Annotated in this window: 44 protein-coding genes and 1 pseudogene; 19 read left to right on the top strand and 26 right to left on the bottom strand. The window is 72.4% G+C overall.

From position 1 onward, the window contains the following. The first annotated feature begins 161 nt into the window (after positions 1 to 161). Positions 162 to 2,525 (top strand): hypothetical protein, encoded by a 2,364-nt coding sequence (locus ACJOT3_RS03620; RefSeq protein WP_406968715.1) that lies wholly within the window; start codon positions 162 to 164, stop codon positions 2,523 to 2,525. A 39-nt stretch (positions 2,526 to 2,564) separates the two neighbouring features. Here the strand turns inward: ACJOT3_RS03620 and ACJOT3_RS03615 are convergent, their stop codons facing one another. The 3 genes from ACJOT3_RS03615 to ACJOT3_RS03605 form a co-directional block, all read right to left on the bottom strand. Continuing rightward, the gene (locus ACJOT3_RS03615) at positions 2,565 to 2,840 is read right to left on the bottom strand and encodes a hypothetical protein (RefSeq protein ID WP_406968714.1); all 276 of its coding nucleotides are present in this window, start codon (positions 2,838 to 2,840) and stop codon (positions 2,565 to 2,567) included. 259 nt (positions 2,841 to 3,099) lie between these two features. After that, positions 3,100 to 3,318, bottom strand: a complete 219-nt coding sequence (locus ACJOT3_RS03610; protein WP_406968713.1) for a hypothetical protein — start codon at positions 3,316 to 3,318, stop codon at positions 3,100 to 3,102. A 377-nt stretch (positions 3,319 to 3,695) separates the two neighbouring features. Next, positions 3,696 to 3,971, bottom strand: coding sequence for a hypothetical protein (locus tag ACJOT3_RS03605; RefSeq protein ID WP_406968711.1), 276 nt, complete (start codon positions 3,969 to 3,971; stop codon positions 3,696 to 3,698). Positions 3,972 to 4,530: 559 nt separating this feature from the next. Here ACJOT3_RS03605 and ACJOT3_RS03600 point away from each other — a divergent pair. Beyond that, the gene (locus ACJOT3_RS03600; protein WP_406968709.1) at positions 4,531 to 5,076 is read left to right on the top strand and encodes a hypothetical protein; all 546 of its coding nucleotides are present in this window, start codon (positions 4,531 to 4,533) and stop codon (positions 5,074 to 5,076) included. Between the two features lie 44 nt (positions 5,077 to 5,120). After that, a pseudogene (locus ACJOT3_RS03595) lies at positions 5,121 to 5,338 on the top strand (IS5/IS1182 family transposase); the annotation flags it as partial. Positions 5,339 to 5,445: 107 nt separating this feature from the next. Here ACJOT3_RS03595 and ACJOT3_RS03590 read toward each other — a convergent pair. Both ACJOT3_RS03590 and ACJOT3_RS03585 read right to left on the bottom strand, forming a co-directional pair. Next, the gene (locus ACJOT3_RS03590; protein ID WP_406968707.1) at positions 5,446 to 5,724 is read right to left on the bottom strand and encodes a hypothetical protein; all 279 of its coding nucleotides are present in this window, start codon (positions 5,722 to 5,724) and stop codon (positions 5,446 to 5,448) included. A 341-nt stretch (positions 5,725 to 6,065) separates the two neighbouring features. After that, positions 6,066 to 7,127, bottom strand: a complete 1,062-nt coding sequence (locus tag ACJOT3_RS03585) for a hypothetical protein (protein ID WP_406968705.1) — start codon at positions 7,125 to 7,127, stop codon at positions 6,066 to 6,068. 108 nt (positions 7,128 to 7,235) lie between these two features. Here ACJOT3_RS03585 and ACJOT3_RS03580 point away from each other — a divergent pair, with 108 nt between their 5' ends. Next, the gene (locus ACJOT3_RS03580) at positions 7,236 to 7,961 is read left to right on the top strand and encodes a 3-keto-5-aminohexanoate cleavage protein (RefSeq protein WP_406968703.1); all 726 of its coding nucleotides are present in this window, start codon (positions 7,236 to 7,238) and stop codon (positions 7,959 to 7,961) included. A gap of 104 nt (positions 7,962 to 8,065) precedes the next feature. Here ACJOT3_RS03580 and ACJOT3_RS03575 read toward each other — a convergent pair whose 3' ends face one another. The 4 genes from ACJOT3_RS03575 to ACJOT3_RS03560 all read right to left on the bottom strand — a co-directional run bounded on the left by ACJOT3_RS03575 (position 8,066) and on the right by ACJOT3_RS03560 (position 12,355). Next, a complete protein-coding gene (locus tag ACJOT3_RS03575; RefSeq protein WP_406968701.1) occupies positions 8,066 to 8,455 on the bottom strand; it encodes a PPOX class F420-dependent oxidoreductase in 390 nt (129 codons plus the stop codon). Between the two features lie 218 nt (positions 8,456 to 8,673). Beyond that, positions 8,674 to 9,276: an RNA 2',3'-cyclic phosphodiesterase gene (gene thpR / locus ACJOT3_RS03570; protein ID WP_406968699.1), complete on the bottom strand. Its 603-nt coding sequence runs from the start codon at positions 9,274 to 9,276 to the stop codon at positions 8,674 to 8,676. Positions 9,277 to 9,331: 55 nt separating this feature from the next. After that, positions 9,332 to 10,756, bottom strand: coding sequence for an MFS transporter (locus ACJOT3_RS03565; protein ID WP_406968697.1), 1,425 nt, complete (start codon positions 10,754 to 10,756; stop codon positions 9,332 to 9,334). 144 nt (positions 10,757 to 10,900) lie between these two features. Next, positions 10,901 to 12,355: an NCS2 family permease gene (locus tag ACJOT3_RS03560; protein WP_406968695.1), complete on the bottom strand. Its 1,455-nt coding sequence runs from the start codon at positions 12,353 to 12,355 to the stop codon at positions 10,901 to 10,903. Between the two features lie 220 nt (positions 12,356 to 12,575). On the opposite strand from ACJOT3_RS03560, the gene ACJOT3_RS03555 reads away from it, so the two are divergent. Then, positions 12,576 to 12,857: a DUF2530 domain-containing protein gene (locus ACJOT3_RS03555; RefSeq protein WP_406968693.1), complete on the top strand. Its 282-nt coding sequence runs from the start codon at positions 12,576 to 12,578 to the stop codon at positions 12,855 to 12,857. 98 nt (positions 12,858 to 12,955) lie between these two features. After that, positions 12,956 to 14,452, top strand: a complete 1,497-nt coding sequence (locus ACJOT3_RS03550) for a DUF7059 domain-containing protein (RefSeq protein WP_406968691.1) — start codon at positions 12,956 to 12,958, stop codon at positions 14,450 to 14,452. A 28-nt stretch (positions 14,453 to 14,480) separates the two neighbouring features. Here ACJOT3_RS03550 and ACJOT3_RS03545 read toward each other — a convergent pair whose 3' ends face one another. The 3 genes from ACJOT3_RS03545 to ACJOT3_RS03535 all read right to left on the bottom strand — a co-directional run bounded on the left by ACJOT3_RS03545 (position 14,481) and on the right by ACJOT3_RS03535 (position 16,078). Then, positions 14,481 to 15,155, bottom strand: coding sequence for an SRPBCC family protein (locus ACJOT3_RS03545; protein WP_406968689.1), 675 nt, complete (start codon positions 15,153 to 15,155; stop codon positions 14,481 to 14,483). A gap of 52 nt (positions 15,156 to 15,207) precedes the next feature. Continuing rightward, positions 15,208 to 15,573: an ArsR/SmtB family transcription factor gene (locus tag ACJOT3_RS03540; RefSeq protein WP_406968687.1), complete on the bottom strand. Its 366-nt coding sequence runs from the start codon at positions 15,571 to 15,573 to the stop codon at positions 15,208 to 15,210. Positions 15,574 to 15,643: 70 nt separating this feature from the next. After that, positions 15,644 to 16,078, bottom strand: coding sequence for a hypothetical protein (locus tag ACJOT3_RS03535; RefSeq protein WP_406968685.1), 435 nt, complete (start codon positions 16,076 to 16,078; stop codon positions 15,644 to 15,646). 157 nt (positions 16,079 to 16,235) lie between these two features. Here ACJOT3_RS03535 and ACJOT3_RS03530 point away from each other — a divergent pair, with 157 nt between their 5' ends. Further along, positions 16,236 to 17,087, top strand: coding sequence for an MOSC domain-containing protein (locus tag ACJOT3_RS03530; RefSeq protein WP_406968683.1), 852 nt, complete (start codon positions 16,236 to 16,238; stop codon positions 17,085 to 17,087). A gap of 24 nt (positions 17,088 to 17,111) precedes the next feature. Here the strand turns inward: ACJOT3_RS03530 and ACJOT3_RS03525 are convergent, their stop codons facing one another. The 4 genes from ACJOT3_RS03525 to ACJOT3_RS03510 form a co-directional block, all read right to left on the bottom strand. Then, complete coding sequence (locus ACJOT3_RS03525) at positions 17,112 to 20,165, bottom strand: sacsin N-terminal ATP-binding-like domain-containing protein (protein WP_406968681.1); 3,054 nt, start codon at positions 20,163 to 20,165, stop codon at positions 17,112 to 17,114. Positions 20,166 to 20,495: 330 nt separating this feature from the next. Next, entirely contained in the window at positions 20,496 to 21,251 is a 756-nt protein-coding gene (locus ACJOT3_RS03520) for a DUF3027 domain-containing protein (protein WP_406968720.1), read from the bottom strand. Positions 21,252 to 21,438: 187 nt separating this feature from the next. Further along, positions 21,439 to 21,822 (bottom strand): cold-shock protein, encoded by a 384-nt coding sequence (locus tag ACJOT3_RS03515; RefSeq protein ID WP_406968718.1) that lies wholly within the window; start codon positions 21,820 to 21,822, stop codon positions 21,439 to 21,441. 383 nt (positions 21,823 to 22,205) lie between these two features. Further along, a complete protein-coding gene (locus ACJOT3_RS03510; protein ID WP_406968679.1) occupies positions 22,206 to 22,964 on the bottom strand; it encodes a hypothetical protein in 759 nt (252 codons plus the stop codon). 269 nt (positions 22,965 to 23,233) lie between these two features. Between ACJOT3_RS03510 and ACJOT3_RS03505 the strand changes: the two genes are divergently transcribed. From ACJOT3_RS03505 to ACJOT3_RS03470, 8 genes are all read left to right on the top strand, one after another. Beyond that, entirely contained in the window at positions 23,234 to 24,964 is a 1,731-nt protein-coding gene (locus tag ACJOT3_RS03505) for an L-aspartate oxidase (RefSeq protein WP_406968677.1), read from the top strand. An 18-nt stretch (positions 24,965 to 24,982) separates the two neighbouring features. Next, entirely contained in the window at positions 24,983 to 25,921 is a 939-nt protein-coding gene (locus tag ACJOT3_RS03500) for an RNA polymerase sigma-70 factor (protein WP_406968675.1), read from the top strand. Positions 25,922 to 26,034: 113 nt separating this feature from the next. After that, positions 26,035 to 26,790 (top strand): SDR family oxidoreductase, encoded by a 756-nt coding sequence (locus tag ACJOT3_RS03495; RefSeq protein WP_406968673.1) that lies wholly within the window; start codon positions 26,035 to 26,037, stop codon positions 26,788 to 26,790. 345 nt (positions 26,791 to 27,135) lie between these two features. Next, positions 27,136 to 29,607 (top strand): helicase-associated domain-containing protein, encoded by a 2,472-nt coding sequence (locus ACJOT3_RS03490; protein WP_406968671.1) that lies wholly within the window; start codon positions 27,136 to 27,138, stop codon positions 29,605 to 29,607. A 49-nt stretch (positions 29,608 to 29,656) separates the two neighbouring features. After that, entirely contained in the window at positions 29,657 to 30,091 is a 435-nt protein-coding gene (locus ACJOT3_RS03485; protein ID WP_406968669.1) for a hypothetical protein, read from the top strand. Between the two features lie 169 nt (positions 30,092 to 30,260). After that, positions 30,261 to 30,731, top strand: coding sequence for a hypothetical protein (locus tag ACJOT3_RS03480; RefSeq protein ID WP_406968667.1), 471 nt, complete (start codon positions 30,261 to 30,263; stop codon positions 30,729 to 30,731). A 40-nt stretch (positions 30,732 to 30,771) separates the two neighbouring features. Further along, on the top strand, positions 30,772 to 31,215 hold the full coding sequence (locus ACJOT3_RS03475) for a hypothetical protein (RefSeq protein WP_406968665.1): 444 nt from the start codon (positions 30,772 to 30,774) through the stop codon (positions 31,213 to 31,215). Between the two features lie 66 nt (positions 31,216 to 31,281). Continuing rightward, on the top strand, positions 31,282 to 32,928 hold the full coding sequence (locus ACJOT3_RS03470; RefSeq protein WP_406968663.1) for a DNA repair helicase XPB: 1,647 nt from the start codon (positions 31,282 to 31,284) through the stop codon (positions 32,926 to 32,928). 34 nt (positions 32,929 to 32,962) lie between these two features. Here the strand turns inward: ACJOT3_RS03470 and ACJOT3_RS03465 are convergent, their stop codons facing one another. Continuing rightward, positions 32,963 to 33,199 carry a hypothetical protein gene (locus ACJOT3_RS03465; RefSeq protein WP_406968661.1) on the bottom strand — a complete coding sequence of 79 codons (237 nt, stop codon included), beginning with the start codon at positions 33,197 to 33,199 and terminating at the stop codon, positions 32,963 to 32,965. A gap of 219 nt (positions 33,200 to 33,418) precedes the next feature. On the opposite strand from ACJOT3_RS03465, the gene ACJOT3_RS03460 reads away from it, so the two are divergent. Next, positions 33,419 to 34,369, top strand: coding sequence for a R2-like ligand-binding oxidase (locus tag ACJOT3_RS03460; protein ID WP_406968659.1), 951 nt, complete (start codon positions 33,419 to 33,421; stop codon positions 34,367 to 34,369). A gap of 64 nt (positions 34,370 to 34,433) precedes the next feature. On the opposite strand, the gene ACJOT3_RS03455 is transcribed toward ACJOT3_RS03460, so the two are convergent. From ACJOT3_RS03455 to ACJOT3_RS03445, 3 genes are all read right to left on the bottom strand, one after another. Next, positions 34,434 to 35,021, bottom strand: coding sequence for an LURP-one-related/scramblase family protein (locus ACJOT3_RS03455; protein ID WP_406968657.1), 588 nt, complete (start codon positions 35,019 to 35,021; stop codon positions 34,434 to 34,436). 72 nt (positions 35,022 to 35,093) lie between these two features. Next, positions 35,094 to 36,200, bottom strand: a complete 1,107-nt coding sequence (locus ACJOT3_RS03450; protein WP_406968655.1) for a zeta toxin family protein — start codon at positions 36,198 to 36,200, stop codon at positions 35,094 to 35,096. Positions 36,201 to 36,421: 221 nt separating this feature from the next. Then, positions 36,422 to 37,765, bottom strand: coding sequence for a glycoside hydrolase family 6 protein (locus ACJOT3_RS03445; RefSeq protein ID WP_406968653.1), 1,344 nt, complete (start codon positions 37,763 to 37,765; stop codon positions 36,422 to 36,424). A 257-nt stretch (positions 37,766 to 38,022) separates the two neighbouring features. Between ACJOT3_RS03445 and ACJOT3_RS03440 the strand changes: the two genes are divergently transcribed. From ACJOT3_RS03440 to ACJOT3_RS03430, 3 genes are all read left to right on the top strand, one after another. Next, positions 38,023 to 38,442, top strand: a complete 420-nt coding sequence (locus tag ACJOT3_RS03440; RefSeq protein WP_406968651.1) for an NUDIX hydrolase — start codon at positions 38,023 to 38,025, stop codon at positions 38,440 to 38,442. A gap of 63 nt (positions 38,443 to 38,505) precedes the next feature. Then, positions 38,506 to 40,224, top strand: a complete 1,719-nt coding sequence (locus tag ACJOT3_RS03435; protein WP_406968649.1) for an ABC transporter ATP-binding protein — start codon at positions 38,506 to 38,508, stop codon at positions 40,222 to 40,224. Between the two features lie 47 nt (positions 40,225 to 40,271). Then, the gene (locus ACJOT3_RS03430) at positions 40,272 to 41,990 is read left to right on the top strand and encodes an ABC transporter ATP-binding protein (RefSeq protein WP_406968716.1); all 1,719 of its coding nucleotides are present in this window, start codon (positions 40,272 to 40,274) and stop codon (positions 41,988 to 41,990) included. 10 nt (positions 41,991 to 42,000) lie between these two features. Here the strand turns inward: ACJOT3_RS03430 and ACJOT3_RS03425 are convergent, their stop codons facing one another. From ACJOT3_RS03425 to ACJOT3_RS03400, 6 genes are all read right to left on the bottom strand, one after another. Then, a complete protein-coding gene (locus tag ACJOT3_RS03425; RefSeq protein ID WP_406968647.1) occupies positions 42,001 to 42,603 on the bottom strand; it encodes a Uma2 family endonuclease in 603 nt (200 codons plus the stop codon). A gap of 204 nt (positions 42,604 to 42,807) precedes the next feature. Beyond that, the gene (gene groL, locus ACJOT3_RS03420; RefSeq protein ID WP_406968645.1) at positions 42,808 to 44,436 is read right to left on the bottom strand and encodes a chaperonin GroEL; all 1,629 of its coding nucleotides are present in this window, start codon (positions 44,434 to 44,436) and stop codon (positions 42,808 to 42,810) included. Between the two features lie 389 nt (positions 44,437 to 44,825). Continuing rightward, positions 44,826 to 45,710, bottom strand: a complete 885-nt coding sequence (locus tag ACJOT3_RS03415; protein ID WP_406968643.1) for an ABC transporter permease — start codon at positions 45,708 to 45,710, stop codon at positions 44,826 to 44,828. Beyond that, complete coding sequence (locus ACJOT3_RS03410; RefSeq protein WP_406968641.1) at positions 45,707 to 46,672, bottom strand: ATP-binding cassette domain-containing protein; 966 nt, start codon at positions 46,670 to 46,672, stop codon at positions 45,707 to 45,709. The genes ACJOT3_RS03415 and ACJOT3_RS03410 overlap by 4 nt, the downstream gene beginning before the upstream one ends. 106 nt (positions 46,673 to 46,778) lie before the next feature. Continuing rightward, a complete protein-coding gene (locus tag ACJOT3_RS03405) occupies positions 46,779 to 47,381 on the bottom strand; it encodes a PadR family transcriptional regulator (RefSeq protein ID WP_406968639.1) in 603 nt (200 codons plus the stop codon). A gap of 466 nt (positions 47,382 to 47,847) precedes the next feature. Further along, entirely contained in the window at positions 47,848 to 48,330 is a 483-nt protein-coding gene (locus ACJOT3_RS03400; protein ID WP_406968637.1) for a GNAT family N-acetyltransferase, read from the bottom strand. Between the last annotated feature and the right edge of the window lie 147 nt (positions 48,331 to 48,477).

Below are 48,477 nucleotides of genomic sequence, written 5' to 3'. Positions count from 1 at the left end.
CCGCGGGTGCCCAGGGGCAGGTGCGGTCCGATCAGGTCCCATTCGTCGTCGGTGAGGTCGCCGCGTGCCATGGGTCTGGTTTACCGGTTCGGGCCCTCGCCCGGGGGGCGAGTGCCCGAACCGTGATCAAAACCCAGAACAGGCCCTAGGAGACCGCAGACGTGACCGATCTGTTCCCCGATCCCCTCAGCCGCGGACGCTTGGAACCGACCCCCGACCGGGAAAGGGTGTTGCAGGAGGCCACGGCCGCCCTGCCGGTGGTCCTCCGGGACTTCCACGGGTGCACACCGATCCCGGTGCCCGACGGTCGGCGGCAAAAGTCGAGTGACGTCCTCTTCGCTTTCCAAGACAGGGAAGGTTCTCCCTTCACACTGCGGTTGGATGCCGTCCCGCTCCCCCAGGACGAAGTGGGACGGGTCCATGTCAACTCCTTCTCCCAGAACCATGTCGTGCAGATCTCCCAGAACATGCGGACGAACGATGTGGGCATGTCGCTCGCCTACGAAACCGGGGAGTTGTTCCAGGTCCGCGCGGACACGGCTGCGGACCTGTCCGCTCGCAGGGACTCCTACTTCTCCGCCGATGACCGGTCCCGGAACACCCGGTTGTCGCTGGAGGACGCGGGGCGCATCGGCGAACTGAACTGGCTCGCCCACATCGCGCACCTGCCCGACGCGTCCCCCGAGTTGCGCAGGGCGGCCCGGGACGGCTTCTCGAACCGACTCGATGCCCTGGCGCTGCGCGAGGACTCCCCCTCATGGAACGGCGCGCCGTTCCCCGGATGGGAGAGGATCGCGAACGGTCACGCGCTGTCCTCCCAGGCCCATGCGATGTACCAGGAGTTGGGCGGGCCCTTGCGAACGCTCCCGGAGCGCGACGCGGCGGCTCTACGGGCCTTCCGGGAAAGCCGGGAACAGGACACCGGCCGACTGCTCAATTCACCCACATCGTCGGCGGTCCTGCTGAATCCCACGGGTTCCCGACCGGGCAAACGGGATCTGGCGGAACTCGCCAGACGATCAGGCGAGGTGCGTGCGGGGAAGAGCGGCCAGACCGTGGAGGCCCTGCGCAGGAACGCCGAGTCCCTGCCGGAGGGCTCGTACCCGAAGGTTTCGCTCATGATCGGCGGCGGCGCAGCCCTGGCCGGCCGCTCACCGGACCAGTTGGTCGTCGACGGGCGAGGGCGCTGGCACGTGGATCCCATCAGGGCCATCGTCCAGTCAGCCGAGCAGGTGCGCCACCTGCCCAAGAGCGGGTTGGGAGACCCTGCCGCCTTCGTCGGCCCGAACGACCGCGTCCCGCTGGACGCGATCCGGCTGTGGGAGAACGAGGCGGCGGTGAAGGGCCCGGTCATCGACGGCCACGCGGCACTGTCCGTGGACGACCGGGGGAGGCTCCTCGCCACCATCACCCCGGACAGCGATAAGGACAACCCCATCACCGTCGAGGTCAAGGGGACACCAATAGTGGCGACCGGTGTATCACCGGAGGTCATCCCTGGTGCTTCGCGCAGCATTCCGACGCTCCCCGAGGCCGCACAGGTATTGGCTGAAGAGATCGGGAGCAGCGGAACTCCGGAGTCTTTGGCCGCAGCTGAACGGCTCAAGAAGCTCCCCGACACCCCGGTCAGTGCCCAAGAGGCCCTCGAAACGGCAGAGCAGTTCGGGGTAGGCGCCCACTCCGGCAAGCACATGTCGGAAGCCATGAAGACGCTGGAAGCCATGGACACCTGGCACCGTGCCTCTCAGGCCGCTCCAGGACGTCTTCTCATCGGCGACGACGTGGGAGACGGCCGGTACGACCCGAACATCACCGATGAATGGCTGATCGGTGGGGCGGGAGGAGCGGCGATCGCCAACGCGGAGATCATCCTGGAGGCGAACCCGAACGCCCAGGTGACCATGGTAGGCGGTCAAGCTCCCTGGGTTTTGTCAAATGACGCTCAGTACTTGGCCCTGCGACAGAAACATGATCGGGAACACGGCGGAGACGGCAGACTCTCAGTCCACAACGCTCGACTTGAAGCGGTGGAGATGACCCACGCCCCGGACGGTTCTCCCCGCTTCCACGCCGCAGGTCACACCGGTGGAGCCTATGTCGCCTGCCTGGGACGCATCTCACGGGCGCCCAAGGTTCTGGACCCGATGAGCGACTGGTGCCGAGAAAACGGTGGCGAAGTTTCAGGACGACTCGTCACAAATGAAACAGGACAGTACCTCGGCTACGAACTGAATTATAAGACCGAGCAACAAGAGATGAAAACCATGGTCACCGGCGCGGCCTCACGCATGCTACCCACCGACCTCTTTACCAAAAAACAACAGGGGGAGGTCAACGACATGGGAGAAATCGAGGCACCCGAAGAAAGCGGGAATGTTGCCGCTGGGTTCATGGCGACCGCTATTCAAGGCTCCCACCTGAAGCAAAATCGCCAGCAGGCCAACAGCTTGAACCTGCCGACTCCCCCTACCGCACCGCGGAAAATAACGAGGAACAGCCCGAACCCCTCCATCGAGAGGGACTGATACGGAAAGGGCTCGGCAATCTACCCGAGCCCGCCAACGCTAGATCTCTCCGCGCTTCCGCTTAACTCTCCACACCGCATCAGAGGAAGTTGGGCTGAGATAATACTTCCCTTTAGATTCAGTCACCAGATTTTTCGACTCCAAACCATCCAGCGCCTCACGAATAGCGCCGATGTCCGTTGTCAAATCTGGATACCCGCCGATCTCGGAAGGCCAGAAACGGGTCACCATCGGCACGTTCTCATACTCCAGGGCATCCAAAGAGAGCAGGACGTCCTCTTCCACCTTCGTCAAAGGCACCTCAGAATCACTCATACACCCATCCTGCACCAGAACCCCAAAGCATGAACAGGCCGGGTACCAGTGGCAGGACAGGAGATCAAGCAGCCCGCCGGGCCCCGACCACTACCTGGAGGTCGACCTGCGCCGGGACAACGCCCACCGCACCCCGACGGCACCGAGGATCGAGAGGGACTGACCACACAAAAACCCAGAGACCCCGCCCAAGCCACCATCAGTCACCGACCATCTCGCCTCCTCGCAACTCGCGGCGAGACCCTTACACACTTACCCGTCAACTGATAGCCCCCTCGCAAGAATCCACAAGACCTTTTTCATTCAGGACAAAAAGCGCCTCGCGAATCAATTCGACATCCGTTGTCAAGTCCGGATACCCGCCGATCTCTTCGGGATAAAAGAAACCAACCATGGGCTTGTTCTCGTACTCCAGGGCGCCCAGGGAGATCAGAACGTCCTCTTCCACCTTCGCCAAAGACACCTCAGCATCACCCATACACCCAATCCTGCACCAGAACCCCAAAGCATGGACAGCCCGGGCACCAATCCAGAACAGGTGATCCGACACCCCCGCAATGTCCCACCTGCGCCCCGGGACCGCACAGGACATCCGAAGCAACCAGATGACCAGACTCCACAGGAAGCCAGGAATCGAGCTGCGACCCACTCAGATTCATGAATTCAGTCCGCCTTGCATCCCGTGACGAAGGTCGGCATCACCGCACCCGAGGACATATCTTCAGAAAGCAGAAACGTTGCTGTAGGATTCATCGCGACCGCAGTCCAAAGTGCCCGGCTGAAACAAACTAGATACTCCGCCGAAAGAGATTGGCACACCAGGAGATCAGAAACCAGGACCTGAGCCCGCCAACGCTAGATCTCTCCGCGCTTCCGCTTGACCCTCCACACCGCATCAGAGGAGGCGGGGCTGAGGCAATACTGCCCTCCCAATTCGCTGACCAGGTTCTTCTCCAACAAGGTGACCAGCGCCTCCCGAACCGCATCGATATCGGTTGTCAGATCCGGATAGCCAGCGATATTCCCAGGCCCGAAGAAGTTCGCCATCGGCACGTTCTCGTACTCCAAGGCATCCAGGGAGATCAGGACGTCCTCTTCCACCTTCGTCAAAGTCACCTCGGAATCACTCATACACCCATCCTGCACCAGAACCCCAAGGCATGAACAGGCCGGGTACCAGTGGCAGGACAGGAGATCAAGCAGCCCGCCGGGCCCCGACCACTACCTGGAGGTCGACCTGCGCCGGGACAACGCCCACCGCACCCCGACGGCACCGAGGAGAGATCCACAGGCCGACATGGGCAGAACAGCCGCACGGGTGTTTCTCCGGGGCGGCCTCCGATGTTCAGCGACAGGGCGAAGATCGGGTCAGAGCACACCGAGCACCGGGACAATCCGAGGGATGGACCTGCCCTCGTGCCATGGCGACCGGGCTCGCGGGGTGCCGTGCCAGGTAAGGGCAAAGCGCTCGGAACCGCCACCCACCCTTCTCGAAAACGCTCTTAAAGAAGACTTGATACCCGGTATCGACCAAGGGCTGTCCCGCAATAATCAGGAAGTCCTCGCTCGCCGACACACGAGCCGATACGAGGCTCGTTCGCCGAGCCCGGGAAAACCGTTGGACCCTCTGACGGGGGCGCGCCGTAGGGTTCGGGGAGCGAAGACGCGGTCGGCGGAGAGGGAACGGTGGATGGCGGGACTGTACGAGATCTGGCAGCGGGCGGAGGTGTCGCGCAGGCTCGACGTGTTGTCGGGCTTCGTCGCGATGTGCGCGGCGGGGGACAACGACGCGCGACGCCGTCTCGCCCGGCTGGTCGCCGGCGCGGACGCGGCCCTCTCTGCCTCACCCCCGGATCTGGTGACCGCCTCGACTCACCTGGACGAACTCGTCCGGTGGGCTGACACGGAGTGGGCCGATCACCCCTATCGCCCCGGGGAAGCCCGGCCTGACGAGGCCGACCGGCAGACACGTGACTACGCCAAGGATCTTCGGCGCGCCGCACTCCCGGTCAGCGTCCAGAACGAGATGGGACGCATCGAGCTCAGTCTCGAAGTGCGGTTCCTGGCCCTGTGCCGCCGACCGGGGTTGGGCTGCCGGACCCGCCAGGACGTCTTCTATGTCGCCGGGCGTGCCGCGATGGCCCTCGACCTCGGGCATCTGGAAGCGGCGGAGCGGGAGATCCAGCGCATGGGACAGGTGGGTTCCGTGGAACCACGGGAGAGCCGCCGCGGCTGATCCGCGGCTTTCCGAGGTCCACCGGCGTGGAACGACCCCTTCACGTGACCGGTGTGATCACGGCGTCGGAGCCGTCCCGGACGGCCCTGTTCTCCGGGCTGAGCCCACGCACCTTCGGAAAGCCGATGACGGTTCTGCGGCGCCGGGGTGCGGATGTGGTCCGCAGGGGCCGATCGTGAAGCCTTCCCTGGAGGACCGGGCCCTGCTGGTAGCGGCGTACCGGCGCACGAACCTGACGATGCGGCAGCTTGAACCCGCCTACTCCCCCACCGCACCGCGGCAAATGACGGACGGGGACCAGGCCGAACCCCTCCATCGAGAGGGATTGATACGGAAAGGGCTCGGCAATCCACCCCGGGCCTGTCAGCGCTAGATCTCTCCGCGCTTGCGCTTGACCCTCCAGACCATGTCGGAAGAACCAGGAGCGAGGCAATAAAGGCCACCTTGAGACTCGCTCACCAGATTCTTCTCCAACAAGGTGACCAGAGCCTCCCGAACCGCATCGATATCGGTTGTCAGATCCGGATAGCCAGCGATATCCCCAGGTCCGAAGAAGTTCGCCATCGGCACGTTCTCGTACTCCAGGGCGTCCAAAGAGAGCAGGACGTCTTCTTCCACCTTCGTCAAAGGCACCTCGGAATCACTCATACACCCATCCTGCACCAGAACCCCAAAGCATGGACGGTCCGGGTGCCAATGCAGGACAGGGGATCAAGCAGCCCGCCGGACCCCCGACCACTACCGGGGAACGACCTGCACCGGGACAACGCCCACCGCACCCCGACGGCGCCGAGGAGGGATCCAGGGGTGCCATGGGGGAGAACGCCTACGCGCCACCCGGCGGCGCCGAGAGCGCCGTCCGGTTCCGCGGGGCGAGCGAGCCGTCCTCACCCTCCACCAGGAGCGGCTGGGCGGCCCGGACGAGCCCGCCGCCCGCCGAGCGCACGGGAAGGCCGTGGTGGCAGCCGGCGGGACGGCGCCGCGACCGGCTAGGAGCGGCGGGCGAGCAGGATGATGCCGCCGATGAGCAGGACGGCCACCGCGCCGCCGCCCACCAGGAAGGGCACCGCGCTCCCGCGCTCCCCGTCGTCCGCGTCCCCGGCGGAGTCCGACGGGGACGCGGACTCCTCCTCCTTCTCCTCCTCGGTCTCCACCTCCCCGGTGCGGAAGCGCTCCTCCAGGGGGACGCGCCACACCGGGGCGTGCAGGCCCTCGGTCCCGGCCATCAGGTGGGTGCCGTCGAGCGTGAAGGCGATGGACTCGCCCTGGTCGGACTCGGGCAGGTCGAACGCCCCCATCGAGGTGCCCGGCACCCCGTCGGTGGAGTCGTAGACCGTCACCCCCCAGTAGGTGCGGATCGCGTACCGGGTGCCGTCGGGGCCGAAGGCCGCGTCGGTGGCGAACAGCGGCGCCGAGTCGATCCGCTCCAGGGTGTTCACCCCCTCGGGGTCGATCTCCTCCGGCGCGGCGTACAGCCCGCCGGAGAACTCCTTGGACACCACGTACAGCCGACCGTCGCGCGGGTCGATCATCATCGACTCGGCGTCGCGGCCCCCGTCGGGGTAGGCGAACGTCAGGACCTCCGGCTCGATGACGGCGTCGGCCAGCACCTCCGGTTCGGTGAACCGGTACACCCGCACCTCGGTCCATCCCCCACCGAAGTTGTCGCCGATGTCGCCGATGTGGACCGCGGGCTCCCCGTCCGGCCCGGGGGCGACGGTGATCGCCTCCCAGTCGCGCCGCTGCGAGCCCGGGGTGATGGTGGCGACCGTGTCGCCCTCCTCGTTCACCGCGTACACCTCGACGGCGTGCTCGCCGCTGTCGTTGTGCGTCCACCACACGCCCTCGTGCCGCAGCGAGGGGGCCAGGCCGCTGGACTCCGAGATCCGCGCGTCCTGGAAGGTGAAGGCGACCTCCGACCCCGCCGGCCCCTCACCGCCGCGCGGGTAGTCGAACCCGGTGCCCCCGTCGGGGACCTCCGGCTCCGCCAGGGCGGGCGCCGGGAGGAACACGGACAGTGCGGCCAGGGCGCACACGAGCGGTCGTCTCATGACGGACATCCTGCCAGGGGCCGTCGGTTCGGGCGTGCAACCGGGACGGCTTTTGCAGACCGGCGCGAACGGGCACATTCGGCTTACGGAGTGCCGTGAGGAGTATCCATGAGGATCGTCGCCTGTTTGAACGGGGACCGCCGTCCCGGAGCGCACCCCGCCCTTCCCATCTCCGTGGACCAGGTCCTGACCGACGCCCGCGCCGCGGTGGATGCCGGGGCGACCGCCCTCCACCTGCATCCGCGCGACCCGGGCGGCGCGGAGTCGCTGGAGCCGCAGGTGGTCGGCCCCCTCATGGAGCGGATGCGCGCCGAGGGGCCCGACGTCCCGGTGTCGCTGACCACCGCCCTGTCCGCCCAGTCCGACCCGTGGCGGCGCTACGACCTGGTGCAGCGCTGGGCGTCGTCGGCGCTGCCCGACTCGGTGACGGTGAACCTGCACGAGGCCGGGTCGGTGGACCTCATCCACCTGCTGGACGACCGCCGGGTCGCGGTGGAGGCGGGGGTGTGGACGGTGGACGCCGCCCGCATCCTCATCGCCACGCAGGTGCCGGTGACGGCGGTGCTGGTGGAGCCCACCCAGGTCGCGGTGGAGGACGCCCGGCGCAACGCGGAGTCGATCCTGTCGCTGCTGGAACGTGCGGGGGTGGCGGCGCCGCGGCTGCTGCACGGCTCGGACGCGACGGCCTGGCCGATGCTGGAGGACGCCCTGGAGGCCGGGCTGGACGTCCGGATCGGGCTGGAGGACACCATGCGGATGCCGGACGGCTCGGAGGCGGAGGACAACGCGGCGCTGGTCGCGCACGCGGTGCGCCTGGCGTCGGCGACCGCCTGAGGCGGGCGCGGCGGGCACGGCAGGCGTGGCGAGCGGGGCGGGCCGAGGTCCGGGGCCCTGCCACGGCCCGGGCCCCTGCCGCGGCCGCGGGCTGGTCCACCGGGCTAGTCCACCGTGCGGGCGCTGCGTGGCACGGGCTCGCCGTCCTCCTCCAGCCCCCAGCTGACGATGCGGTGCGGGTGGATGCGCAGGTGCGGGCGTTCGCCGTCGACGGCCTCGGCCCGGCCGCGGATCTCGACGCCGCGCGGCCGCCAGGGCGGCAGGACGTCGTCCACGACGACGGAGGCGCGCCCGGTGCGCTGCACGTCGCGGAACTTCTTGGTGGCGGCGAAGTCGTGGCCGCCGATCTCCACGACGGTGTCGTCGTCGGCGAGGGACCAGCCGACGGGTGTCACGTGGATGTAGCCGTCGGGGCCGACGGTGGCGACGCGGGCGAGCCTGCGTTCGCCGGTGGCGGTCAGGTAGGCGAGTTCGGGACCGGTGAAAACTCCCATGGGCGGCCTCCCGGAAAGGGTGAGGGATGCGGTCACCGGCTCCCCTACCCCGGCGGGCCCGTGATCAGCCCGGCCGATTGTGGCCGCGGCGGCGGCCATGCCCGGGGCCGCGCCCGGGCCCGCTCAGTCCAGCAGGGCGCCGAGCAGCACGATCAGCATGATGACGCCCAGCACCACGGGCAGCAGCCACCGCTGTTTGTGGTTGTTGGTGAGCATGCTCATGCCGTGCTCCGCTCTGGCGATCGTCCGGGGTCGGTTTTCCAGCCTAACGCCCAGGTCCGGGCGGTTCGGTAGCGGTCCTGCCGTCCGGGGCGGCTCTCGACGAGGTGCACGTCACGGGCGGGCCAGGGGGCGCGGGGGCCGCCGCCCAGCTCGGCGAGCAGGTCGGCGAGGTCGCGGGGCGGGCGGCTGCGGGCCACGGTGAGGTGCGGCACGTAGACGCGGTCCTCGCCGGGCGGCCCGCCGGTGGCGGCCGCGGCGGCCGCGGCGCGCACGTCGGCGGCCAGGGCCGCCAGGGCGCCGGTGTCGCCGCCCACCCCCGCCCACAGGACGGCGGCGCGGTCGCGGTGGGGGTAGGGGAAGACGCCCCAGCCGTCGACGGTGAGGTCGAAGGGGTCGTGCCCGCCGACCGCCGCGCCCAGCGCGTCGGTGAGGCCCGGCAGCAGGTCGTCGGGGACCTCGCCGAGGAAGGCGAGGGTGAGGTGCCAGTCCCGCGGCCGGGTCCAGCGCAGGTCGGGGGTGTGCCGCAGCCCGGGTTCCCGGGCGCCGAGGACGGCGTCGACGACCTCGGGGGGCGGTGTCAGCGCGACGAACAGTCTCATGCGGGCATCCTCGCATCCGTCCCCGGCCCGCACGGGCCGGGGACGGCCGGCGGGGTCAGCCGGGCCGGGGGGCGGCGAGGTCGTCGCGGCGTTCGGGTGCGGTGGGCGTCTCGGCCGCGCCGTCCTCGACCGCGGTCCCGACGGCGAGCGCGAGCTCGTCGGAGTCCGTGCGCTCATCGGCGTCCGCGGGCTCATCGGCGTCCGGCCCGGTCTCCGGCTCCGCCGCGGCCAGCGGCTCCCCGCCGCGGCGGCGCGGCAGCAGGTCGCGCACCCGCACGCCCTTGACCCGGAAGAGCGGCACCGCCAGCGCCGTGACCACGAGCATCGTGAACGTGCCGCCGATGACCATGCTGGTCTGCGGCCCGAAGGTGTCGGCGAGGAAGCCCACCACCGGCGCGCCGATCGGGGCCACGCCCATGAACACCAGCAGGAACATGCTCATGACCCGCCCCCGCATGCTCGGGTCCACGGTGAGCTGGAAGGTGGCGTTGAGCGTCGTCACGTACGTCATGAAGGCGATGCCCATGGGCACCAGCACCACCACGAACGCCAGGTAGGTCGGCATCAGCCCGGCGGCGACCTGGCCGATGCCGAACACCATCGCCCCCACGAGGACGAGCCGCAGCCGCGGCCGCTCGCGGCGCGCCGCCAGCAGCGCGCCGATGAGGGCGCCGACCGCCAGGCTCGCGGCGGCCACGCCGAACGCGGCGGCCCCGGTCTCGAACACGTTGTTGACCATCAGGGCGATCTGGGTCTGCCCGTTGGCCCCGAACAGCTGGGTGAGCGCGGCGAGCAGGAGCAGCAGCACGAGGTCGCGGCGTCCGCTCACGTAGGCCAGGCCCTCACGGATCTGCCCCTTGCCCCGCGGCACCGGCTCGGTGGGGTTGAGCTCGGCGGTGCGGATGAGCAGCAGCGCCAGGATGGTGAACCCGAACGAGGCGCCGTTGATGAGGAAGACGGGTCCGCTGCCGATCCAGGCGATGAGCAGTCCGGCGACGGCCGGCCCGGTGACCCGGCCGAGCTGGAAGCTGGCGCTGTTGAGGGCGATCGCGTTGGTCATCAGCTCCCGGTCGACCATCTCGGGCACGAAGGCCTGCCGCGCGGGGTTGTCGAGCACGGTGATCAGCCCGAGCCCGAACGCGAACAGGTACACGTGCCAGACCTGGGCGGCCCCCAGGGTGGCCAGCACGCCCAGGGCGACGGCGAGCAGGCCCATGGTGCTCTGGGTGAACACCAGCAGGCGCCGCTTGTTCAGCCGGTCCACCAGGGCCCCGCCCCACAGCCCGAAGAGCAGCATGGGCAGGAACTGGAGCGCGGTGGTCATCCCGAGCGCGATGCCGCTGCCGCCGCTGAGCTGGAGGACCAGCCAGTCCTGGGCGATGCGCTGCATCCAGGTGCCGGGGTTGGAGAGCAGTTGTCCGAGCGCGTACAGGCGGTAGTTGCGCACGGACAGTGAGCGGAACATGGCGATACGCCGCATCAGTCCCTCCCCGGTGTGGTGGGAGGGACTGATGCGGCGGCCGGGGCGTTCCGGGCAGGAAAAGGTAAACGGCGTTGACTCATCATTCGGGTCAACGCCGTTCACGGTGGCGGGAATTCCCGCCGTGCGGGGTGGTGTGCCTTGTTATCCGATCAGCAGGTAGATCGGGTGCTCGGCGAAGTGGATCAGGAAGACGAGCGAGATGACCCACATCAGCGGGTGGACCTGGCGGCCCTTGCCCTCGACCAGGCGGACGAAGGTGAAGACGATGAACGCCATCCCGATGCCGTTGGCGATCGAGTAGGTGAACGGCATGATCACGATCGCGAAGAACGACGCCAGGCCGACGGCCGGGTCCATGAAGTCGATCTTGACGATCGGCAGCATCATCATGAAGCCGACGATGATCAGGACCGGGGTGGCGGCCTCGAACGGCACGATGGTGACCAGCGGCGCGAAGAAGGTCGCGACGACCATCATCAGGCCGGTGACGATCGGGGCGATACCGGTGCGGGCGCCTTCCGCGACACCCGCCGCGGACTCGGCGTACACGGTGGCGATCGAGGACGAGGTCAGGCCACCGAAGATGGTGCCGAAGGAGTCGACGGCCAGGACCTCGCGGGTCTTGGGCAGGTTGCCGTTCTCGTCGGTCAGGCCGGCCTGGTGGGCGACACCCACCATGGTGCCCATGGTGTCGAAGAAGTCGGCCAGCATCAGCGTGAACAGCAGCATGACGACGGTCGCGATGCCCACGCCGGCCCAGCGGTCGGTGAAGCCGCCCTCGGCGAACAGGCCGATGAGGGAGAAGTCCGGCAGCGCGACGATGTCGCCGATGGAGGTCGGCAGGTCCGGGGTGTAGATCGGCAGCTGCCAGCCCAGGCCCTCCTCGCCGCGGTCGCCCCACAGGGTCTGGACGACGATCGCCAGGACGGTGGAGACGACGATGCCCAGCAGCATCGCACCGCGGACCTTGCGGACGTACAGGGCGATGGTGACCAGCAGGCCGATCACGAAGATCAGGATCGGCAGCGTGTTGAGGCCGTTGTCGCCCAGGCTGACGATGGTGCCGCCGTCGCCGCCGACGAACCCGGCGTTGACGAAGCCGATCATCGTGAGGAACAGGCCCACGCCGACGCCGATGGCGATCTTGAGGCCGCCGGGGATCGCGGCGAAGACCGCGGTGCGGAACCCGGTCAGCACCAGGATCGTGAGGATGATGCCTTCCACGATGAGCAGCAGGAAGACGTCGGCCCAGGTCATCATCGGGGCGATGGTGAAGGCCACGACCGCGTTGAGGCCCATGCCCGCGGCGAGCGCGAACGGGTAGCGGCTGACGAAGCCCATGAGGATGCTGCTGATGGCCGAGACCAGAGCGGTCACCGCGACCAGCTGGGGGACGTCGAGGGACTGGCCGTTGACGTCCTGCGCGCTGCTGAGGATCAGCGGGTTGAGGACGATGATGTAGGCCATGGCGAAGAAGGTCGCCAGACCGCCGCGGACCTCGGTGCCGAAGGTGGAGCCGCGCTCGGAGATGTGGAAGAAGCGGTCAAGGGGCCCGGAGGGCCCCTTGGTGACGGGGGATGTGGTTGGTGCGTTCACGATGTCAGCCTGACCTGGACGTGTTACCGGACAACAAGGATTCTGGGCCAGGTTAGTTGCATTTTCATACAACAGCTGACACGTGTTTCACACGGGTTTCGTAGAAAACACCATCCGTTCGGATGATCCGCTGACCGGATGTGACGAAGATTTCCCTGTTCAGCGCGCTTGCCACCCCCACTGCATGGAGTGGTCGAAGGTGTACGGCTAGCCTGGAGACGTGCGCAAACCTCGTCAGCCGGATCCCGAAGTTCACGAGAGCGACTACCGCGTCCCCGCCGCGCTCGGCACCGCCGCCTGGGCGATCGCACTGGTCGTCCTGCTGTCCATGGGCGACGCGCTCCCGGCGACCGAGCGCTGGTGGATCGGCGTGTGCGCGACCGGCACGGGCCTGGGGGTCTTCGGCTTCCTCTACATCCCCCGCCTGCTGCGCAAGCGGTCCGAGGCCGCCGAACGCGGCGCCGCGCCCGAGGTCACCGGGCACGACGGCCCCACCGCCTGACCCGCCGCCGCACCCGTCCGCGGGCCCGGAACCGCCCCGGAACCGCCCCGAACGCGGCCCCGAACGCCCTGGTGGGTCCCGTGGCCGATAATGAACGGGTGCCTGAGACAGCCTTCCCGCGCGGACTCGCCGAACGACTGCGCGCCACCCTCATCGACGCCGACTACACGGTGTCCGGCGTTCGCGACCGGTTGGGCGACGCCGCGGCCCGCGCGCTGGCCCGCGAGGAGCTCGTCCCCGCGCTGCGCGCCACCGGCGGCGAGGAGCGCCTGGGGCTGCTGCTGCGCCTGTGGTGGCTGCGCAGCCCCATCCCCGCCCGCGCGGCCCGCGCCATCCTCCCCGTGGACGAACTCGCCGCGGCGGGCCTGGTCACCGTGGACGAACGCGCCGACGGCCCCGTCGTGCGCTCCCTGGTCCACCTGGGCCCCTGGGAGCTGGAGGAGGGCCGCCCCGGCTTCGTCGTCTCCGACCCCAAGGTGCGCCCGGGCGGCGGCGAGGTGCCCGGGCCCGACCACGTGGTGGGGGCGGGCGGCGCCTCGGCCACCCTGTCCCGGCTGATCGTGGACGGCCCGGTCGAACGCGCCCTGGACGTGGGCACCGGCTGCGGGGTGCAGGCCCTGCACCTGGCCTCCCGCGCCCGGGAGATCACCGCCACCGACCTCAACCCGCGCGCCCTGCGGATGGCCGCGATCAGCCTGGCCCTGTCGGGGGTGCACGACGTCCGCCTGCGCCAGGGTTCGCTGTACGAGCCGGTCGCGGGCGAGCGGTTCGACCTGATCGTGTCCAACCCGCCGTTCGTCATCACCCCCGACGCCTCCCGCTACACCTACCGGGAGTCCGACCTGCCGGGCGACACGGTCTGCGCGGAGCTGGTGCGCCGGGCGCCCGCCCACCTCACCGAGGGCGGCTGGTGCCAGATCCTGGCCAACTGGGTGCACTCCGACGGCGACGACTGGCAGGACCGGGTCGGCGGCTGGGTGACCGGGGCCGGCTGCTCGGGCTGGGTGGTCCAGCGCGACGTGCAGGACCCCGCCGAGTACGTGGAGCTGTGGCTGCGCGACTCCTGCGAGCAGGGCACCCCCGAGTACACCCGCCGCTACGACGCCTGGCTGGACTACTTCGAGCGCGAGGGCATCAAGGGCATCGGGTTCGGGTGGATCAGCCTGCGCAACGACGTCGCCCAGGACGCGACCGTGCGCGTGGAGGAGCTGCGCCACGACATCGAGCAGCCGGTGGGCCCCTACCTGCCGTCCGTGGTGGACGGGGCGATGACGGCGCACCGGCTGACCGACGCCGCGCTGCTGTCGGCGCACGTGGCGCTGGCCCCCGGTGTGGTCGAGGAGCGCATCGGCGTCCCCGGCGCCCCGGACCCGGAGCGGATCGTGCTGCGCCAGCGCGGCGGGCTCCACCGGGTGGCCCGGGTGGGCACCGTGGAGGCCGCGCTGGCCGGGGTGTGCGACGGGACGATGCCGGTGGGCCCGCTGCTGGACGCCATCGCCCAGCTGATCAACGAGGACCCCGCGCAGGTGCGCGAGCGGGTGCCCGAGGCCCTGCGGACGCTCATCTCGGAGGGCTTCTTCACCGTCACCCGCTGACCCCGGCGGCGGCCGAGGCCGCCGCCGGTCACCCCTGGTCGGAGCCTTCTCCGGCGCCCTCCCCGGGCCCCTCCTCGGGGGCCTGGGTGTAGAACGCGATGGTCCGCTCCGCGGAGGCGCGCACCGCCTCCGGGTCGGCCCCGGCGGCCAGGTGGGCGGCCTCCCAGGCGCGGGCGCCGCGCTCCATGAACTCGATCGCCTCGGGCGAGGTTCCCCACTCACCGAGCTCGGCGGGGATGTCGGACCCGGTCTCCAGGTGCAGGCTCAGGCCCAGGACGGACAGGTCCCAGCCCACGCCCACCGCGCCCGGCCCGAACCGCTCCCAGAACTCGCTCAGCGGGGCCACGTGCGCGAGTTCGAACCGGGTGCGCTCCCGGCCGCCCTCGGCGGGCAGCGGGGTCAGGGTCACGTGGACGTCGCTGCGCGCGCCGCTGAACTCCCAGCTGACGTGGAAGCTCTTGGGCGGGTCGCAGGCCAGCACGGTGCCGCCCGCGTTGCCCTCCACCTGGTAGGTGCCGCCGAGTTCGAGGTCCCCGCTGACGGGGGCGAACCAGCGCGGGAGGCGTTCGGGGTTGGTGCAGGCGTCCCAGAGGTTGTCGATGCCGGTGCCGTAGTCGCGAGTGATGGTGACGGTGCTCTCGTCCCCCGCCTCGGTGATGGTGACCGTGCGTCCGGCCTCGTCGATCCGCTGGCGCACATCCATGGTCCACTCCCCTGCTCGGGTCGGTTCCCGGTCCGGCGTCGTCCGGAACGGGTCACCGCGAACGCCGTCCGCCCTCCCCGTCCTGCGTGGAGGCGCGGCGCTCGCGGTCGCCTCGGGCGAGTTCGGTCTCCAGCGCCATCAGGTGCGGCTCCCAGCGGGCGGCGAAGCGCCGCAGCCAGGCGTCGGCGTCGCGCAGGGGTGCGGCGTCCACGGCGTACAGCCGCCGGTTGCCGTCCCTGCGCACGGTGGCGAAGCCGTTCTCCCGCAGCACCCGCAGGTGCTGGGAAACGGCCGGTTGCGAGATGCCGAACTCTTCCCGAACGACCTCCGTCAGCTCGCCGGAGGCGCGCTCACCGTCGTTGAGCAGCTCCAGCAGACGCCGACGTACGGGGTCGCCCAGGACGTCGAAGGCGTGCATGGGACCACCATATAAGCATCAGGCTATATAAGCCAAGGCTGATTTATACGTGTCGTGCGATCCTCCGCGGTCAGCCGGTGAAGACGATCACGCCCGTGCCCACCGTCTTGCCGCTCTCCACCAGCTGGAACCCCGGGGTGTCCGGGTGGGCGGCGACCGCGTCGTCGCACTCCAGGCCGATGCGGTGCGTCTCCCCCGGCGGGAACTCGCGCAGGTCCACCGGCAGCTGCGCGTAGCACGTCGTGGACTGCTCCTCGTACTCGAACTCCACCGTGGGGCGGTAGCCCGAGAAGAACGAGGTGCTCCGGCCGCCGTCGCCGGATTCGGCCATGGTGAGCTCCACGGTGATCTGCCGGCCGGCTTCGAAGGTCTGCTCGCTGCCCGCGGGCGGGGCGCCTTCCTCGACGCCGCCGTTGCCGGAGGAGGAACCCGGTTCGTCGGAGGAGCAGCCCGCCACCGCGACGAGGGCGGCGGCCGCGATCAGGGCGAAGGGGATCTTACGCATGGAGGGGTCCTGTCGGTTCGGATATCGGCGGGGTGGTCACGCCAGGGAGGACGCACCGGATTGTGCCCCGGTTCCTTCCAGGCCTCGATGAGAAGTACAGCGGGTACGGCGCCCGGGGGCAAACCGGGGGTCCCCCTCATGCGCTAGCGTGCTCGGCATGGCCCGAATCTCCGAACTCGTCCTCTACCCGGTCAAAGGGTGCGCGGGAGTCTCCCTGGACACCGCCGAACTCACCGAGGCCGGAATCCGCCACGACCGCTCCTTCATGGTGGTGGACGCCGCCGGCGACTTCCGCAGCCAGCGCAAGGACCCGCGCATGGCCCGCATCCGCCCCGGGGTGGACGGGGACGTGCTGCAGCTGGCCGCCGACGGGATCGAACCCCTGGCCCTGGACATCGCCCCCGACGGCCCCCGGCTCGACGTCACCCTGCACAAGCAGCCGTTCGTCGGCGTCGACCAGGGCGCGGCCGCCGCGGCCTGGCTGACCGAGGTGCTCGGCACGCCCAGCCGCCTGGTGCGGGTGCCCGCGGACCACAAGCGGGAGGTCGGCGGGCTCACCCCGGGCACCAGCGGCTTCGCCGACAGCACCGCCGTGCTCATGGCCTCGGAGTCCTCCCTGGACCTGCTCAACGGGCGCATCCTGGAACGCGGCGCCGAGCCCGTGCCGATGCGCCGGTTCCGCCCCAACATCGTGGTGTCGGGCTGGGCCGAGCCGCACACCGAGGACCTGGTCCGCTCCGTGCGCCTGGGCACCGCCGAGCTGGGCTACGCCAAGGTGTGCATCCGCTGCGCGGTCACCACCGTGGACCAGGAGACCGGGGACAAGCGCGGCCCGGAGCCGCTGCGCACCCTGGCCGGGTACCGGCGGGCCGACGAGGGCGGCGTCTCCTTCGGCGCCAAGTTCGCGGTCACCCGGCCGGGCGTGCTGGCCGTCGGCGACGGGCTGGAGGTCACCGCCTGGGGCGAGGCCGAACAGGGCCTGGGCGCCCGCCTGTCCGCCGTGCTCTAGCCGACGAGCACCTGCCCCCGGCCCCTACTGCTCCAGGTCGGCCTCGGCCAGCAGCAGCGGGGCCGCCTCCGGTTCGCGCAGCGCCGCCGCCAGCAGGTGGCGGCGCCCCCACTGCTCGGCGCGCCAGCACAGGGCGCGGGCCAGGCCGTCGCTGCTGGAGGCGTGCACGACGCCGTCGCCCGCGTACCACTCCACCTCGACCCCGTCCACGACGAGCTCCGCGTGGTGCAGGTAGGTGCGGTCCGGCTGCTCCCCCTCCGGGTCCAGGAACAGGTCGGCGACCGCCGGCACCTGGCGCAGCGTGCCCCCGGCCGACACCTCCCCGTCCACCGACTCGCTCGCCAGCTCCAGGTCCAGCACGTCGGCCAGTTCCTCGGGGGCGGCGGTCAGGATCAGCGGCCGCTCCGCGAGCAGCGGCAGCAGGTCCGGGGAGTCCACCACCACGGCGTCCTCGGCGTCGGCCACCACGATCGCCCCGCCGAGCACGGCGCGCACCCGCGTGGGCGGGGTGACCAGGTCGGTGTCGACCCCGGCCAGCGCCGTCCAGATCCGCAGCAGCGCCGACCGGTCCACGTGCCGCTCCGGGTCGGCCAGCCGGGCCAGCAGGTCGTCGGGGCCCTCGGGGTCGGCCAGCAGCTCGGCCAGGGTGGTGCGCACGCCCAGCGCGCGGGCGAACTCCGGGTCGACGTCCGCGGGCGCCTCGTCGTACAGCCCGGTCAGCGCGGGCTCGGCCTCGGCGGCGCGCAGCTCGGCCGGGGCGGCGCCGCCCACCAGCGCCCGGGTGCGCAGCCACCAGGCGGTGTAGGACGGCACGTCCGCCACCCGGCCGTCGGGCAGCAGCACCCGGGCCGGGTCGGTCACGGCCGCGCGCAGCGCGCCCCGGGACAGCATCTCCAGGGCCTGCGGCCAGCGGTCGTCGGCCACGTAGTCGAGGTCGGCCACACAGACCAGCTCGGGCACCACCGGCGGCAGCTCGGGGTCGCCCACCCGCTCCAGGACCTCGTCGGCCCACTCGTCCAGCGCGTCGGGCGCCTCCTCGAACACGTCGAGGACGTCCTCGCCCAGGGCGGCCTCCTCGGCGCGCACCACGGTGAACTCCCACAGGGCGCCGACCGCGCGCAGCACGTCGGTGCCGTACCGGTCCACCAGGTCGGCGTGCACGGTGCCGAAGGGCGCGTCGTCGGCCAGTACCTCGCCCAGCGGGGCGCCGGGGACGAGCAGTTCGGCGGCCACCGAGTAACCGTCCTCGTCGTCGCGCAGCGCCAGCTCGGCCAGCCACGGCGCGTCGGCCACGGTGGTCCCGCAGGCGGCGACCAGGCCCAGCACCGCCTCGGCCAGGGGTTCGGGGTCGTCGGCGTCCAGGGAGCCGCGCACCGCCGCCTCGGTGTGCGCGTCGGCCAGCACCGCGGCCGGGCCCGCCTCCACCGCGCCCAGGCGCAGCAGCAGCGGGTGGACGGCCTGCGGGTGCACCAGGCGCACCCCCAGGGCGGCCAGCGCCTCGGCGTCGATGCGGGCCGTGTCCCCCTCCTCGGGGACCAGCAGGGACCGGGGGCCGCGCACCAGGCGCCCGTCTGCCAGCGGCACGGGCAGCGCGCCCAGTTCGTCGGTGTCCACCCCGGCGGCCAGCGCCGCGTACAGCCCCGCCCACCAGGACGGCGGCCGGTCGGTGTCGGCGAGCAGGTCGGCGATGTCGGCGGCGCCCAGGCGGTGGACGCGCAGCGCCGCCAGCGCGGGGTGGCGGGGGTTGAGGCGGCCGGGCAGCAGCCCGGGGATCAGCTCGGCCAGGACCGCGGACAGCTCCGGGCCCCCGGTGTCCAGCAGCACCGCGTCACCCGGGGCGACGGGCGCCCCGGCCTCGGTGGTCAGGAACGCGGTGGTGCGCAGCGGCTCGGCGGCCCGGGCGCGGAACCCGGCGTCGACGTGCCCGCCGCCCACCCGGGTGCCGGGCACCAGGTCCAGGGCGGCCGCGGCGTCGAACCGGCGCAGCAGCGCGCTGTAGGCCTCGGCGGCCTCGGTGAGCAGCAGGTCGGTGGCCGGGCCCGGCTGCACCGTGCGGCGGTCGCTGCCCAGCGGGAAGGTGCCGATGAGGACGGCGGGCAGGTCCAGCCCGGTGTCGGTGGGGGTGGGCGCGTGCACCACCGGCTCCACGTCCGGCGGCAGCGGGGCCGCGCCGCCGTCGTCGTCCACGGGCACCGCCCAGGTGAGCGACCACGCGGTGCGGCCGCGCTCCTCGGTGGGCCGGTCGGCGAGCAGGGCCGGGTCGAACTCGCCGGTGCGGGTGAGGGTGCGCCAGCGGGTGGTGCGGGTGCCGTCGGCGTCGCGCAGGGTGGTGACCGGCTCGCCGCCGTTGGCCTGGCGGGTGGCGACGCGCTCGGCGCCGTCCACCAGGACGCGGATCTCGGCCAGCCCGGGCAGGGCCAGCAGCAGGGCCTCGCCGGTCCCGGACAGCAGGTCGCGCACCCGGTTCCGGGCCGTCTCGTCGCGCAGGGTCGCCGCTACGACGGTGTCGTAGCCCTCCACCCCGGCGCCCTCGACCGCGAACGGCAGGCGGAGCATGGGGACGTGCCCGGAGCGGCGTTCGATCTCGGCGGCCAGCCCGGTCGGGTCGGACTCGGCCAGCAGGTCGGCGACGGCGGCGCGGGCCAGGTCGGCGCTGAAGCGCACGGCCGCCCCGGCGGAGCTCACGGTGACGTCGTCGCTGAGCGCGGCCACGGCGGAGAAGCCCACCCCGAACCGGCCGACGGAGTCGTCCCCGCCGCGTTTGGTGGAGGCCCGCAGGGTCGCCAGCGACTCCACGCCCTCCGCGGTGAGCGGGGCGCCGGTGTTGGCGGCGACGAGGCGGTCGCCCTCCAGCGACAGCAGCAGCCGCCCGGGGACGCCCGCGCGGCGGGCGGCGTCGGCGGCGTTCTGGGCCAGCTCGACCACGACCCGGTCGCGGTACCCGCCGAGGGCGAAGTCCTCCTCGGCGTTGGCGTCCTCGCGGAACCGGGCGGGGGCGTCCGTCCACGCGGCGAGTACACGTCGTCGCAGTTCGGCGGTGTCGTAGGGGTCAACCCCGGTGGCGAGCGGCTCGGCCATTGACGGTCCCTCCTGGCGGCCGGCACGGCCCGGCACGATGCACATCAGACCCTAGGGCATACGCCGCGGATACTCACCCTGCTACGCGACGCCCTGGCACATCCCTCGCTGCGTTCTCATCAGTCGACAGGAAAACCCACCCTGACTCCTTCTTCGGCCTTGCGATGAATGCACCAGGACTCCCACCCGTCGCCCTCCACCACCCTCAACGGACGCCTACGGCGCAGCCCTCCTGCTCGCGACGGGCGGCATCCACGGCGCACGCCCTGGCCCACCCACGTGAAGCGAGTGTCGGGACGTGCCCGGGCCGGACCGCCGGGGGCCGGACCGTCAGGAGTCGGAGGTGACCAGTTCCAGTTCCGCGGTGTCGTCGAAGACGATGTGGTCGTAGCCCATCTCGTCGACGACGGGGGCGACCGGCTCGTTGCGCGACTGCGGCATGCGGACCTCGGAGTGGGCGCCGCAGCCGTGGTCCAGGGAGACGACGCGGCCGTCGTCGGGCGCGTACCCGTTGGTGCACACCCCGAACATCTGGCGCAGCTCCCCGGCGAGCGGGGTCATGAAGCCGCAGGTGATGCAGCGGGCGGGCGCCGCCTCGGCGATCGGCGTGCGCGGTCCGGCCTCGCCGTTGTACCAGCGTTCGGCGGCCTGCTCACGGCCGGTTTCGGACAGCACCTGCTTGCGGCCCAGGCCCAGCTCCCAGACCATCTGCCGGTCCACGCCGTCCTCGTCCAGCTCGCTGTCGGCGACCTGGGCGTATCCGGGCACGAGGCGCTCGTCGTCCTCGTCGGTGGGCAGCAGGTCGCCGGGGCCGAGGTCGCCGGGGAGCAGCCGCTCCTTCCACGGCACCCACTCGGGTGCGACGAGGGCGCCCTCTCCGGGCAGCAGCACGACCTCGTTGACCGTGACGTCCTTGGCGCGCGAGGCGCGGACCACGGTGACGGCGTAGTTCCACCCGGGGTACGCCGGGTCGAGGCAGGTGAAGTAGTGGGTGATCAGACGGGTGTCCTCGACCTGGGGAGCGAGGTGCTCACCCACCCATTCGGGTCGCCCGACCTCGGCGGCCACCGAGCGGGCCAGGTCCACCGCCTCGATACACGCCTTGTCGGGAACAGGAGAACGTCGAGAAGGGCTCACGTTCCCCATTCTCACTGATGCACGGCACCGATTTGACCACAACGCGGGTCAAGGTTCGTCCGATACACCCTCTTGGTCGGCTCTTGGGGACGCGGAACGGCCCCGGTCGGCGGACCGGGGCCGTTCGGAAGAGGGTTCAGGCCTCCAGGTCGTCGGCCACGACCCGCAGGACGGCCGCGACCCGGGAGGCCTCGCGGCGCTCGGGGTGGCGGCCGCGGCGGTACCCGTTGGAGAGGCCTTCGAGCAGTTTGATGAGGTCCTCGGTGATGACCACCATCTCGTCGGGCTTCTTGCGCCGGGCCTTGACCACCGAGTGCTGGGTGTCGAGCAGTTTGACCTGGAGCGCCTGGGCGCCCTTGCGTCCCTCGGCCACCCCGAACTCGACCCGCTGGCCGGGGCGCAGCGCTTCGGTGCCGGGGGGCAGTGCGGTGGAGTGGACGAAGACCTCTCCGCCGTCGTCGCGTGTGAGAAAACCGAAACCCTTGCCGCCGTCGTACCACTTGACCTTGCCGGTGGGCACGTAGGACCTCATGCTTTCACTCGTTGCCGTGTGACCTGCATGCCAGGCTAGTCGCCGGGACCGACGGAACGCGAGGGAAAAAACCGCGCCCCGCGCACACGGAACGAGGCCCGGATGCGGCTCATCCGGGCCTCGTGTGTACCGGCGACCCCTCCCCGCGGTGCGGAGTACGGGACGGGACTCGGCGGAGATGCCGGGTCGCCGGGACGCGGTGCGGTGCCCGGGCTGGAGGCCGGGCCACCTGTTCCACCGACGGGTCGTCGCCGAAGCGAAAGCGGCGGTGTACGACTTGAGTACCCGAAATCACGTTCCCGAACGCGCGGTAACGGGCCGACCGGAAAAGGTTATTCCCCTGCTTTTGCCTACCGATGACCGGCGGGGTCTCAGGGGGCCTGCTCGGCCGCCCGCGCCGACCGGGCGGCCCGCGGGTAGAGGTAGGCGACCGACACCAGGGAGCCCAGGCCCAGCCCGATCACCCCGTGGTCGGCCAGGGACCGCTGGATGTACTGGTCCACGAAGTCGGCGTCGCCGGTCCACAGCGCCATCCCGACCACACAGGCCAGCAGCGGCACCAGCACCGCGATCCACTTGTCCCGCACGCCCCACACCCGGCTGAGCACGACGAACGCGATCCCGAGCACCCACAGGAAGGACAGCCCCCACACCCAGGGCACGGTGGCCAGCAGCAGGGCCAGGGCGATCACCTCGCCGGGGTGGTGGCGCAGGCACAGCAGCAGCCCGCGCACCGGGCCGACCTCGCGGCGGACCCGGCCCTCCAGCCTCATCTCGGTGCGGCCCGGTCCTTCGAGCAGGCCCATGAGCCCGCTGCTGGGTCCGCCCCGCCAGGGCGGTGGCGGCCGGTCGGCGTGCCGGGGCTTGGGCGGGATGAGCTCCTCGTCCTCGATGTCGAGGTCGCGGCCGGTGATCTCCCGCTCGACCAGGTCGCGGGGGGATCCGAAGCTCAGCAGGATGCCGCGGACGGTGTCCACTCCGTCGTCGGGGGCGGCGGTGCGGCGCGCGTCGATCCGGGCGCGCACTGAGGCGAGGTAGGCGGTCCGTTCCTTGGCGGTCAACCGACCGTGCAGGACCAAGCCGACCTCGGACAGATAGTCGAGTACCAATTGTTCCGAGCGCTGGGTCATGTCCCCATAGTGACGGAGGATGACCTGCCTTTTAAGCCCCCTTTCCTATTTCGGTCGACTAATTCACCCCGTATACGGCCTGTCACCCGTGTGTGAAAGGTGGCGCGGGAGCACAGAGGGGCGCGGAACGGCGCCCGTGGCCGGGGCCGCCCCCGGTTGTGCCGGTCATCACCCCCGCCGCACGTCACAGAACGGACGCCCACGAGGTCTGTGCGAGTGAGGGGGTTGAGGAACCACCCGACCCGGAGGCCCCGACCCGGAGGCACTGCATGGACATCTCGGAACGGCGGACCGTCACGTCCGTCCTCGTCATCGGCACCGGCGGCGCGGGCCTGCGCGCCGCCATCGAACTCGCGGAGCGCGGCGTCGACGTCCTGGCCGTGGGCAAGCGCCCCCGGTACGACACCCACACCGCGCTGGCCGCCGGGGGCGTCAACGCCGCCCTGGGCACCATGGACCCGCAGGACACCTGGCGCCAGCACGCCGCCGACACCCTCCAGGAGGGCTACCTGCTCGGCGACCCGCGCACGGTCCGCACCGTCACCGAGGGCGCCGCCCGCGGGATCGAGGACCTGGAGCGGTACGGGATGCGGTTCGCCCGCGAGGCGGACGGCCGCATCTCGCAGCGGTTCTTCGGGGCGCACACCCACCGGCGCACCGCGTTCGCCGGGGACTACACGGGGCTGGAGATCCAGCGGACCCTGGTCGACCGGGCGGCGCGGCTGGACGTGCCCGTCCTGGACGACGTGTACATCACCCGGCTGCTGGTGGAGGACGGCGCGGTGTTCGGCGCCTACGGGTTCGGGTTGCAGGACGGGACCCGGCACGTGATCCTCGCCGACGCCGTCGTCCTGGCGGCCGGCGGGCACACCCGCATCTGGCGGCGCACCTCCTCCCGCCGCGACGAGAACACCGGTGACTCCTTCCGCCTGGCCGTGGAGGCGGGCGGCCGCGTCCGCGACCCCGAGCTCGTCCAGTTCCACCCCTCCGGCCTGCTGTGGCCCGAGAACGCGGCCGGGACCCTGGTGTCGGAGGCCGCCCGCGGCGAGGGCGGCGTCCTGCGCAACGGCCTGGGCGAGCGGTTCATGGCCCGCTACGACCCCGAGCGCATGGAGCTGTCCACCCGCGACCGGGTGGCGCTGGCCGCCTACACCGAGATCAGGGAGGGGCGCGGCACCGAGAACGGCGGGGTGTGGCTCGACGTCTCGCACCTGCCCCAGGAGACGATCCTGGAGCGGCTGCCGCGGGTGCACCGCACCCTGCTCGAACACCAGATGCTCGACATCACCGAGTCTCCGATGGAGATCGCCCCGACCGCCCACTACTCCATGGGCGGGGTGTGGGTGCGGCCCGAGGACCACTCCACCGACGTCGCGGGCCTGTACGCGATCGGGGAGGCGGCCAGCGGCCTGCACGGGGCCAACCGGCTGGGCGGCAACTCCCTCATCGAGCTCCTCGTCTACGGCCGCCTCACCGGTCGGGCCGCGGCGGAGTACTCGCTGGGGCTGGCCGCGCACCGGCGCTCGGCCGAGGCGGTCGGGCGGGCCCGCGCCGAGGTCGACGGCCTGCTGGCCGCCGAGGGGCGCGAGAACACCCGCTCCCTCCAGCGCGCCGTCCGCACCCTGATGACCGAACACGCCGGGGTGGTCCGCGACGAGGCGGGCCTGCGGGCCGGGCTCACCGCCCTGGACGCCGTGGAGGAGCGCATCGGCGGGCTGGGCGTGCATCCCGACCTGGCCGGGTTCCAGGACCTGGCGCACGCCTTCGACCTGAGGTCCATGGCGCTGTCCGGGCGCGCCACGCTGGAGGCCGCGTTGGAGCGCCGGGAGACCCGGGGCTGCCACAATCGTTCCGACTTCCCCGACACGGACCCGTCGCTGCGGGTCAACCTCGTCTGGTCCGGTCCCGGGAAACTGGAACGCGAGGAGATCCCCGCGGTCCCCGCGGAGATCTCGGAGCTGATGCACGAGGTGTCCAGCACCGGAAAACTCGTCGAATAACGAGGAGCCCACGACCGCATGCCGTCGCAGGAGCCCGGACCCGGCGCCGACCCGGACGCCCCCGGACCGGATACCCCCGGACCCGACCTGGAGCGGGCCGAGGAGGTGTTCCGGGGCGTCCGGGGCCGCCTGTTCGGGATCGCCTACCGGGTCCTGGGGTCGGCCACCGAGGCCGAGGACGTGCTCCAGGAGGCCTGGATCCGCTGGCAGACCTACGACCGGTCGACCGTGCGCGAACCCGAGGCGTTCCTGGCCACGACCGTGACCCGGCTGGCGATCAACGTGGCGCGGTCGGCGCGGGCCCGGCACGAGTCCTATGTGGGGCCCTGGCTGCCGGAGCCGGTGGACACCGCCGCCGACCCGGCGCTGGGCGCCGAGCGCGGCGCGGTCCTGGAGATCGCCGTGCTCATGCTGCTGGAGCGGCTCACGCCCACCGAGCGCGCCGCCTACGTGCTGCGCGAGGCGTTCGACTACCCCTACGACCGGATCTCGGAGATCATCGGGCAGACCGCCGCCAACACCCGCCAGCTGGTGAGCCGGGCGCGGCGGCACGTGGCGCGGGAGCGCCGGGCCGGGGTCGAGGCGGCGCAGCAGAAGCGGCTGCTGACCGCGTTCGTGGACGCGGCCCGCAAGGGCGACCTGTCCGCGCTGGAGGAGCTGCTGGCCGACGACGTCGTCTCCTACTCCGACGGCGGGGGTGCCGTGCGCGCCTCGAAGTTCCCGGTGGTGGGGCGCGAGCGGGTCGCCAAGTACGTCCGCGCGTTCGCCGACCGCTTCTGGGAGGGCGTCGCGGTGGAGGAGGTGCGGGCCAACGGCGCGGCCGCGGTGCGCCTGTCCCGGGACGGGGAGGTCTTCGCGGTGGTCACCGTGGCCGCCTCCGAGGAGGGCATCGACCGGGTGCTGTGGCTGATGAACCCCGCCAAGCTCGGCGGTTTCGCCGCCTCCGCGGAGTCCTGAGGAGAAATCCCCCGAATCCGTTCCGCGGACCTGTCACAGGCGCGGGGGCCGCCCGGTCATAGCCGGTGAACGGTCGGCGCACAGGGCGCCGCCACCACCGGAAGGCGCGCATCATGACGAAGGTCGTCGTCATCGGCGGGACCGGGCTGATCGGTTCCGGGATCGTCGGGGAGCTCACCGCGCAGGGCCACGAGGCCGTCGCGGCCGCCCCGAACACGGGGGTGGACACCCTCACCGGCGAGGGGCTCGCGGAGGCGCTGGAGGGGGCATCGGTCCTCATCGACGTGTCCAACTCGCCGTCCTTCGAGGAGAGGGCGGTGATGGACTTCTTCACCACCTCGACCACCAACCTCCTGCGCGAGTCGGCGAAGGCGGGGGTGGAGCACTACGTCGCGCTGTCGATCGTGGGGACCGAGCGCTGGGAGTCCAACCCGTATTTCCGCGCCAAGATCGCCCAGGAGGCGCTGATCACCGGGTCGGACCTGCCGTACTCGATCGTGCACGCCACCCAGTTCTTCGAGTTCGCGCGCGCCATCGCCGACGAGGCCACGGTCGACGGCGTCGCGCGCGTGGCGGACACGGTGATGCGGCCGATCGCGGCCGCGGACGTCTCAGCCGCCGTGGCCGCGGTCGCGCTGGGCGCGCCGACCGGCGGCGTGACCGAGGTGGCCGGGCCCGAGGAGATCACCATGGAGGACCTGGTCCGGGCCCGCCTGGCGATCGACGACGACCCGCGCGAGGTCGTCGCGGGCAGGGAGAACCCGTACTTCGGCGCCGTCGTCGAGCCGGGCGCCCTGCTGCCCGGCGAGGGCGCGACCATCGCCACCACCCTCTACAAGGACTGGCTCGCCGCCCAGACCGCCCGGTGACGCCCTGAACCGGGGCGATGCGGTCACCCCCGCCGAGCGGGTGCGGGGGACAAGCGGGGCCGCCCTCGCCTCGCCGGGGCCCGGAACCTCTTCCGGGCCCCGGTTCCTCCCCCTTGCCGTCCCGGCGTTCCGGAGATTCGGGGCACCGGGACACTTCTCTCCCTTTCGGGACTCCCCCCTCGTCGCAGGTATCGCCCAGGGCGTGTCCCGTGGATGCCGCTCGTCGCGAGCAGGAGGGCTGCGCCGTAGGCGTCCGTTGAGGGTGGTGGCGGGCGACGGGCGGGCGTGCCAGGGCGTCGCGTAGCAGGGTGAGTATTCGCGGGACATGCCCTAGCGTTGGTGCTGATGACCGACAACGCACCTCCCGACCTGCGCGGACCCGACACGGAGACCGCCGGGCCGGGACGCCCCCCGACCTTCACCTCCTGGCTGCGCGAACGTTCCGACGAGGAGCTCGCCGCCCTGCTGTCCGTGCGGCCCGACCTGGGCCGCCCCGTCCCCGACGGCATCGGCGCCCTGGCCACCCGGGCCACCAACCGCAACACCGTCCTGCGGGCCCTGGAGGGGCTGGACGCCTTCACCCTCCAGGTCCTGGAGGCCGTCGTCGCCCTGGGCGACGACCGGATGTCCGAACCCGTGGGCGTCACCACCGCCGAGCTCACCGCCGCGCTGGCGCCGGGCGGGGACGACGGCGAGGACGCGGCCGGGCGGGAAGCCGTAGCGGCCGCCCTGGACGGCCTACAGCGCTCGGCGCTGGTCTGGCCCGACCGGGACCGGCTGCGCCCCGTCCAGGTGCTGCGCGACCTGCTGCCCGCCCCGGCCCGGCTGGGCCCGCCCGCCCGGGTGCTGCTGGCCGCGCTACCGCACGGCCGCCTCAAGCGGCTGGCCGGGGACCTGGCCCCCGGCGCCTCCGCGTCCGGCCCGGTCGAGGCGCTGGCCCGCCTGCTGTCCGACCCCGCCCGGCTCGACGCCCTGCTGGCCCGGGTCGGCGACCAGGCCCACCGCCTGCTGGACGGGATGGCCTGGGGTCCGCCGCACGGCACCGTCGCCGACGCCCGCCGCGACGTCGGGGTGGCCGACGCCGGGTCGCCGGTGGAGGAGCTGCTGGCCCGCGCCCTGCTGCTGCCCAGCGGCGACGACACGCTCACCCTGCCCCGGGAGGTGGGGGTGCGCCTGCGCTCGGGTGCGCTGTTCCGCGAGGTCGCGGCCGCTCCCCCGGGGTTCGCGGGCACCGCCCACGACGCCGACGGGGTGACCCGGTTCGCCGCCGGGCAGGCGTTCACGGTGCTGCGCGCCGTCGAGGAGCTGCTGGAGTCCTGGTCCGAGGAGCCCGGCGCGGTGCTGCGCAACGGCGGTCTGGGCGTGCGGGACCTGCGCCGGGCCGCCCGCACCATGGAGACCGACGACACCACCGCCGCGCTGCTCGTCGAGGTCGCCCACGCCGCCGGGCTGCTGGGCACCGACGACCGCGTCGAGGGCGAGTGGCTGCCCACCCGCGAGTACGACCTGTGGCGGGAGAGCCCGCCCGAGCGCCGCTGGCTGCGCCTGGCGCAGGCCTGGCTGGACACCGACCGGGTGCCCGCGCTGAGCGGTTCCCGCGACTCCGGCGGGCGGGTGCGCAACGTGCTCGGACCCGGGCTGGCCCGCCCGGCGGCCCCGCAGGCCCGCCGCGACGTGCTCGCCGAGCTGGCCACCGCCGAACCCGGGTTCTCCCCGGCCGCGGAGTCGCTGTCGGCCCGGCTCTCCTGGCGGCGGCCGCGGCGCCGCTCGCCCGTGTACACCGAGCTGGTGCAGACCGCGCTGACGGAGGCCGCCGCGCTCGGGTTCACCGGCCGGGGCGCCCTGGCCGGGTACCTGCGCCCGCTGCTGGAGGGCGACCCCGAGGCGGCCGCGGCGCAGCTCGCCGGGCACCTGCCCCGGCCCCTGGACCACGTTCTGGTGCAGGGCGACCTCACCGCCGTCGCCCCCGGACCGCTGGTCGCCGAGCTGGCCCGGGAGCTGGCGCTGATCGCGGACGTGGAGTCCACCGGCGGCGCCACCGTGTACCGGTTCACCGAGGACTCGGTGCGGCGGGGGCTGGACGCCGGGCGCGGCATCGCCGACATCCTCACCCTGCTGGAACGCCATTCGCGCACCCCGCTGCCGCAGGCGCTGCGGTACCTGGTGTCCGACGTGGGGCGGCGGCACGGGCGGCTGCGCGCCGGCTCGGCCTCCTCCTACCTGCGCTGCGACGAGCCCGCCCTGCTGGACGAGGTGATGGGCGACCGGCGCACCGAGATGCTGGGGCTGGTGCGGCTGGCGCCGACCGTGGTGGCCGCCGGGGTGAGCCGGGCGGCGCTGGTCGACGGGCTGCGCCGCCTGGGGCACCACCCCGTCGCCGAGGGCGGGGACGGGGCCATGCGGCTCTCCCGGCCCGAGGCGCGCCGCGCCGAACCCGTGGAGGTGCCGCCCGATCCGCCGTCCGTCGCCCCCACCGCCGAGCGGGTGCGCGAGACCGTGCGGGCGGTGCGCGCCGGCGACGCGGCCGCCACCGTGGCCCGCCGCAGCGTTCCGCTGCCCGAGGACGGGCCGCCCGGCTCCCGGGCGGGGGCGGTGCTGGAGGTGCTGTCCCGGGCCGCCGCGGACGGCCGGCGCCTGTGGATCGGCTACACCGACACCGACGGCCGCCAGGGCGGGCGGATCATCGGGCCCTCGTCGGTGGACGGCGGGTTCGTCACCGCCCACGACGAGACCCGGGGCGCGGTGCAGCGCTTCGCGATCCACCGGATCACCGCCGTGGCCGAGCTCGAAGAGGACGATCGGAGCGGCACGCCGTAGGGTGGGACCCGGTTGCCAGTCGGCCCTCGGACAAACGAGAGACACCCCCATGAGCAATGCGCCCCTGCCCCCCGGAGCCTCGTCCCCCCGTGAGCACGGCCGCGACGGCGACGGGCGCGACGGCGAGCGCGGCCGGGCGGCCGACACCTCCCCGGCGCGCGGGGAGGGGGCCGCGGCGGGTCCGGCCGCCCCGGTCTCCTCGGGCGCGGCCGACAGCTCCACGATGGCGCTGATCCTGCACGCGCTCACGCTGCTGTGCTGCGGCAACTGGATCTTCGGGGTCGCGGGCATCGTGTTCGCGATCCGGGCCGCCCACGCGCGCGACCGGGGGCGGCCCGGCCGGGCCGAGATGCTCACCCGGTACTCCTGGTACTGCCTGGGGGCGGCCGGGGTGATGCTGTTCGTCATGCTGGTGCTGACGTTCGTGGTGTTCACGCAGAGCGGGTCCTGGATCCAGGGCATCGTGCCGGTGACCAACTACTGAGCCGCGGAAGCCGGGGAGCCGCGGAGGTCCGGGGGCCGGGGAACCGCGGGAACGGCCCTCCGGGAACCCCGGCCGGGTCACCGGCGTCCCATCGGACAGGGGCGGGTACACCTGTGACCGTGGGGTCCGAGTGGTCATGAGGGCCGGGAGGCCGCGGGAGGGGGAGCACATGCCGGGGGGATCGGGGAGTCCCAGGGATTTCTGGGAACGGGAGCAGGGCGCCTCCCGGCGCTCGGTCGCTCCCGCGCCCGCGCGCACACCCGCGCGCGCCGCCGCCCCGGCCGGGCCCGCCGCACCCGCCGCGTACACACGCCCGTACGCCTATCCGCCCGCGGACCCGCCGCCGACCGGCCCGCCCCCGCGCGTGGGAGGCACGGTCGCCGCCCTGGTGGTGGCGGCGCTGACCCTGGTCCCGCCACTGCTCGGGGTGTACCTGGGTCTGTGGTTCCTGCTCCTGGGCAGTAACATCCCCGGGATCGCACTCGCCATCGTGGCGCTGACCAAGGTCCCCGACACGGACGAGGTCGAGCGGTACCTGCGGTACACCTGGGCCTGCAACCTGGCTTACGGGCTGCTGGGCGTACCCGTGATGATCATCGTCCTGTTCGCGTTCGTGATGGCCCTCGCGCTCGGCTACTGAGCCGGACCCGCCACCACACCCCCACCGAAGGAAAACCACCGTGACCCAGAGCCCGCACGACCCCTACGACCCGTACAAGGACGCGTCCGGCGGCTACGCGGCCCCCGGCAACGACCCCTACGGCCAGCCCTACACCCCTCCCGGCCCCACGCCCGGCTACGGCCCCACCCCCGGTTACGGCCCCACGCCCGGCTACGGTCCGGTGTCCCCGTACCCGATGCCGCAGGCCAAGCCCGAGTACGAGGGCCGGGCCATCACCGCGCTCGTCCTGTCCTGCGTCCAGCTGGTGCTGTGCTGCGGTGTCACCGCGGTCCCCGGCATCGTGTTCGGCGCCCTGGCCATGGCCGAGAAGCAGGACCTCGAACGCGGGGCGCGCCTGACCAGGAACGCCTGGCTCTCGGTGTGGATCAACTTCGGGGTGATCGGCCTCGCCATCGTGTCGTACATCGCGTTCATCGTGATCGCCATCGCCTCGTCGGCCTGACCCGGGCATGATCGGGGCCCGCGGTGCGTTGCACCTGGGGCCGCCCCTCCCGATGGAAGGTTCCGTGTGTCCTGCCTGATCGTCCAGTCCGACAAGACCCTCCTGCTGGAGGTCGACCACGAGCTCGCCGGCGAGTGCCGCCGCACCATCGCCCCCTTCGCGGAGCTGGAGCGGGCGCCCGAGCACGTGCACACCTACCGGATCACCCCGCTGGCGCTGTGGAACGCCCGCGCCGCGGGGCACGACGCCGAGCAGGTCGTTGACGCCCTGATCCGCTTCTCGAAGTTCCCCGTGCCGCACTCGCTGCTGGTGGACATCGCCGAGACGATGGACCGGTACGGGCGGCTGCGGCTGGAGGGCGACCCGGTGCACGGGCTGGTCCTGCGCTCCTCCGACCGGCCGGTGCTGGAGGAGGTCGTCCGCTCCAAGCGGGTCGCGGGCATGCTGGGCGATCGGCTGGGCGACGACTCCGTGGCGGTGCACCCCAGCGAACGCGGGAACCTCAAGCAGGCGCTGCTCAAGATCGGGTGGCCCGCCGAGGACGTGGCCGGGTACGTCGACGGCGAGGCCCACCGGATCGACCTGCTCCAGGACGGCTGGGAGCTGCGCGACTACCAGCGCGCCGCCGCCGAGGGCTTCCACGCGGGCGGTTCGGGCGTGGTGGTCCTGCCCTGCGGGGCGGGCAAGACCGTGGTGGGCGCCGCCGCGATGGCGATGACCGGGGCGACCACGCTCATCCTGGTCACCAACACCGTCTCGGTGCACCAGTGGAAGAGCGAGCTGCTCAAGCGGACCTCGCTCACCGAGGACGAGATCGGCGAGTACTCGGGCACCCGCAAGGAGATCCGGCCGGTCACCATCGCCACCTACCAGGTGATGGCGGCCAAGCGGAAGGGCGTGTACACGCACCTGGAGCTGTTCGACGCCCGCGACTGGGGCCTGGTGGTCTACGACGAGGTGCACCTGCTGCCCGCGCCGATCTTCCGGATGACCGCGAACCTCCAGGCCCGGCGGCGGCTGGGGCTGACCGCGACGCTGGTGCGCGAGGACGGCCGCGAGGGCGACGTGTTCTCGCTCATCGGCCCCAAGCGGTACGACGCGCCGTGGAAGGACATGGAGAACCAGGGCTGGATCGCCCCGGCGGACTGCGTCGAGGTGCGGGTGGACCTGTCGGAGTCCGAGCGGCTGGCGTACGCGACGGCCGAGCCGGAGGACCGCTACCGGTTCTGCGCGTCCTCCGAGGCCAAGACCGCGGTGGTGCGGGAGCTGGTGGAGCGGCACGCCGACGAGCAGGTGCTCGTGATCGGCTCCTACATCGACCAGCTGGACGAGCTGGGCGCGGCGCTGGACGCCCCGGTGATCAAGGGCGAGACCCGTACCAAGGAGCGGGAGCGGCTGTTCGACGCGTTCCGGTCCGGGGAGCTGCGGATCCTGGTGGTGTCCAAGGTCGCCAACTTCTCGATCGACCTGCCCGAGGCGGGGGTGGCGGTCCAGGTGTCGGGGTCGTTCGGCTCCCGGCAGGAGGAGGCGCAGCGGCTGGGCCGGGTGCTGCGGCCCAAGACCGACGGCCGGTCGGCCCGGTTCTACGCGGTGATCGCGCGCGACACCCTGGACCAGGACTACGCGGCGCACCGGCAGCGGTTCCTGGCCGAGCAGGGGTACGCCTACCGGATCACCGACGCCGCCGACATCCTGGCCGGCGGCGAGGTCTGAGGGGTGGGTCTCCGGGACCCGGGAGGTCCGGGGCTCAGAACGAGGGCAGCCCGCCGATGACGTAGGTCCCGGCGGCGATGACCCATGCGATGAGGGAGTAGCTGAGGGTCCGGGTGCGCAGCGCCCGGTCCTCGCGCACGCCCGGGGCGGCGAAGGCGGCGACCAGCAGGGCCAGGCCGAGCAGGGCGGGGATCGCGGAGGCCAGCGCGAAGAGCTGGGTCTGGGCGGCGCAGGCGGTGTAACCGGAGGTGCCGGGATCACCACAGAACACGTCGTACCCCGATCGGATCGTTCAGTGCGGACGGGACACCCCGACCGTACCGTTTCGGCGGAGGCCCCCGGTCGGCCCATGCCGACCGTAACCCCGGGTACGCGATTTTCGTGATCCAGGACACTTTCCCCCCTTTACACGAACCCGGATCGTGTCCAATCATGGGCGGGACGGCCACGCCCCCCGGCGCCCCTCCCGACCCCTCTCGGAGGTCCACCCATGTCCGACCGCACCGGCTTCCACTCCCTGCGCGGCGGCGGCCTGAACTGGGACTCGCTGCCCCTGAAGCTGTTCGTCAAGGGCAACGCGAAGTTCTGGGACCCGGCCGCCATCGACCTGTCCCGGGACGCCGAGGACTGGAAAACCATCGGCGAGGCCGCGCAGAAGCGCATCCTGCGGCTGTGCGCGTTCTTCGCCGCGGGCGAGGAGGCGGTCACCGAGGACCTCCAGCCGTTCCTGCGCGCGATGGCCGCCGAGGGGCGGCTGGGCGACGAGATGTACCTGACCCAGTTCGCGTTCGAGGAGGCCAAGCACGTCCAGGCGTTCCGGCTGTGGCTGGACGCCATCGGCGTGTACGACGACCTGCACGAGTACGTGGAGGAGAACCCGGGCTACCGGGCGCTGTTCTACGAGGAGCTGCCGTCCTCGCTGGAGGCGCTGCTGGACGACCCGAGCCCGCGCAACCAGGTGCGCGCCTCGGTCACCTACAACCACATCGTCGAGGGGTCGCTGGCGCTCACCGGGTACTACGCCTGGAACCACATCTGCACCGTGCGCGACATCTTCCCCGGGATGCGGCAGATCGTGCGCCGGATCGGCGACGACGAGCGCCGCCACATGGCGTGGGGCACGTTCACCTGCCGGCGGCACGTGGCCGCCGACGACGCCAACTGGGCGGTGGTGAGCGAGCGGCTGGAGGAGCTGCTGCCGCACGTGATGACCACCGTCGACCGGGGCGAGAAGGCCTCGGAGTCCACCCCCGAGAGCGCGCAGTACGAGCTGCCCCCGGGCGAGCTGCTGCGCTACGCCTCCGACCGGGCGCTGCGCCGGCTGGGCGCCATCGAGTCCGCCCGCGGCGTGCCGGTGGCGCAGATCGACCTGGACGCCTCCCCCGAACGCCTGGAGGAGGAGTTCGGCGAGGAGGACCGGGCGGCGATGGAACGCCTGTGAGGGCGGGGACCCGGCCCTCTGCCCGATGGGCCCCGGCTCGGCGGCCCCGGACGGCGGCTCCGGCTCAGCGGCCTTCGAGGAGCACCAGGTCGATGGCGATGGCCGAGGCGACCACCATGGTGCGCAGCGGCTCGGGCAGCGTCGGGTAGCGGTGGTGCAGGGCGTAGGAGTCGGCCGAGGTGAACAGCTCGCCCAGGTCGGGGACGCGCCGGTCCACCCGGGCCACCTCGTGCCCCCGGGTGTCGTTGATCCGGAAGTCGCGCGAGAGGAAGTCTCCCTCGATCGACCCCAGCGGCCGCTTCCACGGGTCCAGCAGGCCGAACTTGGCCTTGAAGAACGCGACGTCCTGCTCGATGCTGCCGACCGGCCGCCCGTCCGGCCACTGCACGGTGGTCGTGGCGGTCATCCACGACCACTGCTTCTCGATGACCAGGCGGGGGCCGCGCCCGTCGTGCACGACGACCCGGCGGTTGGAGGAGACCCCGTAGGACGCGGCGAAGTGGCGGGCGATCCGCTTGCCGGTGTCCAGCCCGTCCTCGCGCACGTGCGCGAGCTGCCGGCCGTGCCCGTCGAAGCAGTGGTACTCGGACTCGTCGACGAAGAAGCGTTTCGGCTGCCTCACCAGCAGGGGGTTCGCGGAGAAGAAGTCCATGCCGGAACTTTAGGGCGTACGCTCCGGTCCCGCCCCCGCCGGGCGGGACCGGAACCGGTCAATCCCCGGCCCCTACGGCGCCCCCTGAAACTCCGCGCTGTCCTCGGGGTGCCAGAGTTCGCGGCGGCCGCGCTGGGCCTCCAGTGCGATCCGCCCGAACGGCTCGGTCCGCCAGTCGCCGCCGTCGTCGTCCAGGTGGTCGGCGTACAGGACCTCGCCCTCGCGCGAGAGCACGTAGAGGGAGTCCACCAGCCGGTGGGTCTCCAGGAACTCGACGGTGTTGGGCACGCCCTGGTAGAAGCGGTCGTGCAGGTGCTCGGGCATCCAGCGGCCGAAACCCTGCTGCTCCCGGGAGAGGCGGTAGCGGTCCACGATCGCGAACCGGCTGGCGGAGGCGTGGACGGCCAGGAACGCGACCTCCACCCGGTAGCCCGCCTCGCGGAACCCCCGCACCCACTCGGCCGCCCAGTCGGCGCGCCCCAGCGGGTGGCTGCACACCACGTCCGTCCGGCCGGCGCGGATGTACTCCATGGCGGGGACGTGCAGCACCCCGACCTGCGCGGCGACCGCGTGCGAGGCGGCCCGGTCGTCGCGGCGCATCGCCCGCTCGTAGTCCGGGGACAGCCGCATCAGGTCGTCGCCGTCGTAGCTGACGGTGCCCTCGGGCAGGGCCGGCAGCAGCAGCCGCTGGAGGGTGGACTTGCCCGATCCGGGCTGGCCGCCGAAGAGCAGCAGCCGGGGGTGCTCGCGGGCCTTGCCGGTGAGCCGGTCGCGCAGCCCCAGGTCGAAGAGCTCGGCGGCGTCGGCGGCCGGGAGCGGGTCCACCGGTTCGCCGGTGTCCGGGACCGGTTCGGCGCGCAGCTCGGCCAGGGTCCGGGCGAGCTCGTCGCCCGCGCGCTCGACCTCGTCCGGGGTGAGGAAGGGCAGCCGGGCCTCCCGCGCCAGCAGGTCGGCGGCCCGGTCGCGCAGACCGCGGGCCGTGCAGGCGCCGATGGCGGCGCTGAACAGGTTGTAGGCCCGCTCCCGGGCCAGGCGCTGGCCCTCGGTCTGCGGGGGAACGGCCCCCGTGGGGCTCTCCGCGAGGAGGGGCCCGGCCGTGGAGGCCGACCGGGGTTCCGCCGCCGGGGCGGCCGCCCCGGGTTCGAACGCCCCGGGGGCCGGGGTCGTGTCCGTCGCCATGCCGTCACCCTTCCGGGGGCCGCGGTCGGCCCCGCAGTCGTTGACACAGGGTGATGGTAGTGCGTCCCGGCGGAGCCGGTGGGCGGTTTCGGCGGCCGGTACCGGACGCGGTGCGGCGCCTGTGGCACCCGCGACCCGTGCGCCTCGGGGGTCGCACGGGTCGCGGGCGCCTCAACCCCGCACGGGCCGGGCGGCGGGGGGTGTCCGCCCGGCCCGCGGGGTCAGGCCGCCGAGCAGGCCACCGCGGGCACCGTGTTGGTGCCCGTGTGGGAGCCGGTGAACCCGAACTCGGCGGTGGCGCCCTGCCCGAGGGCGCCGCCCCAGTCCGGGTTCAGCGCGGTGACCGCGCCCCCGGAGGAGGTCACCCGGGCGTTCCACGCCTGGGTGACGGTCTGCCCGTCGGCGAACTCCCACTCGACCCGCCAGCCGTTCACCGGCGTGTGCGCGGTGACGGTGACGGTCGCCTGGAACCCGCCGCCCCAGTCGTTGTCGACGCGGTAGGACGCGGTGCAGTCGCCGTCGGCGGGCGGCTGGGAGGGCTCGCCCGAGGGGACCTCGGTGGGCCCCTCGGTGGGCTCCTCCGGGGGGTTCCCGGAGGCGTTGACCGCCATCTCGTAGGCGAGGTCGGGGACGAACGACCCGGCGGGCCCGGCGCAGCCGTCGGCCTCGCCGGGCAGCTTGACCCACAGGAACGCGTCGACGGCCGGGTCCCCGGTGTTCGTGGTGCTCGGGGTGCCCAGCGCCCGGCCCGGCGGGTCGCACCACTCGCCGTCGGCGGCGGGCCCGTTGCCGTTGCGGCTGGTGTCGACCACCGCGCCCAGCCCCTGCACCCCGGTGGCGGCGATGACGGCCTTGGCGAAGGCGACCTCGTCGGCGCTGTGCCGGTAGTTGGAGGTGTTGGTGGAGACGCCGTCGGCGCTGTTGGCGATGTCGGCCCCGTTGAGCAGCTGGGCGGCCCGGGACGGGCTGAGCCAGGCCGAGTGGCCGATGTCGAAGTAGACGCGGGCCTGGGAGGACCCGGCCTTGAGCGCCTTGCCGGCGTAGGCCATGGAGTCCAGCAGCGCCTGGGTGTCCCCCGGCTCGGTGCACCCGCTGACCAGCGGCAGGGCGTCGGGTTCGACGATGATGGAGGCGGGTCGGCCGCCGAGCCCGGCGGCGACCTCGTCCACCCACTGGCGGTACGCCTCGTGGGAGGGCGCCCCGCCGCCGCTGTGGTTGCCGCAGTCGCGGCCGGGGATGTTGTAGACGACCATGATGGGCACCTGCCCGGCCGCGTCGGCGGCGGAGACCAGCGCGTCCACCTGGCCGCGGACGGTCGCGGGGTTGTGCTGGGTGAACCAGCTGCCCTGGGCGACCGAGGCGATGCGTTCCTCGATGACGGCGGCCCGGGGGTCGCCGGGGTTGGCGGCCGCCCAGCGGGCGGCGGAGGTGTCGGGGTTGACGTAGAAGCCGGTGTCGGCGGCGGCCGGGGTCACGGTGAGCGCGACCGCGGCGGCGGCCAGGATCGCCATGGATCCGGCGGCCGCGGCGCCCAGCGCCGCGCGCAAGCGGGATGTGCGGGACATGTGTGTTCCTTGGACGGCTCGTGCTTCGGATGGTCCCCACCACCTGGGAGCGCTCCCAGTCCGCCCGTAACGTAACCCGCACCCACCGTGCCCGCCCAGGGGGGCAACGGCGGTGTTTCCGAATGGTTACCTGGCCCTCCCGTCGCCCTCCACCGCCCTCCCGCCGAGAATCAGAAGGTCCTCAAGGGACGGCCTCCGGCCGCAGACCCCATCCCACTCCGCGCATGTCCCGTCCGGTCCCCTCTACCCTGGGACCCATGTCCGCCTCCACCACACCGCCCGCCGTCATCGACGCCCTGGCCTGGGTGCACGTCCGCGACGGCCGGGTCCTGTGCGTCCGCTCCCGCGGGCGCGACGTCCTCTACTCCCCCGGCGGCAAGCGCGAACCCGGGGAGACCGACGAGCAGACCGTCGCCCGCGAGGCCCGCGAGGAGGTCGGCGTCACCCTCGTCCCCGGCACCTTCCGCCTCGTCACCGTCGTCGACGAGGTCGCCCACGACCAGGCGCCCGGCACCCGGGTCCGGATGGCCTGCTACGCCGCCGACCACGAGGGCGAGCCGCGCCCCAGCGCCGAGGTGTCCGAGATCGCCTGGGTCGGCCACGCCGACCGGGACCGCTGCGCGCCCGCCACCCAGCGCCTGATCGAGCGGCTGCACGCCACCGGAGAGGTGCGCTGAACAGGGCTTTCGCCGCCGGAAAATGAGTGGCCCCGGGCACCCGCTCGCAATTACAGTCCGTGTGTGCGCGACCTTCCCCAGCCTCCGGGCGTTCCCGACCACCGCTCCGCCGACCGCTTCCTGCTCTGGATGGCACGCAAGGAGTGGCGCTCACTGCTGTGGGCGGGGACCCTCGCGAGCGGGTTCACCGCGAGCACCGTCCTGCTGTCCGCCGCCATCGGCGGGGCCCTGGACTCCGCGCTGGACACCCGCTCGGTACTGTCCTGGGCCGGGATCCTGACCGCGGTCATCACCGCCAGCGTCGTGTTCATCCCGCTGGTGCACCGGGCCGAGTGCTTCAACTGGTACGCCGCCGCCTACCGCACCGTGCAGGTGATCTGCTCGCGGTCGGCGGACCTGGGACCCACCCTGACCCGGCGGCTGCCCTCCGGCGAGGTCATCGCGGTGGGCACCGAGGACATCGAGCGGATCGGCGACTTCTGGGAGCGGTCCGCGATGTTCGTGGCCTCCCTGGCCGCCATGGTGGTCGTGGCCGTCCTCATGCTCACCTCGCACGTGACCTTCGGGCTCATCGTGCTCGTCGCCGTGCCGCTGATCATGCTCGGCATCGCCCCGGTGCTGCGCCCCCTGGCCCGGCGCCAGGAGCACCAGCGCACCCGCAAGGCCGAACTCACCACCCGGGCCTCCGACCTGGTCGCGGGTCTGCGCGTGCTGCGCGGCGTGGGCGGCGAGCGCACCGTCGGCGAGCGGTACCGCGAGGAGTCCCAGGAGGTGCGCGCCGCCGGGGTGCGGGTGGGCTGGATGGACGCCGCCCTCCAGGCGCTGCGCGAGCTGTACCCGGGGCTGCTGCTGGTCGGGATCGTCTGGTACGGCGCGCGCCTGGCCCTGAACGGGGAGATCAGCGTCGGGCAGCTGGTGGCGTTCTACGGGTTCACCACCAACCTGGCCATGGCGGTCCGCTACCTGATGGACAGCGTGTCCCGGTACATCTCCGCGCGGGTCGCCGCCGGCCGGGTGACCCGGGTGCTGTCCCTGGCCCACGACCACCCCGACCCCGAGACGCCCGCCGAGGCGCCGACCGGCCCCTGCGGACTGCACGACCCGGCCAGCGGGGTGCGCGTCCCGGCGGGGCTGCTCACCGCCGTGGTGTGCGCCGACCCCGCGGACGCCACCGGGATCTCCGCCCGGCTGGGCCGCTACGCCGAGGGCGGCCACCTGGTGGAGGAGGCCACCGGGCGCTCGGTCCCGCTGTCGGACCTGCCGCTGCGCGAGGTGCGCCGCCGCGTCCTGGTCGCAGCCAACGACGCCCACCTGTTCTCCGGGCCGTTGCGCGACGAACTGTCGCCCGACGGCGGCCTCTCCGAGGAGAGGCTGGCCGAGGTGGTGCGGGTCGCCGCCGCCGAGGACGTGGTCCGCCAGTCCCCGGACGGGTGGGACGCGCTGCTCACCGAACGCGGCCGCGAGTACTCCGGCGGCCAGCAGCAGCGGCTCCGGCTGGCCCGGGCGCTCGCCCACGACCCCGACGTCCTGGTGCTGGTGGAGCCCGCCTCTGCCGTGGACGCCCACTCCGAGGCCGCCATCGGAGCCCGGCTGGCGGCCGAGCGCTCCGGGCGCACCACGGTGCTGGTCACCACCAGCCCGCTGCTCCTGGACCGCACCGACCACGTGCGGTTCGTCCGCGAGGGCCGGGTGGTGGCCGAGGGCACCCACCACGACCTGCTGGCGTCCGAACCCGGATACGCCGCCACCGTTCTGCGCACCGTGCTGGAGGAACAGCCGTGACCGCCACCGACGAACGCCGGGGCCTGCTGCCGGTCGCCCCGTCCCCGATGGTGTGGGCCCGGCTGTCCGGCCTGCTGCGCGGCCACGGCGCGATCCTGGCCGCGGTGGTCGGCCTGTACGGGCTGGCGGCGCTGGCCGCGCTGGCGCCGCCGTGGATGCTGGGCCGGATCATCGACGCGGTGCGCGCCTCGGCCGATCCCGGGCGGATCGACACGATGGCGCTCATCGTGGTCGGCGCCCTGCTCTGCCACGCCGCGCTCACCCTCGTGTCGGTGGCGCTGTCCATCCGGTTCGGCGAGGCGGTCCTGGCCGAGCTGCGCGAGGGCTTCGTGCGGGCCGTGCTGCGCCTGCCGCTGGGCACCGTGGAGCGCGCGGGCAGCGGCGACCTGATGGCGCGCACCGGCCGCGACGTCGGCCACCTCAGCCACACCGTCCGCCACTCGATCCCGGTGATGGTGGTGAGCGGGGTGACGGTGGTCGTCATCTTCGGCGCGCTCACCGTGCTGCACCCGGTGCTGCTGCTCGCCTGGCTGCCCTCGGCCCTGGTCGTCTGGCTGTCCACCCGCTGGTACGCCCGCCGCGCCCCGGGCGGCTACCTGCGGGAGCTGGACGCCTACTCCGAACTCACCCAGGGGGTGACCGACACCGTCGAGGGCGCGCACACCCTGGAGGCCCTGGGCCGCCAGGACCGCCAGCGGCGGCGCACCGACGAGCGGGTCCGCCGCGCCTACCTGACCGAGCGGTACACGCTGTGGCTGCGCACCGTGTGGTACCCGACGCTGGAGTTCTCCTACGTGCTGCCCACCGCGGTGACCTTCGTGGTGGCGGCGTACCTGCACGCGCAGGGGGAGCTGACGGTCGGGCAGATCGCCACGGCGATGTTCCTGGCCACGCAGGTGGTGCGGCCGGTCGACCTGCTGCTGGACCAGGTGGACAGCCTGATGATGGGCTTCACGAGCCTGCGCCGCCTCATCGGCGTGGAACTGGTCGAGGACGCCGCCGAGGACGCCGCCCCCACCGCCCCGGGGACACCGGGCACCGTGGAGATCTCCGGGCTGCGCTTCGGCTACACCGACACCGAGGTCCTGCACGGGGTCGACCTGTCCCTGGCCCCGGGCGAGCGGCTGGCCGTGGTGGGCCCCAGCGGGGCGGGCAAGTCCACCCTGGGCAAGCTCATCGCGGGCATCCACACGCCCACCTCCGGAACCCTCCGGGTGGGCGGCCGGGACCTCACCGGCCTGGCCCCGCAGGCCCGCCGCGAGAAGGCGATCCTGCTCAGCCAGGAGAGCCACGTGTTCCGCGGGACCGTCGCCGAGAACCTGGCGCTGGCCCTGGACCGCGACGAGGTCGACCGCGACGCCCTGTGGCGGGCGCTGGCCGCCGTGGACGCCGACGACTGGGTGCGTTCCCTGCCCGACGGCCTGGACACCCGGGTGGGTTCGGGCCACCTGGCCCTGGACCCGGCCCACGTGCAGCAGCTGGCCCTGGCCCGCGTGGTACTCGCCGACCCCGAGGTGCTCGTCCTGGACGAGGCGACCTCGCTGATGGACCCGGGCTCGGCCCGCCACCTGGAACGCTCCCTGGCGGGCGTGCTCGCGGGCCGCACGGTGGTGGCGATCGCCCACCGCCTGCACACCGCCCACGACGCCGACCGCGTCGCGGTCGTCGAGGACGGCCGTGTCTCCGAGCTCGGCTCCCACGACGAGCTCCTGGCCGCCGGCGGCTCCTACGCCGCCCTCTGGCACGCCTGGCACGGCGACTCCTGACCCACTGGGATCAGATGGTCCCTCCGTCAGGTGTGGGGAACAGGGAGGTATCGAGTTCGATCCCGAGGGGCTCGGGAAGTTCGATGGTCTCGCCGAAGCGCACGCTGGTCGCCTGGTGGTACATGCCGTTACCAGGCTGTCCGTAGAGCGTCACCGAGGGCCCGCCATCGGCCCAGGCGTCGATGAGCAGGTAGAGCGGCACGGGTGCGTGGGCGTAACCCCACAGCTTCTGTTTGCGATCGGTGCCGGTACTGCTCTTGGAGACGATCTCCACCACGAGTTCGGCCTCATCCGCAGGGCAGGGGGTCCGACTCGGGTCGCGCATGACCTTGTCCGGCATGACGACCAGGTCGGGCACGAACAGGCGCTCGACGACCGGGATCTGGATACCCAAAGTCTGTAGGACATGCTGATCATCGGGAATGGCACGCACGAGTGCGCGGTGCACCAGGGACGCGATGAGGTTGTGCGGATCGGAAGGGGGGGCCACCAGTACGACTCCATTGCCGTCGAGGATCTCGGCCCGCCAACCGTCGGGCACGTCCAGCTCTCGCCAGGTGCCGAGAAGGTAGTCCCATCGCGACGTCTCCGTCTCCGGAGCGATCTCCGTCATAGCCAGACTCATCTCGTGTTGCACCTCCGGACAGGAGCGTAACGCTCCGTGCACCCGCCCGCCCGACACTTCGCAGAATAACCTCCGGACTCCTCCCGGCGCAGGACCCCGGGGCGGCCCGGGAAAAGCGAAACCGGGCGGCCCCGAGGGGCCGCCCGGTCGTCGCGGGCTGAGGTCGCGTATCCGACCTCGAACTCGGCGGACCTAGAAGTCCATGCCGCCCATGCCACCGGTCGGGTCGGCCGCGGGGGCCGCCTTCTCCGGCTTCTCGGCGATGACGGCCTCGGTGGTCAGGAACAGACCGGCGATGGAGGCCGCGTTCTGCAGAGCGGAACGGGTGACCTTGGTCGGGTCGATGACGCCGTCCTTGAACAGGTCGGTGTACTCACCGGTGGCGGCGTTCAGGCCGAACCCGGGCTCCAGGTTGCGGACCTTGTCCGCCACGACGCCGCCCTCAAGGCCGGCGTTCACGGCGATCTGCTTCAGCGGCTCGGCGATGGCGCGGCGAACGATGTCGGCACCGATGGCCTCGTCGCCCTCCAGCTCCAGCTTCGCGAACGCGGGGACGCTGGCCTGCAGCAGCGCCACACCACCGCCGGGGAGGATGCCCTCCTCGACCGCGGCCTTGGCGTTGCGGACGGCGTCCTCGATGCGGTGCTTGCGCTCCTTGAGCTCCACCTCGGTGGCGGCACCGGCCTTGATGACCGCGACGCCGCCGGCCAGGCGGGCGAGGCGCTCCTGGAGCTTCTCGCGGTCGTAGTCGGAGTCGGTGCGCTCGATCTCGTTGCGGATCTCGTTGACGCGACCGGCGATGGCGGTGGCGTCGCCGGCACCGTCGACGATGGTGGTCTCGTCCTTGGTGACGACGATCTTGCGGGCACGGCCGAGCATGTCGAGCTCGGTGTTCTCCAGCTTGAGGCCGACCTCCTCGGTGATGACCTGGCCGCCGGTCAGCACGGCGATGTCGCCGAGCTGGGCCTTGCGGCGGTCACCGAAGCCCGGGGCCTTGACGGCGACGGACTTGAAGGTGCCGCGGATCTTGTTGACCACGAGGGTCTGGAGGGCGCCCTGCTCGACGTCCTCGGCGATAACGACCAGCGGACGGCCGGCCTGGAGCACCTTCTCCACGATGGGGAGGAACTCGTTGTTGTTGGAGATCTTGGAGTTGGCGATGAGGATGTACGGGTCCTCAAGGACCGTCTCCATGCGCTCCAGGTCGGTGGCGAAGTAGGGCGAGATGTAGCCCTTGTCGAAGCGCATGCCCTCGGCGAGCTCCAGCTCCAGCCCGAAGGTCTGCCCCTCCTCGACCGTGATGACGCCTTCCTTGCCGACCTTGTCCATCGCCTCGGCGATGGTCTGGCCGATCTGGGTGTCACCGGCGGAGATGGAGGCGGTGGAGGCGATCTGCTCCTTGGTCTCGATCTCCTTGGAGAGGTTGCCGAGCTCCTCGCTGATGCGGGCGACGGCGGCCTCGATGCCCCGCTTGAGGCTGATCGGGTTGGCGCCGGCGGCGACGTTGCGCAGGCCCTCGCGCACGAGCGCCTGGGCCAGGACGGTGGCGGTGGTGGTGCCGTCACCCGCGACGTCGTCGGTCTTCTTGGCGACCTCCTTGACGAGCTCGGCCCCGATCTTCTCCCACGGGTCCTCGAGCTCGATCTCCTTGGCGATGGAGACACCATCGTTGGTGATGGTGGGGGCGCCCCACTTCTTCTCCAGGACGACGTTGCGGCCCTTGGGGCCGAGCGTCACCTTGACGGCGTCAGCGAGCTGGTTCATGCCGCGCTCAAGGCCGCGACGGGCCTCCTCGTCGAACGCGATCAGTTTGGCTGCCATTGAGTTCTTGTCCTCCCGTGACCGGGCTGATACGCGATGGGACGAGGCGTGCGCCCGCGACGGACGACCGCGGGCCCACCGGCGACCCTGTTGCCGGCGGCCACGGTCTCGCAGCCTCGATCCGGTTTAGCACTCAGCCGGGGCGAGTGCTAACCAGATCCCTTTTTAGCACTCGGCATGGGAGAGTGCAAACGATGCGGTCACGATTCCACCACCTCTTCGACACGCGTTCACCTGCGCAAACCTCCCATCTGGCGGGATTTTCCGCTTCCGGCGGACGAGAGCCGACAGGCCTGGGGCACGGGTGACAGAGGTGGACAGGGGTGGCGGGTGTGCCGCGCGGTCCGGGGTGAGCGGGTGCCGCATGGCCAGGGAGGCGAGCGGCGGGGTCAGGCCGAGATCCGGCGCATCGCCCGCGACCCCAGCCCCAGGACCAGCAGGGTGGTCGCCAGGGCCACCGCCCAGCCGATGCCCACGGTCGCCGTCCACTCGCCCGCGAACAGCGCCCGCTCGGCGTCCACCACGTAGGCGATGGGGTTGGCCCGGGACAGCGCGTACAGCCAGCCCGGCGCCAGGTCCATCGGCAGCAACACCCCCGACAGCAGCATCAGCGGCATCACGGCGGTCTGCACGATGGGCGCGAACACGTAGGTCTGCCGGACCTTGAGGGCGACCAGGTACGACAGCGACGACAACCCGATCCCCAGCACGACGAGCAGCAGCAGGCCCACGACGAAGCCGAGCAGCGGGACGCGGAACCCGAACGGCGCGACCAGCACAACGATGAGCACCATCTGCATCGCCATGACGGCGACGTCGCGCAGCACCCGGCCCAGCAGCAGCGCCACCCGGCTGGCCGGGGTGGCCATCAGGCGTTCGTGCGCCCCCGAGGAGATCTCCGGCAGCAGCCCGAACCCGGCGAACCCGGCGGTGAACAGGCCGAGCATGACCAGCAGCCCCGGCACGAACCACTGCCAGGGGTTCTGCCCCTGCGCCCCGGCCAGGCCGGTGAGCAGCGGCGCGAACAGCACCAGGTACAGGACCGGCTGGAGCATGCCGAACAGCAGGAAGACCGGGCGGTGCAGCAGCGGCCGGAACTGGCGGACGAAGACGAGCCAGGTGTCCCGGAGCAGGGACGACGGCCGCGCGGCGGCGCCGATCGTGGTGGGGCCGGTGGCCGTGGTGGTGGCGGCGGTGCCGGTGCCGGTGCCGGTGGTGCCAGGGGTACCAGGGGCGCCAGGGGCACCGGTGGTGTCGTCGGGTTCGGTGGTCACGGGTTCTCCTCCCGCAGGCTGCGGCCGGTGAGGGTCAGGAAGACGTCGTCGAGGGTGGGGCGCTGCACCCGCACCGTGGTCAGGGCGACCCCGGAGGCGTCCAGGGAGCGCAGCAGCTCGGGCAGGGCGGCGTCGCCGCGTTCGACCCGCAGCCGCACCTGCGCCTCGCGGCCGGGGACGACCTCGACCTCGGTGGCGGTGGGCAGCTTTCCGGCGATCGCGGCGCCGGTGGCCGCGACCTCCCCGTCGGCGACGGTGAAGGTGACGAGGTCGCCGGAGACCCCGCCCTTGAGCTCGTCGGCGGTGCCGTCGGCGATGACCCGGCCGTGGTCGATGACCAGGACCCGCTCCGCCGCCTCGTCGGCCTCGTCGAGGTAGTGGGTGGTGAGGACGATGGTGGTGCCGTACTCCTCGCGCAGGCGGGTGATGTGCTCCCACAGGTTGGCGCGGCTGTGCGGGTCCAGGCCGGTGGACGGCTCGTCCAGGAACAGCAGCGGCGGCCGGTGGATGAGCCCCATGGCGATGTCGAGGCGGCGCCGCTGCCCGCCGGACAGCTTGGTGACGTCCCGGTTGGTCGCCCCCGACAGCTCCAGCATGTCGAGCAGCTCGGCGGTGCGCGCCTTGGCGGTCGCCCGGTCCAGCCCGTAGAGCAGGCCCTGGGTGTAGAGCTCCTCCCCGGCGCGCTGGTCCTCGCCGGCGCCGTGCCCCTGGCCCACGAACCCGATGCGGCGGCGCACCTCGGCGGGTTCGGCGCGCACGTCGCGCCCGGCGACGACGGCGGTGCCGGAGGTGGGTTCGAGCAGGGTGGTGAGCATCCGCAGGGTGGTGGACTTCCCGGCGCCGTTGGGCCCGAGCAGGGCGACGAGCTCGCCTTCGGCGATGTCGATGTCGATGCCCCGGACCGCCTCGACGGTCTCCTTGCCGACGCGGAAGTGCTTGGTGAGATCCCGTGTACGGATCATCCGCGACTCCTTATTCAAAGTTGAACACGGCCGAGTCTGCCCCACCGCGGCGGCATATTCAAGTTTTAATACGCGGGCGCACGGGCGCCCGGCCCGCGGCGCGGCGCTACCCCCGCGACTGCTCCACGGGCGGCAGCCCGAAGGCCCGCGGGCTGTCGTCGGCCATGGTGTAGTGCCCCTCCTCCAGCTCGCGGATGAGCCCGCGGGTCCACTCGATGCCCGCCCCCACGGTCAGCCGCCACAGGTTGAACAGCGGCCGCACGTGCTCGGGTTTGTCCCATTCGGCGGTGCTGAGCCGGGCCGCGTCGAGCACCTCGGCCGAGTCCCGCTCCAGCACGGTGAGGCGTTCCGCGAGCAGCTCGATCACCTCCTCACGCGGCAGCGAGGTCATCAGCGTGATCCCGGCGCACAGCAGCGCGTGGTCGTCGCCGGTGTGGGAGAGCGCCTTGCGCAGCAGCCGGTGCAGCTCGGCCTCGCCGTCCCCGGTGATCTCGTAGGAGACCCGCTCCACCACGTCGTCGCCCTCGGCGGTGACCTCCCGCAGCCTGCCCTCGGCGGTGAGCTTGCGCAGCGCGTGGTAGATGGACCCCCACTTGACGTTGGCCCACTCCGAGGCGCCCCAGTCCATCAGCTCGCGGCCGACCCGATACCCGTGGGCGCGCCCCGACATGCGCACCACACCCAGCACCAACAACCGTGTCGCCGACATCGCCGCCTCATCCGGAGCTCCCCGGGGGCGGTCCCCGGTGGGCCTCCAGATTACGGCGCCGTACACGGGCCCCCTGGTCTCGCCGACCCCACCGGCCGCGCAGACCCCTCAGACCTCGCCGGGCTTGCCAGTCCCACCGGCTGCACAAGAAGCCCGGGCCCCGCCAGTCCCACCGGCCGCACGGGACCCATCAGCCGTACAGGCTTCACAGGCCCCACCGGTCTCGCCAGCCCCGCGAACCTTACGGGCCGCACGGGACCCGCGGACCTCACAGGACCCTCGGGCCTCACCGGGCCCACCGACCGCACGGGACCCGTGAGCCTCGCCGATCCCACCGGCCGTGCAAACCCCTCAGGAGCCATCAGCCGTACAAGCTTCACAGACCCCATCGGTCTCGCCAGCCCCGCGAACCTTACGGGCCGCACGGGACCTGCGAACCTCAGCGGCCCCTCAGGACCCGCAGGTGTCACAGGGCCTGGAAGTAGCGGGAGATCGGCAGCTCCGTGAGGCCCGCCTTCTCGTAGGTGCGCCGGGCCGCGGCGTGCCCCTCGTCCCCGCCGGTCTCGATGACGGCCATGCCCATGCCCTGGGCGCGGATCCAGTCCACCGCGTGTCGGGTGAGCGCCTCCCCCGCCCCGGCCCGCTGGTGGTCGGGGTGCACGGCCAGCAGGGTGACCTCGCCGGTGTCGTCCTTGGGCCGGATCACCACGGCGTAGAACCCGGCGACCGCGCCGCCCCGGACGGCCACCCGCACGGTGGTGTCCGGGTCGTCGAGGGCGCCGCCGACCTCCGTGCGCTGGCTGTCCCGCCAGTCGGGGATCATCCGGTCGTAGATGCGCCCGCCGAGCACCCGCCGCAGCGAGGCGTGCACCGGCTCCCAGGCGCGCAGCGACAGCTCTAGCACCGCCTCGCGGTCACCGCTCCGGAAGTCCCTGATCTCGATACCCATACCGGCACCGTACTCAGCCCGGAGGCCGCCGGACAAAGGGTTTGTGCCCTGGCCCGACCCTGGAAAAGCCCTGATCCGCCCCTGGGGACGAGGGCGGCCCCGCGTCCTGGGGGACGCGGGGCCGGGGAGCCGCCGGGCCTCGCGAGC

It is taken from the genome of Nocardiopsis protaetiae, from assembly GCF_045446735.1.
In the GTDB taxonomy this organism is placed as follows: domain Bacteria; phylum Actinomycetota; class Actinomycetes; order Streptosporangiales; family Streptosporangiaceae; genus Nocardiopsis; species Nocardiopsis protaetiae.
Note: the sequence above shows the minus strand (reverse complement) of the source record. Positions and strands in the feature narration are given on the sequence as shown.

Coding starts and splice junctions, on each gene's coding strand:
- ACJOT3_RS03615 (WP_406968714.1), bottom strand. CDS start 2,840: ATGAGTGATTCTGAGGTGCCTTTGACGAAGGTGGAAGAGGACGTCCTG.
- ACJOT3_RS03610 (WP_406968713.1), bottom strand. CDS start 3,318: ATGGGTGATGCTGAGGTGTCTTTGGCGAAGGTGGAAGAGGACGTTCTG.
- ACJOT3_RS03605 (WP_406968711.1), bottom strand. CDS start 3,971: ATGAGTGATTCCGAGGTGACTTTGACGAAGGTGGAAGAGGACGTCCTG.
- ACJOT3_RS03600 (WP_406968709.1), top strand. CDS start 4,531: ATGGCGGGACTGTACGAGATCTGGCAGCGGGCGGAGGTGTCGCGCAGG.
- ACJOT3_RS03590 (WP_406968707.1), bottom strand. CDS start 5,724: ATGAGTGATTCCGAGGTGCCTTTGACGAAGGTGGAAGAAGACGTCCTG.
- ACJOT3_RS03585 (WP_406968705.1), bottom strand. CDS start 7,127: ATGAGACGACCGCTCGTGTGCGCCCTGGCCGCACTGTCCGTGTTCCTC.
- ACJOT3_RS03580 (WP_406968703.1), top strand. CDS start 7,236: ATGAGGATCGTCGCCTGTTTGAACGGGGACCGCCGTCCCGGAGCGCAC.
- ACJOT3_RS03575 (WP_406968701.1), bottom strand. CDS start 8,455: ATGGGAGTTTTCACCGGTCCCGAACTCGCCTACCTGACCGCCACCGGC.
- thpR (WP_406968699.1), bottom strand. CDS start 9,276: ATGAGACTGTTCGTCGCGCTGACACCGCCCCCCGAGGTCGTCGACGCC.
- ACJOT3_RS03565 (WP_406968697.1), bottom strand. CDS start 10,756: ATGCGGCGTATCGCCATGTTCCGCTCACTGTCCGTGCGCAACTACCGC.
- ACJOT3_RS03545 (WP_406968689.1), bottom strand. CDS start 15,155: ATGGATGTGCGCCAGCGGATCGACGAGGCCGGACGCACGGTCACCATC.
- ACJOT3_RS03540 (WP_406968687.1), bottom strand. CDS start 15,573: ATGCACGCCTTCGACGTCCTGGGCGACCCCGTACGTCGGCGTCTGCTG.
- ACJOT3_RS03535 (WP_406968685.1), bottom strand. CDS start 16,078: ATGCGTAAGATCCCCTTCGCCCTGATCGCGGCCGCCGCCCTCGTCGCG.
- ACJOT3_RS03530 (WP_406968683.1), top strand. CDS start 16,236: ATGGCCCGAATCTCCGAACTCGTCCTCTACCCGGTCAAAGGGTGCGCG.
- ACJOT3_RS03525 (WP_406968681.1), bottom strand. CDS start 20,165: ATGGCCGAGCCGCTCGCCACCGGGGTTGACCCCTACGACACCGCCGAA.
- ACJOT3_RS03510 (WP_406968679.1), bottom strand. CDS start 22,964: ATGACCCAGCGCTCGGAACAATTGGTACTCGACTATCTGTCCGAGGTC.
- ACJOT3_RS03505 (WP_406968677.1), top strand. CDS start 23,234: ATGGACATCTCGGAACGGCGGACCGTCACGTCCGTCCTCGTCATCGGC.
- ACJOT3_RS03500 (WP_406968675.1), top strand. CDS start 24,983: ATGCCGTCGCAGGAGCCCGGACCCGGCGCCGACCCGGACGCCCCCGGA.
- ACJOT3_RS03495 (WP_406968673.1), top strand. CDS start 26,035: ATGACGAAGGTCGTCGTCATCGGCGGGACCGGGCTGATCGGTTCCGGG.
- ACJOT3_RS03490 (WP_406968671.1), top strand. CDS start 27,136: ATGACCGACAACGCACCTCCCGACCTGCGCGGACCCGACACGGAGACC.
- ACJOT3_RS03485 (WP_406968669.1), top strand. CDS start 29,657: ATGAGCAATGCGCCCCTGCCCCCCGGAGCCTCGTCCCCCCGTGAGCAC.
- ACJOT3_RS03480 (WP_406968667.1), top strand. CDS start 30,261: ATGCCGGGGGGATCGGGGAGTCCCAGGGATTTCTGGGAACGGGAGCAG.
- ACJOT3_RS03460 (WP_406968659.1), top strand. CDS start 33,419: ATGTCCGACCGCACCGGCTTCCACTCCCTGCGCGGCGGCGGCCTGAAC.
- ACJOT3_RS03455 (WP_406968657.1), bottom strand. CDS start 35,021: ATGGACTTCTTCTCCGCGAACCCCCTGCTGGTGAGGCAGCCGAAACGC.
- ACJOT3_RS03450 (WP_406968655.1), bottom strand. CDS start 36,200: ATGGCGACGGACACGACCCCGGCCCCCGGGGCGTTCGAACCCGGGGCG.
- ACJOT3_RS03445 (WP_406968653.1), bottom strand. CDS start 37,765: ATGTCCCGCACATCCCGCTTGCGCGCGGCGCTGGGCGCCGCGGCCGCC.
- ACJOT3_RS03440 (WP_406968651.1), top strand. CDS start 38,023: ATGTCCGCCTCCACCACACCGCCCGCCGTCATCGACGCCCTGGCCTGG.
- ACJOT3_RS03430 (WP_406968716.1), top strand. CDS start 40,272: ATGGTGTGGGCCCGGCTGTCCGGCCTGCTGCGCGGCCACGGCGCGATC.
- ACJOT3_RS03425 (WP_406968647.1), bottom strand. CDS start 42,603: ATGACGGAGATCGCTCCGGAGACGGAGACGTCGCGATGGGACTACCTT.
- groL (WP_406968645.1), bottom strand. CDS start 44,436: ATGGCAGCCAAACTGATCGCGTTCGACGAGGAGGCCCGTCGCGGCCTT.
- ACJOT3_RS03410 (WP_406968641.1), bottom strand. CDS start 46,672: ATGATCCGTACACGGGATCTCACCAAGCACTTCCGCGTCGGCAAGGAG.
- ACJOT3_RS03405 (WP_406968639.1), bottom strand. CDS start 47,381: ATGTCGGCGACACGGTTGTTGGTGCTGGGTGTGGTGCGCATGTCGGGG.
- ACJOT3_RS03400 (WP_406968637.1), bottom strand. CDS start 48,330: ATGGGTATCGAGATCAGGGACTTCCGGAGCGGTGACCGCGAGGCGGTG.